Here is a 55,587-nt window from a genome sequence, read left to right on the forward strand (position 1 = left end):
TGGTCGAGGACACCGTCGGCGACGTGCAGGACGTGGCCGAGACCGCGGAACAGACCGCCGACGAGGAGGTCGAGACGGACGCGGACGCAGTCAACTTCGAGGTGTAAGGGGGTCGACCCGTGTCGGCCACGTCGACCGTGCTCCGCGTCGAATCGTTCTTCGGGACGCTCAGATGCGTCGACGAGCGCGTCGAGACGCTGCTCGCGGCCCCGACCTACGACGACCCGTCGGTGTACCGGACCGCCGACGAGGCGACCAGCGCGCTGGCGGAACTCGGCGACGCACTCGTCGCCGCCGCGCCGTTCCCCTCGCAGGTGGGTCGCGACGACGACGGTCTCGGCGAGGCACTGACCGGTGTGCTGGAGGCACAGTACGCGGACCGGACCGCGTGGACCGACGGCGTCCCGGGTGGCACGGACACCGTGGACGCGCTCGTCGCGGCGCGGCGGATGGAACGTCGGGCGGGCGAACTCGTCGTCCCGTTGGCCACGACGGGTGCGGCGGCCCGGAACTGGGGACCGACCCTCGCGGTGATGCGGGCGGTGACCGAGGACCTGCTCGCCCGGGCGGAGACGCTGGCGCGACGGAGCCGGGCGGTGGACGCCCCCGGCGCACGGGCCGCCTGCGAGGGCCTCTCGCGGATGCTCGCGTCGCTGCGTGACGTGCTCGTCCGGGCCAGCTCGGGCGTGGCGTTCGTCGGGAGACGCACCGACCGGCGGAGCGACCGGCCGCTCTCGTTCGCGGAGTGGGCGGGCGGACGACTGAACGGAGGAGACAATGCTTAATCTGACGCCGATACTGCGACAGGACCAGCCGACCTCACACGTAAAGATAGGCGAATCGAAGCTCGGGAACTCGAGCGACGTGGTGGAGATACGCCACAAGAACCGGTCGGCCCACTTCCTCGCGAAGGCGGTCGACGACGGGCCGCTCGCGGGCGAGACCATCGGGAACAAGGTGCGGATGCACCGGAACGTCGCCGAGCTGTTCGGCGGTATCGACTCCTCGCGGGACTTCCGTGTGGACCCGAACGCCTCGGTGCACGACGTGGTGGAGTGCGACGCGGTGAAGCTCCACGCCGGCGGCAACGACCCCGAGAAGCTGGAGTCGTTCCTGCGCTCGACGAGCTACCTGCTGCATCCGTTCGAGGAGGTCGTCAAGCAGGGCGACGGGCTCGCGACGTTCACCGCCGCGAAGGTCGAACCGAGCGGCTACACGACGGTGCGGGTGACCGACGACACCGACATCGAGTTCATCGGTGCGGGCGAGCTCCGCGAGCTGAAGGCGACGGAGTCCAGCCGGGCGAGAGGTGGTGGCGGGCCGACCCACGGCGGCGGCCCGGGCGGGGGCCAGCAGGTCGCCGACGAGGAGGCCGTCGAGGTGAACCTCGAGCCGAAGAAGCCGACCGTCTCCTTCGAGGAGGACGTCGCCGGGCTCCCCGAGGTCAAACAGACCGCCAGGATGCTGCTCGCGCTGTTCGACGCCGAGACCCGGAACGAGGTCGAGCGCCGATACGGCCAGGCGTTCGCCTCGCGGGGGAGCTCGATGATGCTGTACGGTCCACCGGGCTGTGGGAAGACGCTCGTCTCGGAGGCCATCGCCCACGAGGCGATGTACAACACGAGCATCGAGGACAACTACGGCGAGGTGAAGTTCCTCGAGGTGCGGGGCTCGGACATCCTGTCGAAGTACTCCGGCGAGTCGGAGAAGCGCGTCTCGGCGGTGTTCGAGAAGGCCCACGGCATCGCCCAGGAGGGGTTCTGCGTGCTCTTCTTCGACGAGGTGGAGACGCTCATCCCCGACCGCGGCGACGACTCGCTCCAGCGCCACGAGCGCTCGCTGACGAACGCGTTCCTCCAGGAGATGAACGACGTCGAGGACAACCTGCTCGTCATCGGCGCGACGAACATGCCGTTCACCATCGACCCGGCGGCGACCCGCCGGTTCCCCATCCAGCAGTTCATCCCCCAGCCCGACGAGACGGTGATGGCGGAGGTGTGGCGCAAGCAGCTCGACTCCCTCTCCACGGCGGACGAGATCGACTACGAGCGCCTCGGCGAGGCGTCGGTCGGCTACACCCCGGCGGAGGTCGCCGACCGCATCCTCGGCAGCGAGTTCCAGCGCGAACTCGTCGAGAGCGTCATCGACGGCGACCCCATCGTTCCCGACACCGACTATCTGCTGGCGAAGCTGGCGGGCTCTGAGCCGAAGACCGTGCGACAGTACGTCGCCAGCGTCCGCGAGAAGACCGACGAACTGGAGGGCTACCCCGAGATGCAGCGGTACGTCGAGGCCCAGGCGGAGCGCCTGGATATGAGCCTGGGGGGCCAGCCGAGTGCACTCGAGTCCCTGCTCGGTGCAGGCGGTGCGGACGGCGGTGACGGCACGAGCGCGACCGACGGTGCGACGGGGGACGACCCGGCCGGCGACGACGGTTCGAGCGGCGATGCTGCGACGGATGGTGGAGCCGCAGGCACGACGCCGGACGGACCGGCAGACGACGACGCGGGAGGCGATGCCGTGTGAGCGGCTACGCCGAAGTCGCGGCGTTCGAGCTGCCGGCGGTCGAAGCCAGCGACGGCGGGGTCGAAGACGTCGCGCTCGTCGCCGACGGCGACGTGACCTACGTCCGGGGGGCAGCGCGGTCGACGCTCCGGGTCGACGACGAGCCGGTCGACGTGGCCCTGGGCGAGCTCGTCTACGTGCTGACGGCCGACTCGCTGGTCGCGCTCTCACCGGAGAACGGTGGCTCGCGGGTCTGGTCGCTCGGCCTCGCCGACGAGGGCGTCGAGGGGGTGGCCGCGCTCCCGGAGGCCGACGTGGTCTGTGTCCTGACCGAACGGAGCCTCGTCGGCGTGGACGGCGAGCGCGGCTCGCGCCGCTGGACGGTGGACAGACCGTACGCGGACGTCGGTGGTGAGGCCTCGTTCGTCGCCGCCGACGGTCGGTTCCTGCTCGGCGCGTGGTCGTTCGTCACCGGTGTCGACGCCGACGGCGAGCGGGTCTTCGACGCGGACATCGGCAGCGCGCTCACCGGCGTCGGCGGCGCTGGCGGGACCGTCGTCGCGGCGCTGAAGTCCGATCAGCTGGTCGGCGTCGACCCCGACTCGGGCGAGGTCGAGTGGCGCACCGAGATACGACCCACGCAGGTCACGCCACGGGGCGACGACACCCTGCTCGTGCGGACGGCCGACGGCCTGCTCTCGGTGCGGCCGGACGGCACCTACGAGTCGGTCGACGGCCTGCCACCGGGTGCGGTGTACCCGGCGCGGAGCGGCGACCCCGTCTGTATCTACCGCGAGGACACGCTGTCGGTCCACCGACGGAGCGTCGACGTCGACGCGGTGACCGCGGCCCTCGCCGTCGACGCGATCGCCCCGGGCGAGCCGCTCGTCGTCGAGCTGACGAGCACGGCCGAGACGGCGGGGAGTGCGACGGTGACCATCGCGGTCGACGGTGCGACGACGGCCCGCCGGAGCGCGACGGTCGACCTGCCGGCGGACGACAGCACGACGGCCACCTTCGAGGTGACGAGCGTCGAGGACGTCGACGCGGCGGACGTCCGGGTCTCCGCCGACGGCGTGGCGCTGGCGACCGGGTCGGTCGACATCGAGCGACCGGACCCGCCTGAGGAGTCCGTCGACGCCGAGGTATCGGTCGATCGTGTCGAGGGGACGACCGTCCACGCGACGCTGTTCGTCCACAACGAGGGCGAGGTGCTCCAGGAGCTCCGGGTCCGCGAGGACGACCTCCACGTCGGCTCGGTCGCGCCGGGGGAGACCAGCCGCGTCGAGCTGACCGAGAGCTACACCCCCGGCGAGCCGGTCGAGCGAACGGTCGTCGACGACACCGGGACGACGGTCGCGACGGCGACGACCACGGCGACCGACGGCTCGGTCGCGGTGTCGGTCGACCCGACCGTCGGGGAGGCGTTCCTGTTCGTCGACGTGACCGTGGAGAACCCGACCGAGACGCGGGTCGCGGACACGCTCACCCTGGTGGGCGTCGGCGACGCGGGACCGGTCGAACGCACCGTCGACGCCGCACCGGGCGCGACGTGGACGCTCTCGGTCGCCTTCCCGGGGTACGTCGCCGACGGGCTCGACGGGAACGTGCTCCGCGCTCGGCTCGACGGTGCCGGCGTCGAGGACACGCACGAGCTCTCGCTCGGGACCAGCTTCGCCGGGATGGCGGGTCCGTCACCGGCCGGTGGGCGCGGCCAGTCCAGGGGTGCCGCACAGCCGGGCGGCGGTGCCCAGCACGGCGGAACCACAGGGCAGCAGTCCGTCGGTGGCGGACGGCCGGGCCACGCCGACAGCGGAGGGGGCGGTCGGGGCGACGCGGCCGGTGACTCGCCGTCCGTGTCGCTCCGGCGCGCCGTCGCGGACGACGAGCCGGCGGCGACCGAGGCGTTCCTCGAGTACCTCGCCGTCGACACGGAGGGACCGGTCGACGACCTCACGCTCGCGGTCGACGGCGAGCAGTTCCCGCTCGGCTCCTTCGACCGGGGGGAGGAGCGCCGATACCAGCGGGCCCACGCACTCGCCCGGCGTGGCCGCAGCCAGCTCACGCCCGTCGCCGCAACGGCGGGTGGCCACAGCCTCGCGGAGACCGGCGCGATGGACGTCGAGGTGCGGGACGGGCCGCTCGCGGTGCGTGCGACCGTCGACGCGAGCGCCCCGACGGTCCGGGTCCGTGGCACCGTCGAGAACCGGACGGACGAGTTCCTCTCGGTCGAGGGGGTCGACGTCACCTGGGTCGGCGGCTGGGACATCGACCCGCGCGGGGACGGGCTCGGCCCCGGTGAGACGGTCCGCTGGTCGGGCACCGTCCCCCACGAGGAGACCGAGCTGACCGACACCGACGATGTCGTGCCGATCACGGTCGAATACGACGGCAGCGGGCGGTTCCAGTCGCTCGCACCGGTCGAACGGGACGCCGGGACCGGGGCGTCCGTCGCGAGCCGGCTCGACCCCGGCATCGGCCGTGAGACCCACGTCGCCGACACCTACAGCAAGGTCGTCTGCAACCTGCGGAACGTCTCCGAGGAGCCCATCACGGAGCTCCAGCTCGCCGCGACCGGGGACCGGCTGAACGACATGATATACGTCGAGGAGACGATCCAGTCGCTCCAGCCCGGCGAGACGATCGAGCACTACGTCGACGTGAAGCCGGCCGAGAGCGACCGCGAGCTGGCCGTCGATCTGGTGGTCACCTGCGACGGCGAGACGGACCGCCTCACGCTCGGCGGGCCGGTCGCGGCCACCCCCGACGAGTGGGCGCGGTCGCACCTCGACGAGTGGACGGCGACCTGGGAGGACGACGAACCCGAGACGGAGCTGTCGGTCCCCGCACACCTCTCGACGGCGTTCGAGCAGACGGACTGAGACGGGGTCAGTCGGGCCCCGCTCCCGCGACGAGTTCCGTCTCGATGCGCTCGACGAGGTGGGGGTCGTCGGTCCAGAAGCCGTCGTACGTCTCGTCGAACTCCCGGCCGACGAGCCCGCAGGCCTGCAGCTCCTCGGTCCCGCCGTCGAACGTGACGACCCAGTACCGTTCGAGCACGTCGTCGCCGTAGCCGTGGAACGTCACCCCGGGTATCTCCGGTGGCTCCCAGTCCGGCGCGCCGTAGACGTGGATGTCGAGGTCGGTCTCGCCGAGCGTCCAGTACCACTCGACCTGGTCGGCGAACGCCGAGAGGTGCTGGAAGCTGGCGTGCAACCGCCCGTTGCCGACGCGGCGTGCCCGGTCCTCGATCTCGTGGCTGACCGCGAGGAGCTGGCGGCGGTTCATCGCGGTGAACACCGTCTCGTCGAGCACCTCGAACAGCACCCGGTAGCCCGGTGCGATGTTCGTGGGATCGGACGGACGGACGACCGGCGGGGTCAACAGCCACTCGAGCTCCTCGAGCGGGATGACGCCGACGACCTCGCCGCCCTCCGCGACGACCACGAACGGTTCCGGGCCGTCGGGCGGGAGCTGCTGCCAGTCGACCACCACCGAGTGTGCCTCGAACTGTCGTTCGATGTCGGTCTCGTCCCCGCGACCGTAGACGGTGAAGCGCTTGTCGCTCCGCGTGACGCGGTCGAGAAGCGAGTCCAGCATCGTCAGCCCCCCGGTGTCGACTCGGCGGCGATGCTCTCGCGGACGAGTTCCTCGACCGCCGGGTCGAGCGGGCCGACCTCGATGCTGCCCGAGTCGTCGTCGCGGACCACCAGGCCGGCCTCCTCGAGCAACGGCAGATGGACGTGGATGAGTTCGGTCAGGAGCGTCCGACGGGCGTCCGCGGGGACCATCCGACCCCTGTCGGTGGCGCGCCAGCCGGCGAGGAGCGTCGCCAGCTCGTCGACGGTCGACGGCCCGCGCGTCAGGAGCGAGTAGAGGACGCGCCGCCGCTCGGCCGCCGCGAGGCCCCGGTAGAGCTGGTCGTCGGCGAGGCCGGCCGCCGTGGTCTCACCTCGCGGGTCGCCTCCGCTCTGGTCCGAGTGGTTCCGGCCCATCGTACGTAGAAATCTATCACCATTAACGATAAACGTTGTTCCGGCCTGGTTTCACGATCGACCCAGTCAGAAGAGGAGTGCCGCGGGGAGTCCCGACGTCAGACCAGGAACTCGCCGCTGACGGCCTCGTTGGCGTCCGAGACGTACGCCAGCGTCCCCCGGACCAGGTGGACCAGCAACGCGACGAACGCGAGCACGTAGCCGCCGGTGACGACGAACATCGCGGTCCGGGCGGTCGAGAGCGCGGAGAGCCGCTGGTTCCGCTCCTCGCGGATGGAGTCGGCGGTCTCCCCCTCGCCGGCCGCCTCGAAGTTCGCGATGGCCTCGTCGTACCGGTCGGCGATGTGTGTGCGCTGGCTGTCGAACGGGCCGAGGTTCGCCGGGTTCAGCAGCAGCGGCGTCCCCCCGACGGCGGTGAGCATCGACCCGCTCATGTTCTCACGGGCAGTCCGGGCCTCCTGCAGGCTGGCCTGCCCCTGGCTCACGTTCGTCGAGTAGGCCTCGAACGCGGCGTCCGCGTCCGCCTGCAGCTGGTTCGCCCGCTCGTCCTCCCCCTCGAGGACGGCGATGCGCGCCAGACTGCGCTGGATCATCGCCTCCTCCAGCAGCGAGGTCTCCTCGCTCGCGAGCCGGTCCTCGTAGTACGACCGCTGGGTCGCGATCTCGTCGTTCAGCACGGCGTTCCCCTCCGTGAGCGCCTGCTGGCCGAGCTCGCGCAGCTCCGGGTCCTCGAGCTCTGAGACGTACAGCGCGACCGTGTTGTACGTCGAGGCCGCCCTGACGAGCTCCTCCTGGGCCGCCTCGTTGCCCTCGGCCTCGCGCACCTCCTGTACGCGCTCGGTCGCGTTGAGGAACTCCACGAACGTCTGTGCGGCGGTGAACCCGCGCGAGATGTCCTGCCCGGAGTCGAGGTCACCCTCCTCTATCTTCTCCTCGAGGCGGGTCAGCATCTCGTCCATCGACCCGGCCGAGGTCGCGAGCGCGTCGTCGTCCTCCGCGAAGGACTGGAGACCGTCGTGGGTCGCCTCGCTCTCGATGATGCCGGGCTCGCCGGTGATGGTGAACGTCCGGGGCTCGATATCGTCGCCGTTCACCCGGTAGGTCCACTCGTAGGGGGTCAACACCTCGGCGTCGGTGTCGAACTGGAGCTGGAACACCGCCTGGCTCTCGGAGCCCGCTGCGAGCTGCTCGGGGAGCCCCCGCTGTACGGTGAGCCAGCCCTGCTCGGGCCCGTCAACGCGCTGGAGCGTGAGATTCTCGACCGCGTTGTAGCCGAGCAGCTCCGAGACCGTCACCGTCCGGGTGTCGGTCTGGGTGATCTCCAGTTCACCGAAGTCGGCGGTCTCGGTGTCGAGCCCGAGGTCGGTCTCGTGGTCGACGGTGAGCGGCACCTCGACGGTCTGGGTGCCTGCGGAGGCGTTGCTGGACGTGAACCGAACGCTCAGCGTGTGGTCGCCCGCCGGGACCTCGCTGTCGAGGGTCACGTCCATGTCGTAGTCGCGGGTGCTCTGCCCGGGGATCCGGGGCGACGAACGGGTCAGCTCCGCGCTGACGTACTGGTCGTCGAAGTCGGGAGAGCCGACGCTGACGTCCTGCATCTCCAGTGGCAGGTCACCGGTGTTCTCGATGGTGGTGCTGACCTCCCGGGTGAACGTCGACTCGCCGCGCGGTTCGTCGAACGTGTAGGACGCACCCGTTCCCGTGGGCTCGCCGAACCGCGCCGGGTAGATGACACGCGCCTCGACGCGGAAGGTCTCCGGGTTGGCGTCGGAATCGTCCGTTTCGAGTCTGACAGTCCAGGACTTCTCCGCGTGCTGGACCGCGTCGCCGTCGATGCTGACCGTCGCCGTACCGGTCCGGCTGTCGCCCGCACCGAGGGTTCCAGCCAGTCCGGAGACCGACGCGGAGGCGTTGCGATTGACACCGCCCGGGTCGCTGACGGTCACGTCGACCGAATCGTAGCCGGTCTCCTCTTGTATCGTCACGGGAGCACTGGCACTGGTACCGACGAGGACGTCACCCAGGTCCACCACCGACTCGGAAGCGTCGACGGACGTCGCCTTCACGATCTCGACGTCGAAGCTGCCGGACAGGGTGTTGCCGAGGTTGTCCTCGATGGTCAGGGAGACCGAACGGGTCCCCTCGCGTGCGTCCTCGTCGACCGTCACGTCGACCGTGACCGAGGCGCTGTCGCCGGAGCCCACACGGTTCGGCACGTCGCTCGTACTCGCGGAGACGTAGGTCCCACCCGACGCGGAGGCGGACTCGACGTCCATCTCACCGTTGCCGACGTTCTGGAACTCCACGGTGACGCTCGTCGTCTGCTCGTCCTGCCCCTCGAACCGGACCTCGGGGGTACCGTCGACCGAGCCGGAGCCGAACTGCGGTTCGAGGTACTGGACGTTCGCCTCGAGGTAGCCGGTCATCCCGCCGCTCTCCGAGATGTAGACCGACCTCGTGCCGCTCGTCCCCGTCCTCCCTTCTGACTCGCCGGTGGCCTCGTACTCGACCTCGTAGGTCTCACCCTGGGTCAGCGAGAAGGTGTTGCTCGTCCCGCTACTTCCGCCGCCGGACCACCGGTCGAAGCTGAACGTCACCTCCTGATCTGTAACCTCTCTCGGAGCGGTGACGGTCGTGTTGCTGTCCGCCGTGAACTCGATGGAGGCGGTGTCGGTGTCCGACTCGCCCTCGAACGCCCGCTCGAGGTAGAGCTGGGCGGTCTGTGGCGCGGTCGTCTCGGTTGTGTTCGCGTCGGTGGTGGCACTCCCGTCGAGTCTGCCAGAGTCCGTTTCGGTCGCCGCGGGATGGTCAGCGGACGCCGGTGCGGCGACGGCTGCCCCGGCGAGCAGGAGCACGACCAGTCCGACCGCGAACACGGTGTTCCTACGCATCGTGACCACCCTGGAGGACGACGATCTCACCGACGTTCGCCGCGTCGACCGTCCGCCGCCAGACGACGAGCCGGTGGGTCACCAGCATCGCCACCAGCGCGACGAGGAGGCCGTAGCCGACCAGCAACACGCCGCTCGCGAGCGCCAGCGTCGTCCGTGCAGACGAGATGTCGGTCCGGAGGGTCGCGAGCCGACTCTCGCGGTCTGAGAGGGCGTTCTCGTCCGCCCGCTGTTCGGCGTCGCGGACGTCCGCCAGCGTGCCGCCGGACTCCTGGTAGAGCGCGAACGTCCCGAACAGTTCGCCGCTGGCGACCGCACTCACGCCGTCGCAGGACGAGCAGCTGTCGAGGAAGCCGCCCGCCCGCTCCTCGGCGGCGTTCATCGCCGTCACGTCACGCTCGTACTCGCTGCGGAGTTCCTCGACGCGGAGGTTCACCTGCGAGTACTTCTGGGTCGCCCCGGCCTGCCGGAACGCGGTCGCGGCCTGCCCGAGCAGCTGTATCTTCTCGGGGGTGCGCGTCACGTCGGAGGCCGACTGCAGCAGGGCGTCGCCCCGGTTCTCGTAGAACCGGCTGAGCGCGAGGTCCGCAAGCGGCGCGTAGGTGAGCCCCTGCTCCTCGAGCGCGCGGACGTGGTCCGAAGTCCCGTTCGCCGCCGAGAGGCTCTCGCCGACGGAGCCGTTCTGGGCCGCGGTGTAGCTCTCGTTGAACGACCGCAACAGCGCGAGCACCGTCCCCATCTCGCGCTCGGTCGCGTCGTCGAACTCGACGACCTGGAGCTTCGAGACCGCGAGCGACCGGATGGTCTCGAACTCGGTGTACTGCTCGAACGCCGGCGTCCCCGACAGCTGGTTGAACGCCGCGAGGTACTCGTCGGCCGTCTCCGGCGGTGCGTCGTTCTGTGCCTGTCCCACCGTCGTGTCGAGCGGGGGCTGCGTCGTCGCGGCCGTGTCCCCGGTCGTCGCCGACGCGGTGGGCGTCCCACCTGCGCTCGCGGCGACGGCCGGCGTCGCGGTCACGGACGCCAGTACCACCAGCCCGACGAGGAGTTTCAGTCCATCCATCTCTCAGAACACCGTCCGCTTCATCCGTTCCCTGAGCTCGCGGCGGTCGAAGCTGTGCTCGACCGCGTCGAGCAGTCCGGCGACGAGGAGCGCCTGTGCGGCCTTTACGAGCGGCTCGCGCTCGCGTCTGGTCTCCTGGAACAGCTCCCTGGCGTGCTCCCACATCTCCGTCGCCGGCTCCACCTCGGTCAGGTCCGCCCGTTCGTCGTCGATCCGCGACCGGGTCCGCTCGATGCGGCCGGTCAGGTCGCTGTCCACGTCGGCATCGACGTAGTCGAAGTACGCCTCGTGGGTGAGCACGTCCCCGTCCCACCGGAGGTCGACGCTCGCCATGTCGGCACACGCGGCGAACATGTCGACGTTGCGCTTGGTCGTCATCGCCGTGTTCACCCGCGAGATACCGTCCTCGGCGGCGTCCAGCAGTGCCTCGGCGACCTCGCCCGGCCGGTGCTCCCCGGTCGCGAACAGGTGGCCGTACTGCGGGAGTGCCTCGACCAGGTCGAGCAGGCGGTCGACGACGCTCCCGTAGTAGCCGGGGAACGCCGTGTCGCGGCCCGACTGCTCGGAGAGGCCGTCGACCTCGCGACGGAGCCGCCGGACCCGGTCCCGCATCGCCTGGGGCACCGTCCACTCGAACGACGCCTCGACGGTCACGTTCGTCGGCTCGCCCTCGTGGATGGCGACCTCGGTCGTCCGGGTCCGGAACAGGTCCGACTGCGAGCCGGCGACGTCGAGGCCGACGACGTAGTCGCCGACGAAGACATCCGACGCCCTGACCCGGCCGCGCTCGTCGGTCCGGCGCGATCCCTGTCGTTCGTCGACGCGGTAGCGGTCGCCCTCGCTGGGTGCGATGGAGACCGGGAGCCCCTCGGTCGCCACACCGTCGACCTCCGCGGTCACCGACAGGCGGCCGGTCTTCCGGCTCAGCCCGACGTTCAGTTCGAGCGGGCCGTCGTCGGCCAGCGAGCAGTCGTTGCTCGCGGCGTTGTACTTCGGGTGGTCGACGCGCACGGTGGCGGTCGAGGCCGCGTACGGGAGCGTCACGCTGACACGGCCGTTCCGGCCGGTCTTGGCGGTCTCGTCGTCGCCCTCGTCCGGTTCGACCGTGACGCGTGCCCCGGGGATGGGTTCCCCGTCCAGCTTGTCGGTGATGGTCACCTGGACACCCGGTCGGGGGAACGCGAGCTGGGCCTGCTCCCCGGTGTGCCTGCCGTCCGTCACCTCGAGCTGGTCGGTCCGCTGCTGGGTGCCGACCGCACCGGTCAGCTGCCAGCCACCGGGTAACAGCGACATGCTCACGACGCCGGAGTCGGTCGACCGCGTGGTCCGCGAGCCGGCACCGCGGGTCGGTTTGGCGACGACGTCCGCGTCCTCGCGGATGCGGTGGCCGTTGGCGTCGACCAGCGTCACCTTCACGTCGACCGGGTCGGGGGTGGTCGTCCCGGCACCCTCGCCGAAGTGCCAGAAGCCGAGCCAGGACAGGAGTCCGGCGAGCGCGAGCCCGGCGAGCCCGCCGACGACCGCGCCGACGAGCACGGCAAAGACAATGTCGATGGCTCCGCTGGAACCGGCGACGAAGAACGCGACGATGAGAGATCCGATCAGCCCGAACAGGCCACCTGCACCGAGCACGACCGCTGCACCCTTCGGATTGGTCGGATCGCCGTTCGGGCCGGCGGCACCTGCAATCAACCGCACGACGACGAGGATGAGCGTCCCGATGATACCGCCCAGCAGCCCGACGCCGAGGAGGAGGCCCCAGTCCACGACTCCGTAGCTCGCGGGGAGGAAGCCACCACCGGCACTGGTGTTCGTCGCGTTCGTCGCGTTCGTCGCGTTCGTCGCAGCGGTGGTGGTCCCGGCCACCGTGGTCGTGGCCGTCCCCTCACTCCCGTTGCCGTCGGCCTGGTTCGTCGACGACTCGTTCGGCGCACCGGCGACGGTCCTCTCGACCGTCTGCGCCGAGACGATCCGTTGCTCGCCATCAGTTTCCACGACGAGCAGGACCGTCTGACCCTCCGGCAGCGACGTCCCGTTCTCGACGGCGTAGTAGCCGTCCTCCCGGGTGGCTCCGAGCCGGTCGACGTCACCGTCGCGCTGGAGCAGCATGGCCGACACGCCGTCCGTCTCGGCCGCGAAGTAGCTCCGGTCCACGCTCACGTTGATGGGTTCGCTCGCGTACTGTCTCGTCCAGCCGTCGAGGACACGCGGGCCCTCGGCGTCGCCCACCGCCAGCGTCGCAGTCACGCTCGACGCGAGTGCGGTCCGCGGCAGCTCGATGCCCGTCTCGGTCGCCTCGACGGGGCCGGCGAACTGCCCGTTCGGCGACTCGGTCGTCAGGTCGAGGTGGTAGCCGCCGGCGTCGAGCACCGACAGCAGGGGGTTCGCGATGGCGACGCTGTCGCCGCTGGCGACGAGCTCGCTCGCGTTCGCGGCGGCGTGACGCACGTTCACCGAGGTCGGCGACGCCGTCACGCCCTCGTCGGGGGCGACGCGGATGCGGCGGTCCTCGAACAGCGATTGCCGGTCGAGCGACCGGAGCGTCTCGCCGTCGAGCACCAGCGCGCCGGCGTCGGCGTCGTAGCTCGCGTTCACGGTCGCGTCACCGACGCTCACAGGCACGGGAGCCGTCGTGGCGAACCCGCGCACGTCGGCGGGCGTGAGGTGGACCGTGCCGTCCTCGAACGTCGTGACCGCCCCGTTCAGCGAGGCGTACCGGAGGTCGACTGCATCGTCGCCGAGCTCGGTCTCGCCGGCGTTGACCGTCACGGTCGCACCCCCGAGCGGTGCCGTCTCGTCGGGCGGCACGAGTGCCGTGACGGCGAGTTCGCCCTCGTAGGTGCCGGCGTCGGTCTCGTTCACGGTCGTCTCGGCAGCGGCATCGACGCCGCCGATTTCGAGCGTGACCGTCGAGAGGTTCCCCGTCTCGTTGTCCGGCACGACCGTCACCGAGACGGTGTCGGGGGCGGTCCGTTCGACGGAGACGTCCGCCGCGAGCGCCGCACCGTCGTTCGCGGGCGTGACTGCCGCCCCGACGCCGGCCACCGTGGCGACGAGGACAGCGAGTGCGAGCAGCGCCGTCGCGCGAGTTCCCCACGACATGGCTACCCCTCGTTCTGGTCGCGGTAGTCGGCGAGGTTGTCGAGCACCGTCTGCACCTCGCGCTCTGTCAGCCCCTCCGCTCCGGCGGTGTTCCCGCGCGCCAGGTTGTCCCTGACCTGTTCGTACTGGTCCAGCGAGTGGTTCAACAGCGGGCTCAGGTCGAAGCCGCCGAGCAGCAATAGCACGTCCACGTCCGACCCCCGGCCACGCTTCGGCGTCAGGCTGGCCTGCCCGGCGACCGAGAGGTCGTGCTTGTTCTGCCACTGGTTGAACGCCTGGTACACCTCGGGCTCGGTTATCTCGCCGTTGTCGATCATGCTCTCCGGCGCGCGGACGACCGGGAACACGATCTGGGAGGTGGCGACGTCCATCGGGACGAACGGGTTCTCGGCCGCCTTGTCGAACATGTACTCCAGCTCGTAGATGTCGCCGTTCATGTCCGTCGCGACGGCCGGCGTGAAGTGGTAGGAGCCGTACTGGCGCGGGATGGTCACCAGGTCCTCGACGTCGATGACGCCGTGGGTCTCGCGGCCCGCCCCGATCATCAGGTCGACCGCCTCGATGATGAGTTCGTTCACGCGGTCGTAGTCGCTCCCGTTCTCGCCGTCGAGGTGGGAGTTCGCCGCGACCATCACCATGTCGGCGTTCTGCCCGCCGTCGCGGTTGCGAAGCAGGCGGGAGAGCCCGGACACCGCGTTGAAGTGGCGCTGGTCGGGCTCCCAGTAGTACGGCCAGACCGCCATCGCGACGTGGATGACGCTGTCCATCCAGGGCTCGCTCTCGCTCACGTTCAGCCCCTGTTTGAACTCGTCGACGACGAACGGGATGGAGCCGTTACCGGTGCCGCCGCCGAGCGTCGCCATGTAGAGGAACGCGTCGGCCGTTCCGAACGTCCGCTTGATGCGGTCCGTGATGCGGTCGAGGTCCTGATCCGCGGCCTGCCGGCCGTAGTAGTACGAGTTCCCGGCACCCTGCTTGTCGCCGAACTCGAGGGCGTGGTTCTCGCCGATGTCGTCGGCGTCGGTGATGCTCGCGTCGATCCGGTCGATGGTGTTCCGGATGTCGTTCCGGTTCGTGTTCATCACGAGGATGCGGTCCTCGATGCCCGGGTTCTCCGCCCGGTTGAAGAACTGCGAGGCGATGCGGCCACCACCCTCCCCGGAGGCGATGACGGCCCAGCGTGTGTACTGTCCCCTGGACATCAGGCCTCACCTCCGGCGGGTTTCTCGATGCTGTCGGCCGTCGTCTCCACCGAGAGACCGGTGTCGGCCGCGAGCTCCTCGATGACGGTGTCCGGGACCGGCACCGACAGGTAGTTCGACCTGATGCGTTCGTAGCTGAGTCGGTCCCCCTCGTCGAGGTTGTACTGGATGACGTTCATTATCTCCTGGGAGAGCTGCGAGTCGTCGTAGACGATGACGGTGCCGTCGTCGGTGCGGGTGACGGCGTACCCCTCCCGGTCCGCCCACTCCGCGAGCAGGCCGGGCACGAAGTCGTCGGTGATGGGGAACTCCATGTCGGTGCTGAGGTAGCCCTCCTCGTCGAAGCGGTCGCGGAGGCGCGGTGCGAACTCGGTGACGTGCTCGTCGATCTCCTCCTCCCGTCCGTCGACGAGCTGTTCGATCAGCGTGACGGGCTCGAGGTCGACCGAGAGCTCGGTGTCGCCCTCGACCTGGACGGTGCGCTCGACGCGGCCGTAGTCGTCCTCGCCGGGGGCGACGACGAGCTCGTACTCGCCGAAGGGGACGTCCGCGAACGCGGCGGTGCCGACGAGGTGGGTCGCGACGACCTCGCGGCCGTCGTACTCGCCGCCGTCGAGGGTGACCGTGGCGCGTCGCTTCGCCTCGCTCCCCTCGTCGTAGGAGACGGTGACCTCGACGGTGTACGTCTCGACGTCGCCGCGGTGAAGCGCCGGCGCGTCGGGGTCGAACTCCACGTCGGGGTTGCGCCGGAAGTAGAGCCCGAAGAACTGGCCGGCGTGGCGCACCGGCAGGTCGTCCGCGGTGACGGTGCCGTTCTGCCGGAGCCGCTCCTCGATGGTCTCGCTCACGTCGTCGTACGCCTCGACGACCGTCGCCTTCGTCTTCACCGTGCCGACGGCGTCGACGAGGTCGGCGACGACGGTGTCCCACTCGTGGTCGAGGTCGCGGACGGGGCCGATGGCCCGAAGGTCGTCCACGTGGTCCTCGTCGACGACGGCCGGCCGGCTGTAGTAGCCGGCGGGGAGCTCCTCGTCGTCGAGCGTCCGGACGTGGCGGTCGACCTCGGTCTCGAGGGAGGACACGATGTCCAGCGCCGCCGTCCGGACGGTCTGTCGGTGCTCGCTCAGCGAACCCACGTCGAGGGCCGAGTCGAGCGAGTCGAGCTCGCGTTGGACCGACCGCACCTGGTCGAACAGCTCGGCGTCGACGTACTGCTCCGCCCCGGAGTCGAGGATGGTGTCGACGAACGCGTCGAGGTCCTCGCGGTCCTGGTCGAACGAGCCCGAGAGCTCGCTCTCCAGGGTCGCCTGGGCCTCCAGCACCGCGTCGACGGCGTGGCCGTACTCGCCGTCGCGACGGTCGGCCTCGGCGTCCTCGAGGTGGCGGTCGACGGCGGCCTCGTCGTAGGCGTCGGTCGCGTTGCGCTGGATGTCCCGGACCCGCGCGATGGCCTCGTCGACGGTCGCGTCGGCCTCCATGCGGTACTCCTCGAGGTCCTCGCCGACGGCCTCCCAGTAGGCGAGCCCGCTGGGCGGCCCCTCGTCCGGCGTCGGCGGCTCCGGGGGCTCGGCTGGCTCGGCGGCGATGTCGGCGTCCGCGAGCGCACGCATGTCGGCGTGCAGGGCGTCGAGTTCGTCGCGGACGAAGTCGTAGAGCTGGTCGTCGCGGTCGGCCGCGAGCGTCGTCACCTCGGCGTCGATGCGCTCCAGCTCCTGCAGCTCGCCGCTCGCCGCCCCCTTGCCGACGCTGAACGAGCCCGAGTCGCGGTCGAACTCGCCGCCCTGTGCCTCGTAGTCCGAGACGAGCGAGTCCGCTCGGGAGCGGAGCGTGCTCGCGTCGAATCTGGGGTAGGACTCCTCGACGGTCGAGAGCGACCGCCAGAAGTCCCGCAGCGACTCCCCGACCTGTTTCGTGCGCTGTTCCACGTACTGTCCCGTGTTGTCCTCGCCGCTGAGGACGCCGCGGACGTACGCGACGGCCACCACCAGCAGGACGACCGGGATGCCACCGACCACGAAGTAGACGCCGAGTTGCGTGCTCGCGAACACGAACAGTCCGGCCCCCACCGCGGCCATCAGTACCGTCAGTGCGCCGATTCCGAGTGCGGCGCGCGTCTGTCCTTTCATAAGATCACCTGAAGTATCGAACGTCCGCCCGTCGCAGCCAGCAGTCCGACGGTCGCCAGCAGGACGAGCACGCCGACGCCGACCGGGAGCCACTGCGCCTTCCGGCTGTACTCCGCCGAGGAGTCGACCCGGATGCGGCCCTCGGTGCTGGAGGCCGCCACGTACGGGACGATCCCGCCGAGGACGACACCGACCAGCAGCCCGCCGACCAGCCCGACCAGGAGGTTCGTCCGGACCGTCGACCGGGCGGCGGCCGCCCGTGAATCGAGCGCCGACTCGTAGCTCGCCTTCGCCTCGTTCGCGTCCGCCGCTGCGCTCCGTTCCTCCTCGCGGGAGGCGTCGATCGCGCCGACCGCGACCCCGGGCGTCGGCGACTCGTCGGCCACACCGAACAGGTACGAGCGGTACTCGCTGCCCGCCCGGTCGGTCGCGTTGGCCGCCGACGCGAGAGTGCGAAGCGTCTCCGTGGCGTTCGTCGCCCGCGCGTCGGTCAGCCCGCTTTCGTTCACCGCAGTCGAGAGGGATTCGAGCCGGTCGGCCGCAGCAGTCGTCTCGTTCAGCGACCCCCGGAAGTCCGCCTCGCGCTCGCCGTACGTCCCGACGGCGTCCGCGGTCGGGAGGAACAGCGTCCCCTCAGTGAACGCCGGCTGGACGATGTTCGGCGACGGCTCGGTGAACGCCGGGCCGGTCTCGGTCTTCCCCGCCGGCCGGACCTGCGCGGCCACCTGGAGCTGACCGTAGCCCTCCGTCAACCGGATGGTGACGCTGCTGTCCGTCCTGTTCTGCAGCTCGTAGGCGTCGCCGTCCGCGAAGTACCAGGCCCCGTTCTCGCCGTACGGCGTGACGACGCCGTCGGCGTCACAGAGCCGTATCGTGAGCACCGTCCCGGCGTACAGCGCGCGGTCGTCGCGGATGGGCTCCTCGCTGCCCGCGAGGGTCGCCACCGCGACCGGGTCGGTGGCCTCGACCGAGTCACAGGCGGCTACGTCGGCCGGTCCCGGCGTGGTCGCAGCCTGGGCGGCCACACCGCCCCCGGCGACTGGCGCGGCGAACAGCCAGACGGCACACAGCGCGACCAGCGTCGTTCGGAGCGCCCCTGTCATTCGTAGGTCCCGTCGATCCGCGACTTCTGGATCCGGTACACGACCACGCTCCCGAACACGATGCCCAGCCCGAGTCCGATGCCGCCACCGCCGAGGTACTGCAGCAGCGACTGCTCCGCGAGGGACTCCATCTCGGCGATACGCTCGGTTCGCTCGACGGCGTCGTCGACGCTCGCACCGTCCTGCGCCGCCACGCTCCCCCCGAGCCCTGCGACGACGAGCACCCCGAGCACGACTAGCCCGACGAGGGCGACCCGAGGCGGCCTCACTGCACCATCGCCTCGGTTCGGTCCTCGTACTCGGCGGCCTTCTCCTCGATCTCGGCGAGCCGGGAGATGTCGTCGCGCTCGTAGGTCAGCAGCGTCGTCACCGTCGCGAGGTTGCGGTCGTTGAGTGCGACGCCGAGGTTCACCTCCTGCAGCGCACACTGCGCCTGGAGGTACTCGCGGATGGTCGACGTCTCGATGCGGTTGCTCCCGCCGGAGAGGTAGCTCGACGGGGCGCGCACGAGCCCGATGGCCTTCTGGGCGTCCGACGGGTCGAGGTCGGAGACGGACTGCTTGCTCGTCGCCAGCCGGACGAGCGCGGCGCTGTCGATGTTCTTCTTCCCGACGAACGGGACGAGGTAGCCCGAGAGCGAGCGCGTCATCGTCGCGGCCCGCCCGAGCGCGGCGTAGCCCGCCTTCGAGTCGCCCCCACCGACGCCGAACGAGAGCGACGTGACCACGTCCTGCACGTCGATGTCGGGCGTGTCGATGTCCGCGTAGTCGCTCGGGTCGATGCCGGAGAGGACGGGCCCGGCGACGAGGTCGTAGATGCCGGCCGCGACGTACTCGTTGTACTCCGCGAACTGGCTCTCGGCCGCCGCCTGGTACGAGATGCGCTGGTTGTCCACGAGCACGATGCCGTCGACCTTCTCCTCCAGCCGGTCGAGGCCGTACCGGGCGTTCCATGCCTGGCGACCAGCGCCGCCACTACCTTCGTCGTCGCCGCCGCTGGTCATCGGTCCCATCGTGTTCGGGAGGATGGCCAGCGCGACGATGCTCGCGCGGCCGTCGGTGTACTCGTCGATGGCGTCGACGATGTGCGGCGCGATGCCACAGCCGGTACCGCCACCGAGGCCGAGGCAGACGAACGCGAACTGGATCTCCTCGCTCTCGGTCGCGTCACCCTGCTCGCCGCGGACCTCCGACTCCAGGTCCTCGACCTGGCGGTCGACGTCGCCGTCGCCGTCGTCCCAGCCGCCACCGGTGTCGTCGACGGGCTCGTCCTCCCAGCCGCCGCCGGTGTCCTCGGCCCACTCGTCGTCCGGTTCTTCGGCCCAGCCGCCGTCGCGGTCGTCGACCGGCTCGTCGTCCCAGCCGTCGTCATACTCCTCGGTCCGTTCGTCCTCGTCCCAGCCAGGTCCGCCGCCGTCGGTCGCGAGTCCGCCAGCAGAGCCGAACCGGCGACGGAGCAGGTCGACCACCTCGTCGACGTGTGCTCCCATCACCTCGTCTGCCTCGACCGGGTCGCGCCCGAAGCCGCCGGTGACCTGCTCCTCGAACCCGGCGGTGGTCCCGTCGACGATACCGTGCTGGTCGGCGATGCCGAACTGGTCGGACTTGTCGACGTTCGAGAGGTTCTGCAGGTCCCGAACTGTCGAGTTGAAGACCATGGGTTCGGCGAGCGCCGTGATGTCGTTGCCGCCGAACAGTCCGAGCGTCGAGTCGGACGTGTACTCGAACACGGCGTCGACGATAGCACTCCCTGCCTGTCCGGCCCCCACGAACAGATACGTCATTGATTCACTCTGGTATCTGTTCCGCTATCTGGAATAAAACAGTACTGGCCACTGAAAAGTTGTTTCACGTCGTCTGGTCTGCGTACGAAACGGGGGCGGCAAGAACTGTCAGCTTCGAGAGTCACCCGGTATAAAACTCCCGGCCGGTCCGCCGACGGCTACCCGCGGAGTCGGCGGAGCATGATGGAGAACTGGTTTCGCTCGTACAGCGCCTCCGTGGCGTCGAGCAGTTCGAGCGCCGCCTCCAGCGTTCCCGTCGCGCGCGCCGGGTCGCGCGACGCCAGCCGCTCGCCCTCGTCGTGGAGCGAACGCGCCAGCGAGACGAAGTGCCGGGGGATGGTGTGGTTGTGGTCGTCGCGGAGCTCGTAGTACTCCTCGACCTCGTCGATGCGGTCGCCGACCCGGTCGACGAGCTTGGACGGGGTCTCGGCGGCTGTCGCATCCGAGCGCGTCGAGGAGAGCGTCGGAAGCAGCGTGTCCCGGTAGAACGAGAGCTCGTGGCGGACGACGTACGGTCGCAGGAGGTCCGACTGGTCCGCGCGGTCGAGCTCCCCCTGCAGGTCGGCGACCCGCTCCAGGAGCGCGGACTCGACGGGGTCGCTGGGGTCGAGGTCCCGCTTCACCGCGTTGGCGAGCTCGGTCACCGAGTCGCGGTCGACCCCGGCGACGAGCTGGCGCGTCGTGGCATGCTCGTCGAGCGCGCCCGTGGCCGTCCGTAGCGCCGCCCGGAGGCTGTCCTCGCCGGTCGTCCCCGCCGACTTCAGCTCGTCCAGCAGGCGGACCGCTGCGGCGCTGTCGGGCGACTGCCGCGACTCCACCGTGGCCGCGACCGTGGCGACGTCCGACTCGCCCGTACTGAACGAGAGGTCGCCGCCCTCGAGGCGTTCGACGAGGTCGTCCCCGCGGGCGGCGGTGTCGCTCCCGCGGAGTGACACCGCGGTGTCGCGCTCCGCTCGGTCGCAGACGTCCGCGAGGGTGCTCGCGTTCGCCGACTGGCTCGAGCGCTCCGCGTCGAGGTCCGACAGCGCGTCGACCAGTCGCGCGGAGACCGGTCGCAGGGAGGACGCCAGTGGCCCGTCGATCCCGTGCAGCCTGTCGTCGAGGGTCCGGGCCTGGTCCGGCCCCCGGACGTTCCCAGCACGCTCTGCCGCCTCCGTCACACGGTGTGCGCGCTCGAGGTCCTCGACGGCCCGGTCGAGCGCGTCGTACGCCTCGCCGCGACGGGCGGTCGGGTCCGCGAGCGTGTCGAGCAGCTCACGCGCGGTCCGCGACCCCGGCGACCACGACGAGCGCAGTTCGGTGGCGACGTCGGCGACCGGCAGGCCGTCGTCGCGTTGTTGCTCTCCCCCGCCACCGCGCGACTCGGGTCGGCGCTCGGTGAGGTGGAGGTCGCCACGGGAGAGCGCCCGTGCCAGCGATCCGAGTGCGTCCGAGCGAGAGTCCCGTCGGTCGACGGCCGGCGTGTCGCTCGCCGCCCGCAGGACGGCGTCGGTCGCCGACGTCAGGCTCGTCAGCTCGTCGTGGACCGCGTCCGCGTCGTGCTCGGCCGAGAGCGGCTCGGCGAAGCGCGAGACGGGTGCGCCAGAACCCCCCGAACCGCCGAGGAGGCGTGCGCCGAGTGCGCCCGCGCCGAGGCCGACGACCAGTGCGCCGACGGCCGCCGCGAGGAGGACCATCGTCGAGTGACCGGTCTGCTCGACGGCCTGCTGTAACACCATGTCGGCTGCGGTGACTGCTCCCATCGGCTCACCTCAGGGCATGTTCTTCCGGCCGAGGCAGTCGAACAGCGGTTCCACCTTGTCCCACACCTCGCGGACGCCTGCCGAGAGCTGGCTGTTGCCGTCCTGCTTCATCGTCAGCGCGTGCTCGTACATCTCCTCCAGGGAGGGCATCTCCGGGTTCCAGAGCGTCCCCCAGAGGAAGACGTCGTCGAGGTACGGCGTCACCAGCTGGTGCGTGTGGATGTCCACCGTCTCGACGCCGGCGACGTTGTCGCGGTCGAGGAAGTCCGGACTGCCCAGCACCTCCGTCAGCACGCCGTCGTTGACGAGCGGCGCGACCTTCGACATCTTCTCCTCCGGGCCGTAGACGAGGAACGTCCCGCCCCACGCCGTCGTCGGGTCGAAGTCCGCGAGCTTGTTCTGGAACAGCGCCTTCCGGGCGAGCATCTGGAGCTTCGACCGGTCGAACGAGTTCGCGTGGATCTTCCCGAGCACCGGCGCGAGCACGACAGCGGGGTTGTACGCCCGGTCCGGGTCGAACGGGTACTTGTCCTGCACCGGTCGGAAACTGTCCGCCGGGTCGAACACCTCGCCGCGGATGGAGAGGTCGGTCTCCTGCTCGACGACCTGCGGGATGGAGGACATCGTGAACGCCTCGAGGAACGCCACCAGCGGCTTGTTCAGGTCCGCGAACTCCGGCGGGTTGTACCGCTCGACGCCGTGGATACGCGGCTCGATGTCCTGTGTCGCCTCGCGCAGCTTCCGGTTGTCGAACGGGACGATGGCGTCCACGCTGGCCGCGGTGCGGGCCATCCCGATGACGCCGTTGACCATCGCCCGACCGGAGCGGTCGGCGTACTCGCTGGGGATGACGACCGACGAGAAGATCGGTTTTCCGACGACCTTGTCGTCGTCGAGCACCGCCTCGCGGAGTTTCTCCGCGATGACCGGCGTCGAGCCACAGCCGGTCCCCTTCGTCACGCTGTGGACGAACATGATGGCCTGCGAGTCGCGCAGCTCCACCGGGTTCGTGTCCCAGCGCTCCTGGAACGGGTTGCCGCCGTCCTCGAAGTCCGCGAGCACGAAGTCACGGCCGTGGTCCCAGCGGTAGCCCGCCCCGGCGTAGTTGTGGACACCCTGCCCGATGATGCAGTTCGCGACGATGTCGTGGCGGTTGTAGCCCTTCTCCTCCTGGGCGTAGTAGGTCTCCTCGATCTCCGCGACGTTCGTGTTCAGCACGCCCGCCCCCGCGAGCCCGCCCTCCCAGATGCGGACCCGTTCCTCGTTCTCGTCGGCGAGGGTGTTCCGACGCAGCAGGATCGCGTCGACGATGTGGTTCCCCGCGCCACCGACGCCGATGACGTACCACTTCTTCCCCACCGAGGAGAGCCCGAGGTCCGTCTGCGACGCGGCGCTCGCACCGTTGCCGTTGCCGGCTCCCGGAACTGGTTCCTCGTCGGCCTCCTCCTCCTCGTCCCAGTACCGCTCCTCCACGAATATCGGGTCGTAGAGGTCCGGGTACACCTGTTCTACCGACTTCGGTTCGTCTCGATGCTCGTGAGCGATGTGGCCCTCCAGCGTGTCGTGGTCCCACTCACCACGTGGAGAGACACAGATTTTACACGTTTCAGACATGATAACCGACGGTCACTGTGGAGAACTGGTATCGGGGGCGATATGAACGTACTGGCCCCTGAAAGATGGACGTGGGCTGGGCCGTCGTGGTTCGGGGTGGCTAACGGATCGAGAGAACACTCGACGGGAGCGACGACCGGCTACACGTACTGCTCCTTGAACCGGTCGTACAGCGCATCCAGCGCCGCCGGCGCGTCCTCCCGGTCGGTGAACCGCACGTCGACGATGCCCGGGGGTGCGCCCGCGGGCACGTCGAACGTCTCCACGAGGTCGCTCTGGCGGTTGCAGAACCGTTCGATGGCGGCCAGTGCCTCGGACTGCACCGCGTACTCGGGGAGCTCGCCCGTCTCCAGGTGGACGGTGTCCGAGCCGGCCTCGGCGACGGCGGCGAGCTCGTCGAACAGCAGCAGCACCTCGTCGACGTACTCCTCCGGGTCGACGTACTCGTCGCGGCTGCTGGTCGAGCTGGACGTGCTGGTCGTGGAGCGACTCGTCGACCGGTCCCGGTCGGGCGTCGGCTCCGCGGCGACGGGTTCGCCGCGGTGGCTGACGCTGATGTGGCCGTCCGCGACGTGGTAGTCGACGCCGTACTCGCTCTCGAAGGCGGGTGCGAGCTCGCGGGCGAGCTGGGGGTCGACCTCACCCGGGAGGCTCACGCGGTCCTGCCCGTGGTCGAGCGCGCCCGCGAGGCTGCCGAAGAACTGCACCGCCGTCAGCAGGCCGTCTGCGGTGTCGCGTGCCTCCCCGACGAGTCGCTCGGCCTCGTCGAACCGGCAGTCGTGGAGTGCCGTGCGGGCCTCCCGGAGCTCCTCCTCGACGCTGTGGATGCTGTCGACGTCGGGGTCGTGGCCCTCGACGAGCATCGCCTCGACGCGCTCGCGGACCGCACCCTCGAGGCGTTCCAGCTCCTCGCGGGCGCGCTCGACGTCGGTCTCGGCGGCCTCGTGGGCCTCGTGGAACGACTCCTCCGTGTCGGCGACGTGGCGCTCGATGCGCTCCTGGTGGACCCGAATCTCGTCCAGGGCGTCGGCGACGGACGACAGGTCGACGTCGTCGCGCTCGCACAGCCGCCGGATGGTGCGGTCGACCTCGGCGACGTGGGTCGGCTCGTTGCTCGGCGGGAGCCTGACCTCGCGGAACGTGCTCTGGAGGTTGACGACCTCGTAGGTTCGGCCGTAGCGGGAGCGCACCGTCAGGTCCACGTCGCCGCGCTCGACGGCCGTACGGACGCCGTCGGCGAGGGTCGACTGGATTCGGTCGACCGCCGATTCGGGGTCGCGGCGTCTCGCACTCTCGAGCAGCTCCGCGGCGCGACGGCGGCCCTCGCTGGCGTCGGCGACCGTGGACCGGACGCTCTCGATCTCCGTCTCGAGCTCGTCGTAGCCCTCGCGCTCGCGGTCGGCGGCGTCGCGGGCGTCGGCGACGGCGTTCGGTGCGAGCTCCGCGAGCGCATCGAGCGTGTCCGCACCGACCTTCCGACGGTACTCGGACTCGAACGTCTCCCGCTTCCGTGCGACGAGGTCCGAGGCCTCGGAGAGGTCCTCCGCGGCGGCGGATTCGAGGTCGACCGACCAGTCGCGGAGCCACGCGCCGCCGAGCGCGCCGGCACTGGCGACGAACGGGACCGCGAAGAACAGCCCGAGCTGTGCGACGCCGATACCGCTGGCGAACAGCGACGAGTAGACACCGAAGAACAGGGCGAGGAAGAGTACCGAGACGAGGCCGGCACAGGCGAACGTCACGTCGCGGTTCCTGAGCAGCCCCATCGCGAGGCCCTGCCCGACCCACGCGGCGGCGATGAGCACGAAGAGCACGAGCACGACCGCGGTGCTCGCCTTGAACTGGATCGCGGCCTCCCTGAACACCTGCAGCGAGATGAACGCGTCGACGACCCCACCGACGACCGGGAGCGTGCGAGCCTCCACGTCGGCGAGTGCGAACGCGGCCTGCAGGAACGTCCCGACGACGGGCAGTCCGGCGAGTCCCCACCCGGCGAACGGCAACAGCTGTCCGTCTTGCATACCCTCACATCAGACGGGTTGCATGAAAACGTTTGTCGCCGTCCCGCCGGTGCCCGGGAGGGTAGCACGGCCGCTGTGGCGGGCGGGCTGACCGGTCGACGTGGCCTCACTCGTCGGTACCGTCGCGGATCGCGCGTGCCAGCACGGGATGGAGCTTCGGGTTGCCGTCCTCGTCGCGCTGGAACAGGGGCTCGCCACCGAGGCGGTCCTCCAGCGTTCCCGTTCGCTTCTCGACGGTCCGCTCGGTGTATCCCGTCTCCTCGACGAGCTCGTCGACTGTCAGTGGGCCCTCGGCCTCGGCGAGGGCCGTCGCGATCTCGTACTCAGACTGGACGTACTCCGAGGCCATCTTGTCGACGAGCGCGGCGACTTCGTCCGGTATCTCCTCGGTCATGCCCCGGATTTGTACGCCGGGTGTCCTAAATGATTCGGGAACGTCCCGGGAGCCGGGGGACCCTCTCTCGACCCGTCTCAGGCCGTGCGAACACGTTCGGGAGCAGGTACTCGGTCTCTTTGGGTCGAGTACGGAACATGGCGACAGATTCAGAGACATCGACGGACGGGGAACCGTGGCCCCAGCGACTCCTCGACAGCATCTGGTTGCTCGCGCTCGCGGCCATCGTCTACTGGGTGCTCTCGTACATCGTCTGGGGACTGATAGACATCTTCACCGTTCCGATGGGGTGACGACGGATGGACTCACCGCTCGACCCCCCGGAAGGCAACTGGTGGAACGAGACCGTCAATCGACGCGAGACGCTGTGGATCGCGCTCTCGGCCGGCTGGGCGGTCACGCTGTTCGGCTGGATGTTCGGCTGGACCGAGTTCGGCGAGCAGAACAACGTCGGGCAGACCTACAGCGTCACGCCCGACCAGTTCCAGGGGAAGGTCGCCGAGTTCAAGGACGCGGCCGAGCGGACGGACCGTGGGTTCGTCCCCGCCGGCGAGGACGTCTACGTCGGCGCGCTCCAGTGGGGCTGGGACGGCCTCCCGGTCGTCCTGGAGGCCGGTGAGACGTACAAGTTCCACCTCGGCTCCTACGACGTCCAGCACGGGTTCTCGGTGCGCAACGAGGAGAACCTGAGCCAGCAGATCTCCCTGCAGATGCTGCCCGACTACGAGTGGGTCCTCGAGATGTCGTTCGACGACTCCGGGACGTACCACGTCGTCTGCAACGAGTTCTGTGGCAACGGCCACCGGAGCATGCACAGCGCCATCCACGTGGAGGAGTAAGATGTTCGGACTCAGTACCTACGACTACGACGACGACGGCTTCCGCCGCTGTTCGGTGACCGGCCTCGACATCCACCGCTCGGCGGAGGACATGGTGAAGCTCTACGGACTGACGGCCATCCTCGCGCTCGCGGTCGGCGGCGTGTTCGCGGTGTTCGTCGCGCTCACGCGCTGGGAGGTCGTCGGGCTGCTCTCGCCCGGCGACTTCTACACCTACCTGAGCATCCACGCCTGGAACCTGCTCATCTTCTGGATGGTGTTCATGGAGGTCGCCATCCTCTACGTCGGCGGCCCGTTCGTGCTCGGCAGGAAGCTCGCGCTCCCGTCCCTCGCGAAGGTCGGCTACGTCGTGATGCTCGCCGGCGCGGTGACGGTCAACGCCGCCATCTGGCTGACGAGCTACCCGAACAACGCGCCGCTGCTGACCTCCTACGTTCCCCTGGAGTCGAGCTGGCAGTTCTACCTCGGGGCGCTCGTGTTCGTCCTCGGCGCGATAATCGCCGCACTGCCCTTCTTCGCCACGATGTGGAAGGAGAAGCGGGAGAACCCCGGCAAGACGCTCCCGCTGGTCGCATTCGGCGCGTTCGCGACCAGCATCATCGCCTTCGAGGCGCTGCTCGGCGGCGTGCTCACCTACGGGCCGGCGCTGCTCTGGCGGCTGGAGATACTCGCGACGCTGGACTCGGCGTTCTACCGCCAGATGTACTGGATCATCGGCCACGGGAGCCAGCAGATCAATCTGCTCGCGATGATCACCGTCTGGTACTTCCTCACCCACGTCGTCGGCGGGGCCGAGGTCGCCAGCCAGAAGGTCTCCCGGACGGCGTTCGTGCTCTACCTCTTCTTCATCAACATGGGGGCGGCCCACCACCTCATGTCCGACCCCGTGGTCTCGACCGGCTGGCGGATGTGGAACACGTCCTACGCCGCCTACGGCGCGGTGCTGGCGAGCATGATCCACGCCTTCGCCATCCCCGCCGGGCTGGAGGCCGGTCGTCGCGCGAAGGGGAAGGGCGGTGGCCTGTTCGGCTGGCTGTGGAGCGGTCCCTGGGACGACCCCGGTTTCTCCGCGACCATCCTGAGCATCGTCCTGTTCGGCTTCCTCGGCGGCATCACCGGCGTCATGATGGGGCAGATGCAGCTCAACATGACCTGGCACAACACGCTCGCGACGCCGGGGCACTTCCACGCGACGGTCGCCACCGGGACGACGCTCGCGTTCATGGGCCTGGGCTACTACGTCCTCCGGCTGGTGTTCGGCCGTGACTGGGCGCTCGGCCCCCTCGCGAAGATCCAGCCGTTCCTCTACGGCGGCGCGATGGGCGTGACCGTCGTGATGATGATGTACGCGGGCGTCCTCTTCGGCGTCCCCCGGCGGCATCCGGCCGTCATGGACATCCCCGGCACCGAGTTCAGCTTCGAGGCCGCCGCGCCGTTCTTCGCGGTGTTCGGCATCGGCGCGCTGGTCTCCATCGTCGCCGGTGCGCTGTTCGTCGTCGTCGCCCTCGCCACGCTGTTCACCGGCGACGAGTTCGAGGGCGGCCCCGTCGGCGACCTGAGCCAGACCGTCGCCGACGGCGGCGAGGCCGACCACGACCCGGTCCACGAGCAGAGCATGCGGGGCACGTTCGTGCTGACCCTCGTGTTCTTCGCGACGTTCGTCGTGCTCACGGCGCTGAACTGGTACCTGCTCTCGAACATCTGGCAGATAGGGCCCTGACGATGGACCGGGCACTCCCGCGACAGCTCTGGTCGCTCGTCAAACCCCGCATCGTGACGCTGCTCTGTGTCACCGGCCTGTTCGCGCTGCTGGCGGCAGGGGGCGGGTCGCCGAGCGTCGTCGTCGGCTTCGTCGTCGCGGGGGCGCTGATCGCTGCGAGCTCCGCGGCGCTGAACTGCTGGTACGACCGCGAACTCGACCGCCACATGGAGCGGACTGCCGACCGACCGCTCCCCAGCGGTGCACTCGACCACCGGGTCGCACTCGCCTTCGCCGTCGGCCTGTTCGTCGTCGGGAGCCTGGTCGGGCTGGCGACGCTCCCCGCCGGCGCTGTCGGCTACATGTGGCTCGGCGTCGCGGCCTACGTCGGGCTCTACACCGTCGGCCTGAAGCGCCGGCACTGGACCGGCGTCGTCCTCGGCGGCTCCGCCGGTTCGTTCCCCGTGCTCGCCGGCTGGACGGCCGTCGCGCCGCTCTCGGTCGAGGCGGTCGTCATGGCGGCGGTGGTGTTCGCCTGGACGCCGGCCCACGCCTGGGCGCTCGCCCACGTCTACCGCGCCGACTTCGCGGCCGCCGGGGTGCCGACGCTGCCGGTCGTCGCCGACGAGACGGTCGTCCGCCGGGCGGTGTGGTACTCCGTCTGGACGACGCTGGTCGTCGCCGCGCTGCTCGTCCCGTTCGCGGGACTGCTCTACGCGGTCACCCTCGCGGTCGCCGGCGGCGCGTTCGTCCTCGGCTATCGCGGGTTCCGGCACACCGGGAGCGACCCCGACGCAGTGCGAGCCTTCTTCACGTCGAACCTGTTCCTGGCGACCCTGTTCGTCGCCTGGGGCGTCTCCGGCCTCGTCCCGGGAGCCGACACGGCACTCGCGGGGGTCGCACTCGTGGCCGTCCCCGCGCTCTTCGTCGGCCTCTGGAACGCCCGGCCCGCGCTCCGCGGGGTCCGGGCCGAGCCGGGACACGAGTGGCGGCCAGTCGTCCGCGCGCTCGTCGACGAGCTCCCGGTCGTCCTCCGGGAATACGTTCGGGACAACGACCACCCGGGTCCCGCCGAGAACTCCAACCGATGACGGACGAACCGACCGAGTCGACCGGTCCGGAGGACGCTGCCTCCCCCGTCGCCCTCCTGTTCGAACTGGTCGGCAACGCCTGGAGCACGCTCAAGACGGTCTACTACGCGGACTCCGCCAGCTGGCGCGTCATGAAAGCCGGCGGCCTGCTCTTCTTCGGACTGTTCTGCTGGGCGGGCTCGAACGTCCTCTACTCGTACAACCAGGACCTCTGGGTGCTCCGCTACCCCATGGCCTACGGGTTCCTGCTCCTCGCCTACGGGCCGATCCACCACCTCGTCACGCTCCCGCTGGCCTACCGCTTCCGTCGGGCGAGCGGCTGGCTCCGGACGGTCGGCCAGCGGCTCCCGAACGGGATGCTCGCGGTGTTCTTCGCCGCCGTCCTCGTGCTCGGGACGTTCCCGGTCGGTGCGATGACCGTCGACTTCCGGAGCACGCTCGAGTCGAGCGGGGCAGACATCAGCCCGGACCTCCACTGCATCAAGTCCGACGTCGGGGACGACGTTGAGATACACTGCCACCTCTCCGAGTCCCGGGGCGTCGACAGCGTCGTCGTCCGCAGCGGCGGCCACGACATCCACGTCGACGAGGACCCGCCCTTCGAGTTCACCATCCGTGCGAGCGAGGTGCAGTCGGTCCGCGGCCAGCAGCAGTTCACCGTCGAACTGCGGGACGAAAACGGTGAGCTCGTCAGGCGGTACGTGAGACGGCTCGCGCTCGTCGAGGAGGGCTGACGGCACCAGAGGCTTGTAGGTCCGCCACGAACCACGCCCTAGATGAGTGCAGCAACCGACCTCCGGGACCTCCTGGCCGACGGGGAGGAGCTGACCATCGTCTGCCACAACAATCCCGACCCAGACTGTCTCGCCAGCGCGCTCGTGCTCGGGCGTATCGCGGCCGATGCCGGCATCGACGAGCGCCGCATCCTCTACAGCGGTGACATCTCCCACCAGCAGAACCGCGCGCTCGTCAACCTGCTCGACATCGACCTCCACGAGTTCGACCCGGCGGCCGTGCAGGACCGCGAACCGGGTTCGCTGCTCGCGTTCGTCGACCACGCACTCCCCGGCTTCAACAACCGCGTGCCCGAGGGGACGCCGATAGACGTCGTGGTCGACCACCATCCCGCGGAGGATGTCGAGGCCCGCTTCGTCGACCACCGGGAGGACGTCGGTGCCACCGCGACCATCGTGACCGAGTACGTCCGCGAGCTCGGGACGGACATCGACGACCGACTGGCGACCGCGCTCCTCTTCGCCATCCGGCGGGAGACGCTCGGTTTCCTCCGCGGCGCGACGACGGCGGAGTACGAGGCGGCGGCCTACCTCCACGGACTCGCCGACGGTGACCTACTCCGTCAGCTCTCGAACCCGGCGGTCAGCAGCGCGACGGTCGACGCCATCGCGGACGCCATCGAGAACCGGACGGTGTTCGGCTCGGTGTTGCTCTCGAACGTCGGCCGGACCAGCGAGCGGGACGCGCTCCCGCAGGCCGCCGACTACCTCGCGACCCTCGAGGGCGTGGGGACGACGTTCGTCTTCGGCATCGTCGGCGACGCCATCCAGATGAGCGGCCGGACGACGGACAGCCGCGTCAACGTCGGCAGCGTGCTCGAGGACGCCTTCTCCGACACGGGAAGCGGCGGCGGCCACCGCGAGATGGCCGGCGCGGAGGTCCCGCTCGGGATCTTCGCGGACTACACGGACGACGATAGCCGACTCGTCGACATCGTCGAGCAGGTCGTCACGGCGCGACTGCTCGCGACGATGAACATCGACCGGGATACCGACGACCACGAGGCAGAGGACGACTGACGGTCGTCGAGCCGGCCCGTGACCCGGCTCTCCGCCCGAACGGGAGTCGGCTACAGCCCGAGTATCTCGCGTGCCTCGGCGGGCGACGCGACCGGGCGACCCAGTTCCCCGGCGACGCGGACGACGCGCTCGACCAGCTGGGCGTTGCTCGTCGCGAGTTCGCCGCGGCGGTAGTAGACGTTGTCCTCGAGTCCGACGCGGACGTGCCCACCGAGCAGGATGCCGAGCGTCGCGAAGGGGAGCTGGTGCGGTCCGAACCCGAGCGTGTTGAACTGGGCCCCCTCGGGCAGGTCGTCGATGGCGTTGAGGAGGTTCCGGGGGCGTGGCCGGGAGAGCGTGCCGCCGCCGAAGATGAGCGTCGCGTACATCGGCTCGGCGAGGTCACGCCGGTCCAGCAGCCCGTGGGCCTCGTTGATGTGGCCGTCGTTGAACAGCTCCAGCTCGGGCTTGATGCCGCGTTCGACCATCTCCTCGTGGAGCGCGTCGACCATCCCACGTGTGTTCTCGCTGGTGAGGTGGTCGTAGCGGTTCAGCGGTCCCATGTCGAGCGACGCCATCTCGGGTGCGGGGTCAGTCCGCAGCGGGAGGTGCCGGTCCTCGGCAGGGGCCGCCGTCCCGCCGGTCGAGTGCTGGATGACGACGTCGTCGGCGTACTCCCGGACGGCGTCGTCGATCTCCTGGAACCGGTCGGTGGCGAACGACCGCTCGCCGTTGGGCGTCCGGGCGTGGAGGTGGACGACTGCCGCCCCCGCAGCCTCGGCCTCTGCGGCCGCCTTCCCGATTTCCTCGGGGGTCTCCGGGAGGTCCGGGTTCGCCTCCTTCCCGTGGACGCCGCCGGTCAGTGCCGCGGTGACGATGACCGGTTCGCGGTCGAGGTAGTCGCCGTAGGCCATCACTCAGCGCCCCCGGACTCGGCGTCGCGGTATATCTCGCAGTGTTCGGCGTGGTCGAGGTCGTACCGGTCGTTGCAGATGTCGGCCCGCATCGGCTGGACGAACGCGTCGGTGACAGTGCAGTACGCCCGTGGCTCGTCGAACGTTCGTCCGTCGCCCTCCTGCCGGTACTCCAGATGGGGACAGCTCATGGCGGCCGTTCGCCGTGCTCGGGAGTAAACGTTTGGTAGGCGGTGACGTTGGTATGGGAAGACGGGCGGCCCGGTTCCACCCTCGCCGGTGGCCGAAACGACATAGGGCGGGGGAGCGTACGTCGGGGTATCATGCACCACGAGACCTCCGGCGGCGTCCGCTTCGCGTACGACGCCCCGACGCTCCGATTCGGCGGCGGTTCGGTCGCCAGCCTCGGCGCTGAGCTCGCGGCGGCGGGCTGTGAGCGCGCGCTGGTCGTCTGCGGCTCGACGGTCGGTGCGACCGACGCGGTGATGGAACCCGTCCGCGCGGGGCTGGGCGACCGACTCGCCGGGGAGTTTCCCCGGACGACGCCCGACAAGCGGCTCTCGACCGCCTACGACGGCGTCGCCGCGATGAGACGCCACGACGCGGACGCGCTCGTCGCCGTCGGCGGCGGGAGCAGCATCGACGTGGCGAAGGTGATGAGCGTCCTGCGCGCGGACGACCGTGCCCCCGACCGGGTCGGGGCCGAACTCGCCGAGACGGGCACCGTCTCCATCCCGGACGGCGAGCTCACGCCCATCTTCGCGGTCCCGACGACGCTCGCCGGGGCGGACATCTCGCAGGTGGCCGGGATCACCGCCCACCCGTCGTCGAGCCTCGTCACGGCGTTCGTCGCCGGCGGCGTCTGGGACGAGCGGCTGATGCCGACCACCGTCGTCGGTGACGCGGAACTCGTCGCGACGACGCCCGAGTCGGTGCTCGTCGGGTCGGCGATGAACGGCTTCGACAAGGGCCTCGAGACGCTGTACGCGAGTACCCGGACGCCCGTGACAGACGGCACGGCCAGTCGCGGACTCCGACTGCTCGCCGAGCACCTCCCGCGGCTGGGCCAGGAGGGTGCGACGCCGGACGTGCTCGAACCGGTCGTCGAGGGGACCACGCTGGTCCAGTACGGCATCTCGCGCCCGTCCGAGACGACGCTCTCGGTCGTCCACGCCTTCGGTCACGGGCTCACGCGCGGCTACGAGGTCCAGCAGGGCGTCGCCCACGCCGTCGTCGTCCCGCACGTCCTCCGGTACCTGTTCGAGCACGTCGACGGTCGCCGGGACCTGCTCGCCGACGCGCTCGGTGTCGGCGACGCAGCCGACCCGGCCGACGCCGTCGTCGAGAGCGTCACCGCGGTCCGGGACTCGCTCGGGCTGCCGACACGGCTCTGCGAGGTGGACGGTCCGGAGCCCGACGGGTTCCCGTCCGTCGCCGAGGCCGTCCTCGCCGACTCGTTCATGCGGAACAAGCCGCCGGGCCTCGACCCGACACAGGCGGAGATAGAGGCGGTCCTCGAGGCGGCGTACTGAACGCGGCGGCGCGGGACGAAGGTGTTCGCACCGGGACTTTTCCGACGGGGCGACGAAGCACCACCGATGAACACCGTCTCGCTGTCGCGGTCGGTCGAGGGATCGGCGGACTCCGTTCGGGACGCGATGGCCGACCTCGAAGCGTTCACCGAGGCGGCCGGCTTCGATGGGGTGGTCGTCGACGGCGACACCGTCCACATCACGAACCACGTCGGGCTGCTCGAACTCACGCTCGACCTCGTCGTCACGACGGACGAGCGCGAGACCCTGGAGCTCGAGCAGACGGACGGTATCTTCGAGTCGATGACCACCCGGTACACCGTCACCGGCGATACGGAATCGTGCGAGGTGACCGCCGAGACCGAGTTCGCACTCGACGTGGCCATCGTCGGGCAGGTGCTCGATGCGACGGTCATCAAGCGCCAGCGGACACGGGAGCTGGTGGGCCAGCTCGACTGGCTCGAACGGCAGGTGTCGGGAGCGAGTACGAAGCAATTTTAGTTCCATCGGCACGTGCTTGTCGGTATGGACTACGAGGACCAACTGGAACGCGCGATGGAGGAGACGCCCGAGATCAGCTCCGCGGGCGAGCGCTTCAGCGTCCCCGACGCCGAGGTCCGCCAGGAGGGGAAGATGACCGTCTATGAGAACTTCAGGGAGACGACGGACGTGCTCAATCGGGAGCCGTCACACGTCATGAAGTTCTTCCAGGACGAACTCGGCACCAGCGGTCACATCGACGAACGTGGCCGCGCGCGGCTGAAGGGCGAGTTCCGGCGGGAACGGATCGCCGACGCGCTCGCCGAGTACGTCGACTCGTTCGTCCGGTGTACCGAGTGTTCGTCGCCGGACACGCGGCTGGTCACCGAACAGGGGACGACCGTGCTGAAGTGCGACGCCTGCGGAGCGCTCTCGGCGGTCCCCGACCTCTAGTCACTGGAGCTGTTTCAGGGTCTCGAGGTCGCGTTCCGTCCGCATGAACTCCGCCAGGCGACGCGTCGCGTGGCAGTTCGAACAGCTGTAGTTGCGCTTCGGGCCGGGGAGCTCGTCCGGTCCCAGCTCCCACTCCTTGTTGCATTCGGGACAGAGAAGCCGGACGTAGGTTTCCACCATGGCACGGGATAACACCACGCGGGGAGAAAAAGGTTGAGGCTACACCCACCGGTCACGGGCGACCCCGGGCGTTCGAGCCGGGGCGTCCGGACCGCCTTACGCGGCCGCGAACCCGGTGTCGGAGGCCTCGAGCAGCTCCTTGTACCGGTTCCGGATGGTGACCTCGGAGATGTTGGCCACGTCGCTGACCTCGCTCTGCGTGACCTTCTCGTTGGTCAGCAGTGCGGCCGCGTAGATGGCCGCCGCCGCGAGGCCGACGGGTGACTTGCCCGAGAGGATGCCCTCGTCGCGGGCGTTGTCGAGCAGCTGGCGCGCCCGGCGCTCGGCCTCGTCGCTGAGACCGAGGTCGCTCGCGAACCGCGGCACGAACTTCTCGGGGTCTGCGGGCTGGATCTCCAGCTTCAGCTCGCGGACGACGTACCGGTACGTGCGGGTCAGCTCCATCTTGTCGACGCGGCTGACGACCGCCATCTCGTCGAGGCTGCGCGGCGTGCCGGCCTGTCGGGCGGCGGCGTACAGCGCGGCGGTGGCGACGCCCTCGATGGAGCGGCCCGGGAGCAGGTCCTCCGCGAGTGCGCGGCGGTAGATGACCGACGCGGTCTCGCGGACGTTCTTCGGGAGGCCGAGCGAGCTGGCCATGCGGTCGATCTCGCCGAGCGCCTGTTTCAGGTTGCGCTCCTTGCTGTCGCGGGTGCGGAAGCGCTCGTTCCAGGTGCGCAGCCGCTGCATCTTCTTGCGCTGGCGGCTGGACAGCGAGCGCCCGTAGGCGTCCTTGTTCTGCCAGCCGATGTTCGTCGACAGGCCGTCGTCGTGCATCATCTTCGTCGTCGGTGCGCCGACGCGGGACTTCGAGTCGCGTTCGCTCGCGTCGAACGCACGCCACTCGGGCCCGCGGTCGATGTTCTGGTCGTCGACGACGAGCCCGCACTCCGTGCAGACGGTCTCGCCGTGCTCGGCGTCGAAGCGGACGTCACCGCCGCACTCGGGGCAGGTCGTCTCGGCTTCGCTCGTCTCCGCCTTCGTTCGCTCGTCTGTCTCGGTCTCCGTCGTCTGTGTTTCGTCCGTGAAACGGGTGGTTACTGTATCGCTCATGATGATCTCCTGAAGCTCGCCTCCGGTCGGGCCAGATAGAAAGGACGCCCTCGCCGGAGTACTCTTCACCCATAGTTAGGGCGGCAAGTATATAAACCTTGTCCTTACTTTATAAGTAAACCGCCGATGAGTACATGATTTCCGCGCTCAGCAGTGAAACCCTTAAATACTCCCGTGCCACTCGGTGACGTGGAAATATAAAAGAGTTCGCTTCCTCAGCGTCCGGTGCGCCGGCGCGCGAGGCCGGCCGCCGCGACGAGCGCGACGAGCGCCACGGCGATACCGAAGCCGGGCGAGCCGCCGTCGTCGGCGTCGCCGTCAGCGTCGGTGCCGTCCATCGCGGTCGTCTCCGCCATCATCGTCGTGCCGTCGGCCATCGCGGTCGTCTCGGTGGGCTGGTCGGTCTCGGTGGCGTCGTCCATCCCGGCGGTCACGGTCGCACTGGCCGTGTCGACCACCGCGCCACCGAAGTAGTTGTACGGGCCGTCGGCAGCACCCTCGCCCTCGGCGAAGGTGTACGTCTCGTCACCGTCGGAGTCCACGTGTGCCATCGGGACCAGCGTCGTGTCCTCCTCGAGCGGGGCGTCGAGCGCGATCTCGACGTCCTCGTGCGTGCCCGGAGCAAGGTAGGTGGAGGTGCCGCGGATGCTCTCGAAGACGGCACCCTCCGTCACCGTGGCGTCGTGGACCGTCACGAAGCCGCCGTCCTGCAGGGTGACCGAGTCGACGACGACCGTCGTGCCGTCGGTCTCCTGGTCGCTCATGTTGACGTACGCGCCGACCTGCACGCGGGCGGTGTCGACCACCGCGCCGCCGTCGTCCGTGTACGGGCCGTCCGCCTCGCCCTCGCTCTCGGCGAAGGAGTACGTCCCATCACCGTCGGAGTCCACGTGGGCCATCGGGACCAGCGTCCCCGTCGAGCGGATCGGCTGGTCGAGCGTGACCGTCACCGCCTCGTGGTGACCGGCTTCGAGGTACTCCGAGGTGCCGAGGACGCTCTCGAACACCGCACCCGCGAACAGCGAGCTGTCGTGAATGGTCACGAAGCCGCCCTCCGCGAGGTCGACGTCCTCGACGACGACCGTGCGGCCGTCGGAGGTCTGGTCGGCCATGGCGACGCTCGCGCCGAGCGTCACCGTCCCGGTGTCCACGACCGCACTCCCGTCTGCGGTGTACGGGCCGTCGGCACCGCCCTCGCTCTCCTCGAACGTGTACTCCATGTCACCGTCGGAGTCCATGTGCGCCATCGGGACCAGCGTCGTGTCCTCGGTGACCGGGTCCTCGAGGATGACCTCGACGTCCTCGTGCGTGCCAGGTGCCAGGTACGCGGAGGTGCCGCGGATGCTCTCGAAGACGGCACCCTCCGTCACGGTCGCGTCGTGGACCGTCACGAAACCGCCCTCGGGTAGGAACACCTCGTCCACGACGACGCGCTCGCCGCCGGTGGACTGGTTCGCGAAGCGCACGATCGCCTCGGTGCCGATGGTGACCGCGGCCGTGTCGACGACTGCGCTCCCGTTCGCCGTGAACGGGCCGTCTGCACCGCCCTCGCTATCCTCGAAGGTGTACGTCTCGTCACCGTCGCTGTCCACGTGGGCCATCGGGACCAGCGTCGTGTCCTCGGTCAGCGGTTCCTCGAGCGTCACGCGGACGTTCTCGTGGACGCCAGCCTCGAGGTACTGGGAGGTGCCGCGGATGCTCTCGAAGACAGCGCCGTCGGTCACGGTCGCGTCGTGGACCGTCACGAAGCCGCCCTCGCTCAGCTCGACGCGGTCGACGACGACGGTGTCGTTCGCGACCACGCCGTTGTCCATCGAGACCGTCGCGGAGACGGTGATCTCGGCCGTGTCGACCACGGCGCTGCCGTCAGCCGTGTACGGGCCGTCGGTCTCGCCGTTCGAGGCGACGAAGGAGTACGTGCGGTCGCCGTCGGTGTCACGGTGGGGCATCGCGACGAGCGTCGCGTCCTCGCTCACCGGGTCGTCCAGCGTGATGGTCACGTCCTCGTGAGTCCCCGCCTCGAGGTACTGGGACGTACCGAGGACGCTCCCGAACACGTTGCCCTCCGTGACGCTCGCGTCGTGGATGGTCACGAAGCCACCGTCCGCCAGCGTCACCTCGTCGACGGTCACCGTGTGGCCGCCGGAGGTCTGTGCTTCGAACGTCACCGAGGCGTGGTTCGACTCGGCCGTCGTGTCGGTGCCTGCCGCCGCCACACCCGCGACCGCGCTGGTGCAGAGTGCGACGACGACTATCAGTACTGTCAATCTGTCCCGCATACCACGACCGACGGCAACGTATTAAAAAGGGATTTTCCGAACTGCGGCCCGGCTCTCACCCAATTCCGTTCCATATGTCGCCGCTGTATCGTGGTTCTCTCCCCAGCCGACCCGGTCAGAACTGCCCGGGTCGACACGACACGCCAATAAAAAGGCTTCTGGTAACTATCCGGTCGTCTCGGCTCGCCGGGTATCCCGGGGGATCAGTCCCAGCTGACCCAGACGAGGAAGGCGAGGCCGAACGACTGGAGCCCGTGGATGATCATCTGCGCCCGCCAGACCACCGATACCTGGTCGTGCCACCAGCCCGACAGCGTCGGGTCCACGAGGTAGTAGTACAGCACGAGGGCGTTCTCCGCCAGCAGGAACACGGAGAATATGAGCAGGCCGAGCGTGTGCTTCGAGCGGAACTTCAGCCAGTTGCGACCCCAGATGTACCCGAGCACCAGCAGCAACAGCACGTTGACGCCGGTCGAAACCTTCGCCAGGTCCACCCAGATACTCATCTGTACCCACCTTCGGACAGTCCGATGAAATACTCTTTCCCAATTTCGGCCATAGTAGTGCTCACTCCACCTGTTCGATGATCTGCTCGACCGTGTCCCAGTGGTCACGCGCCTGTTCCGTCGGGAGGTACACCGCGCCGTACTCGTCGCCGCTGTTCTCCACGATGTCGTTCTCCAGCAGCACGTCGAGGTGGTGCCGGACCGTCTTGTAGTCCAGGTCCAGCTCCTCGGCGAGCCTGTTCGCGTTGCGCGGCCGCTCGTCGATGGCACGGAGGATACGGACCCGGTTCTCACCACCACGGGTCCCGGTCATCACGTACCAGAGAACGGCCTCCATCAGTACGACCCGTCACGGGCACCCCATGTAATTCCATCGCCAACGGCCGATGTGAACCACGCTCCGATGACCAGGCATCGGCAGACCCTGCAGCGGGGGACACGTATAAATCGGAAACCGTTGTGGGTGGCGTATGGACGACCGTCACTTCGAGACACGGGAAGTGCACTCACACGTCAGGAACGACCAGTACGGGGCGATGATGCCCCCGATCTACGCGAACGCGACGTACGAGTACGCGTCGCCGACCGAACAGCAGAGCGAGCACCGCTACTCGCGGATGTCCGCGCCGACCCGTGGCGCGCTCGAGGAGTCGTTCGCGATGCTGGAGGGTGGTGAGCACGCCTTCGCGTTCGCCAGCGGGATGGCCGCCATCGACGCGGTGTTCGCCTCGACGCTCTCGCCGGGCGACCACGTCGTCGCCGCCAAGAACCTCTACGCCGAGACGCACGACCTGCTCGCGGACGTCTACTCGGAGTACGGCATCGAGACGACGCACGTCCCGGTGAACGACGCCGACGCCATCGCCGAGGCCATCGGGCCGGACACCGAGCTGGTCTACTTCGAGACACCGACGAACCCGGTGCTCCGGGTCGGCGACATCGAGGCGGCCGCCGAGGCGGCCCACGAGCACGACGCGCTGCTCGCGAACGACAACACGTTCGCGTCGCCGTACCTCCAGCGTCCGCTCGAACTCGGGGCGGACATCGTCGTCGAGTCGCTGACGAAGTACCAGGGCGGGCACTCCGACGTGCTCGCCGGCGCGGTCGCCACGAACGACCAGAGCGTCGCCGAGGAGATCGAGTACACCCAGTACACCCGGGGTGCCATCCTGGGGCCGTTCGACTCCTTCCTCGTGCTGCGGGGGATGAAGACGCTCTCGACCCGGATGGACCGCCACTGCCGGAACGCCCGGGCCGTCGCGGAGTTCCTCGACGACCACCCCGGCGTCGACCCGGTGTACTACCCCGGGCTCGAGTCGCACCCGAACCACGAGGTCGCCGCCCGGCAGATGGCCGACTTCGGCGGGATGGTGGCGTTCGAGCTCGACGGCGACCGCGACACCGTCGCCGAGTTCGCGGCTGGGCTGGAGGTGTTCGCGCTCGCCGAGAGCCTCGGCGGCGTCGAGAGCCTCGTCGAGGTACCCGCGCTGATGACCCATCAGGACCTCTCGCCCGAGGAGCTCGCCGAGGCCGGCATCGACGAGGGCCTCGTCCGGTTGAGCGTCGGCATCGAGCACCACGAGGACCTCCTCGCCGACCTGGAACAGGCCCTCGACGCCGCGTTCGACTGAGCCATGGGCGAGCAGCCCGACACCGACGAGTTCCCGACCGACGTGGTCGCGCTCGCAGCCCGTCTCGTCCGCATCGCCTCGGAGAACCCGCCGGGGAACGAACGGCCCTGCGCCGAGTACGTCGTCGACTGGTTCACCGAACACGGCGTCGAGGCCGAGCTGGTCCCGACGCCCGGCACCGACCGTCCGAACGCGGTCGCGACCGTCGGCTCCGGCGGCCCGACGCTCGTGCTGAACGGCCACACCGACGTGGTGCCGGCTGACGACCCCGGCGACTGGGAACACGACCCGTTCGGCGGCGAGGTCGACGAGGGTCGGCTGTGGGGTCGCGGCAGCGCGGACATGAAGACCGGCCTCGCGCTGGCGATGGTCGTCGCCCGGAACCGCGCTGCCGAGCTGGCCGGGGGCGAGGACCTCCCCGGGACGCTCGTCGTCCACGCCGCCGCCGGCGAGGAGACCGGGCTGCCCGGGACCCGGACCCTCGTCGACGAGGGGTACGGCGGCGACTACGCCGTCGTCCTCGAACCGACCGAGTTCCGCGTCGCGACGAGCGCGAAGGGCGTCGTCACCTACCGGGTCGGCGTCCACGGCGAGTCGACCCACGCGAGCAACCCCGACGAGGGGACGAACGCCATCGCGCAGGCCCGTGCCCTGATGGACCGCATCGACGAGTACGACGCGCGACTCCGCGAACGCAGCGACCCACTCGTCGGGAAGGCGTACGCGAACGTCACCGCCTTCGAGGCCGGCACCGGCTCGAACATGGCCGTCGTCCCCGCCCGTGCCGAGTTCCTGCTCGACCGCCGCATCCTCCCCGAGGAGTCCATCGAGGACGTGGACCGCGAGGTCGACGACCTGCTGGCCGCCGCCGAACGTGCGGACGGCGTCGTCACCGACCGGGAGACGGTCCAGCACTACGGCTCGGCGGGCATCGAACCGGACCACCCGCTCGCCGAACTCGTCCGCGCTCGAACCGGCGACCTCGCACCGGCCGAGCCGTGGGGGATGGCCGCGGCGACCGACGCCCGGGAGTTCGTCGCCGACGGCGTCCCGGCGGTCGTCTGGGGGCCGGGCTCGCTCTCGGAGGCCCACACCGTCGACGAGTCGATTCCGGTCGCCGACGCGGAGCGGGCGCTGCCGCTGCTCGAGGGAATCGTCCACGACGTGCTCTCGGGCGAACTCGAGAAGTAGGGACGGGAACGGGGTCCTCAGACCGTGAACAGGTGGCCCTCGCGGGGGACGTCGAACAGCCCGACCCGCGCCCCCGCGTCGAGCCACGCATGACCGTATGAGAACGCAGCCAGCGCGTTCACGAGGTCGTCGTTCTCGCGGAAGTGCTCGCCGTCGTCGAGGTACGACGCCGCCATCTCCAGACAGTCGAGTGCGGCCACGCCCATCGGCGTGTCCTCGGGTGCCGAGACGGTCACCTCCTCGATGGCATCGGCGAGCAGGTCGTGGTAGCGGTCGGTCTTCTCCTCGAGGTCCGCCGCCATCTCAGAGCCAGTCGGTGGCCCAGTCCTCGATCTCGTCGAAGACGGGACAGAGCGACTCGCCCTTGTCGGTGAGGCTGTAGTAGGAGGCGATGGGCGCGTCGGCCTCGACGCGACGCTCCACGAAGCCGAGGTCGGCGAGGTCGTCGAGCACGCGCGAGAGGGTCCGCGAGCTCGCGCCGGTGGAGCGCTTCAGCTCGTTGAACCGCTTCTCCTCGCCGCGCAGGTCGTGGAGGACGACGAGCCGCCACTGGGAACCGATCTGTTCGAGCGACCGGACGACGGGACACGCGCCCTCGTTCTTCTCCGCGGCGACGTTCTTCTCGGCGGATTCGAGTGCTTCCGATGACATCGGTGTTATCTGGTTGTTCAATTGTCCGCTGAAGTATATATAGGTTCGGAATCGAACCAGGTAACGTAATGAAACCAGATTGCAGTTCGCTACTCGCATCGACCCGGACGACCCAGAACCGCACGGAGGAGCGCCAATGACGCTCGAGATCACCGGTACCGCGGCCGTCGTCTTCCTCGTCGGGCGGGTGCTCGTCGGGGGCGTCGTCGCGTTCATGGGCCTGAACCACTTCATGAACGCCGAGGACATGGCGGGCTACGCCGGGATGAAGGGCGTCCCCGCGCCGGGGCTCATGGTCCCGTTCACCGGCGGGATGCTCCTGTTCGGCGGGCTCTCCATCGCGCTGGGGTTCTACCCGGCCATCGGCGCGGGGGCCATCGCCGTCTTCCTCGTCGTGACCACGCCGCTGATGCACGACTTCTGGGCGATGGACGACCCCGAACAGCAGCAGAACGAGATGACGGCGTTCCTGAAGAACGTCGTCATGCTGGGTGCGGCGCTCGCCTTCCTCGTGCTCGCAGGCACGGGCTGGGAGTACAGCATCGCGACCGGTGAGCTCGCGGCTGCCGCCGTCGCGCCGCTGTTCTGAGGAGCACTGGCAGCCGGTTATCGCGGGAGAGTCAGCGCTCGTCCGCGAGCAGGATCGCCTCGATCTTCTTCAGCGCGCGTCGGCAGACCGGCACGTAGCCCGCCGCGAGCGGTGGGACCTCGAAGACGACACGACAGCGGTTCTCACCGATCGGCTCGACGCGGTGGCCCGTCGCCGGAACACGCGCCACGTCCCACGTCCAGCGGCCGTCCCCGCAGGTCGTTATCTCGTAGGGGACCCACACTGCGCCGAGGACGTTCACGCTGCCGTGACTCCCCGCCGAGATGAACCGCGTCGGTGCGTCCACGTCCCGGACGGTCGGCCCCCACTCGGGCCAGCGCCACGTATCCGTCAGCAGTTCCCACGCGCGGCGGTGGTCGACGGGAACCTCGCGGGCGACCTCGATGCGGCCGCCGTCGGGGGTCGAGCCGAGCCGGACCGTCGTTCCCTCGGACACGCCCGACACTGGGGTTCCGGCCCCGATAAGCGTACCGTCGGGGGTGCTGTCGACGGCTCCGTCCCCGGATCGTGTCAACGGAAACGATAGACGGGGCCGGTATCTTCAAATCTCACGGGTTCTTGGCAGGTGACAACGGATGATCACGGTCGAGGACCTCCGCAAAGAGTACGACGGGTTCGTCGCGGTCGACGGCAGCACGTTCTCGGTGGGCCGTGGCGAGGTCTTCGGTGTGGTCGGGCCGAACGGGGCCGGCAAGACGACGACGCTCAAGACGCTCGCGGGGCTCGTCGAACCGACGAGCGGGACCGTCTCGGTCGCGGGACTCGCGGCCGACGACCCCGAGATGCGACGGAACCTCGGCTTCCTCCCCGAGGAGTCGCCGCTGTACGAGGAGATGACGGCGACCGCCTACCTCGAGTTCTTCGCGGACCTCTACGACGTTCCGGGCGACGTGGCCGGCGAGCGCATCACGGAGGCACTCGACCGGCTCGACCTCGAACATCGCGAGCGCCGCATCGGCGACATGTCGAAGGGGATGAAGCGGAAGGTCGCCATCGCCCGGTCGCTCGTCAACGACCCCGACGTGCTCATCTACGACGAGCCCGCGTCGGGCCTGGACCCGCTGACGACGAACTACATCATCGAGTTCACCGAACAGCTCGCCGAACAGGGCAAGACCATCGTCTTCTCGGCGCACAACCTCTACCACGTCGAGAGCATCTGCGACCGCGTCATCGTGATGAACCACGGCGAGATCATCGCACGGGGCACGCTGGACGAGATCCGCCGCGAGCACGGCTCGACGTCGTACCACGTCTACACCGACGTGGCACTCGACGGCTCGGAGCCGGCCGGCGACGAGCGCTACGAGTCGGTGGTCGGCGACATGGACGCCGTCGAGGCGCTGCGGTCGCAGGCCGGTGCACGCGGGGGCTCGGTCGTCGACATCCAGACCCGCGACCCGAGCCTGGAGGACATCTTCCTCGACATCGCCGACGAGACCCCGGAGCAGGCGAGCGAGGGCGAGCGCGAGCGGACCGTGGAGGCGGAGACGTGACGCGGGGCTCGCGCCTCACCGCAGTCACCTCACGTCTCCGCTCGCTCCCGTCCCGACTCCGCGACGGCTGGCCGCCGCTCTCGCCGCGCAAGACCCTCCGAATCGCCCGCTGGGAGGTCGAGAAGAGCGCCGGCACCGTCGACCGGCGGACCGCGGCCGTCGCCATCCTCCTGCTCGTCGTGGGTGGACTCGCCGCGCCGGTCGTCATCGCCCAGGGACCCGGCCTCGACGACGGCATCTACCGTGTCGGGGTCGAACCCGGAAACCCGTACTACGACGTCGTCCAGGAGAGCTCGCAGTTCGCGGCCAGACCGGACCACGCCTCCGCCGCCGCGTTGAACAACGGCGAGATCGACGTTCTCGTGACCGAACGCGGCCCGCCCATCCCCCGCTCGACGCGGAAGGGCCGGGCCGCCTACGCCGAGTTCCGGTCGGCGGTGGTCGAGTACAACGACGGCCAGATGCGGCTGGACGACAACCAGAGCGCCGCCTTCCCCGTGGTCGTCGACGTGAGCTACGAGTCCCGCGGTGGAACGACGTTCGGGTCCGGCGGCGAGGCGGGCACCGACGCCGGCACGGACGAAACCAGCGACGGCGGGACCGGCACCAGCACGGGCAGCGGCGACGACGACGACGATGCCGGAAGCGGTGGGGGTGGCACGGATGGAGGCTCCGACTCCGGCGGCGACGACGGCATCGCGGCCCCGAACCTCGGCGGCAGTGGCGGCTTCGGCAGCGGCACCAGCTCGGGCGACCCGAGCAGCATCAGCCCGCCGTTCCCGTTCAGCTCGCTCGTGCTCGCGTTCCTGTTCATCGTCCCGATGAACTTCGTCATCCAGGCGTACGGCAGCACCATCATCAACGAGCGCATCAACCGCCGTGGCGAGCTGCTGCTCGTCGCTCCCGTCTCCCGTCGGGACATCATCGCCGGGAAGACGCTGCCGTACTTCCTCGGACTGCTCGCCGTGACGGTCGGTATCGCCTGGGCCATCGGCGGTGGCCCGGCATCCGTCGGCGCGGTCGTCCCCATCGCGCTGCTGTTCCTCTCGTCGACGTTCGTCGGCGGGATGTTCGCCCGGTCGTTCAAGGAGCTCACGTTCGTCACCATCGCGGTGTCGGTGTTCCTCACCTCCTACGTGTTCGTCCCGGCCATCTTCACCGACGTGACGCCCATCGCGCTCATCTCGCCGCTGACCGTCGTCGTGATGGACCTGCAGGGCCAGTCCATCGGTCTCGGCGAGTTCGCGTTCGCGACGCTGCCGTTCCTGCTCACGTCGCTCGTGCTGTTCACCATCGGCGCGGGCACCTACCGCGAGGAGGACATGTTCAGCCAGCGCGCGGTCCACCGGAAGGCGCTCGACGCCATCGCGACGCGGGTCCGGAGCGTCTCGTCGGTGCTCCTCGTGACGATGCTGTTGCTCCCGTTCGTCTTCCTCGCGGAGTTGCTCGCCATCGCGCTGGTGTTCATCCTCCCGCGCTCGGTCTCGATCCCCGCGCTGTTCCTCACCGTCGCGCTCATCGAGGAGTTCGCGAAGAGTATCCACGTCTACGCGGGCTTCGAGTACGCCCGGTTCGAACGCTCGAAGAGGACAGCGGTCGTCCTCGGTATCGCGAGCGGCGTCGGGTTCTTCCTCGCCGAGAAGCTGACGCTGCTCGTCCAGCTCGTCCAGCTCCAGACGCTCCCCGAGGGACAGAGCGCGTTCCCGGACGCGGCGGTCGGCGGCGTCGACCCGCTGCTCGCGCTCGGGTTACTGGCGCTCCCGCTGCTGCTGCACACCGTGACGGCGACCATCTCGGCGCTCGGTGCACAGCGGTCGCGACGGGCGTACGTCGGGGCGTTCTGCGTCGCCGTCGTCGTCCACCTGCTGTACAACCTGGGGGTGTCCGGCCTTGTCGCGTGACGGCCCGCCGACCCACCACGTGGGCGACGACGGCGATGAGACCGGTGGTGGCGGGGGCCGTCGCGCCTCCATCCGCGCCCGGCTCGCCATCGCGAAGCGGGAGGTCGCGTCGCTCCGCTCCGAGAAGACCATCGTGCTCGCGCTGTGCATCCAGCTGTTCGTGGCGTCGTTCTCCTCGTTCCTCGTCGTCGGGCTCGTCTCGCTCTACGACCCGGGGAGCGTCGAGGGCTACACGCTCCAGATGGCCGTCGGCGGCAACGCCTCCGACGAGGTCATCGAGGTCGTCGGGAACGACGACAGCATCGAGGTCGTCCAGTACGAGTCCGCGGAGGGTGCCCGCGAGGGGTTCCGGAACTGGCGCGTCGACGCCGTGATGGTCGCGACACACACCGGCAACGGGACGGTGGCGGTCCAGGCCACGGTGCCCGACGAGAACCTGCGTACGACGGTCATCATCGTCCAGGTGCGCGAGACGCTGCAGGCGATGGAGGAGAACCTCCGACAGGAGTACCGGACCAGCCTCGACCGCGAGGTGCTCGACGTGCCGCCCAAGCAGGGCTCCAGTCCGTACTTCGGGTTCACCTACACCGTGCTGGTGCCGCTGCTGCTGTTCCTGCCCGTCTTCATCTCCGGGTCCATCGCGGTCGACTCGCTGACCGAGGAGAGCCAGCGCGGGACGCTGGAGCTGCTCCGCGTGGCTCCCGTCACGCTGGGCGACATCGTCGACGCGAAGCTGCTCGCGACGGCGACACTCGCACCCGTGCAGGCGGCGCTCTGGCTCGGGCTGCTCTGGTTCAACGGCACCGGTATCTCGAACCCCCTCGTCCTCGTCGGGCTCGTCGGTGCGCTGGCCGTACTCGTCGTCTCCGTCGGTATCGGCATCGCCCTCGCAGCGGCGGACCGTCGGCAGGCGCAGTTCCTCTACTCGACGGGCGTGCTCGGGGCCATCACGGTCGCCGGTCTGCTGCCCGAGCATCCCGCGAACACGGTCGCCCGGCTGGCCATCGGCAGCCCCGGCGAGTGGACGTGGGCGTTCGCCGTGGTCTACGCCTGTCTGGGCATCCTGGCCTACCTCGCGGTCCGGCTCGGCGTCCAGTTCATCGACCCAGAAGGCCTCTAGATGTTCCGGTAGAACCAGGGGAGGACCTTGAAGTAGAGCGCGACGACGAGGCCCATGAAGCCGACTGAGATCCCGAGCATCCCGAGTGCCGGCAGTGCCTGCGAGTCACCCTTCCCCGAGGTGTACCGGAACACCTCGTAGTCGAGCGTCCGCGTCGTCGTCCCGGTTCCGTCGGTGACCGCGACGGTCACCGTCACGTTGCCCTCCTGCTGGAACCGGTAGCTCGCCTGTCGCGTCTCCGCGGTCGAACCGTCGGGGAACGTCCACTCCACCGAGACCTCGCCGCTCGCGTTCCGCACGGCCACCTCGAACGTCGACGTGGCGTTGTAGACGGCCCGGTCCGGCCCCGAGACGGTGACGTTCGGGCCCTCGTCGGTTGTCTGTGCGGGCGTGTCAGCGACGGCGAGGCCGGCCGAACAGAGCAGGAGAACGGACAGTGCGAGGAGGGTATTCCGATATGCCGACATGTGTCGTGGTGCTCCCACCCCGAAAATAAGCGTTCCGCTCACGTTTTTGGCCCCCCGGCCCGTGGGGCCGCCATGGAGTACACTACTCTCGGCGACACCGGACTGGAGGTCAGTCGCATCTGCCTCGGCTGCATGAGCTTCGGCGACCCCGACTGGCGCGGCTGGGTCCTCGACGAGGACGACGGAAAGGAGCTGGTCGACCGCGCGCTCGACCTCGGCATCAACTTCTTCGACACCGCGAACATGTACTCGAAGGGCGAGTCCGAGCGCATCCTCGGCGAGGCACTCGACGGGCAGCGCGACGAGGCCGTCGTCGCCACGAAGGGCTACTTCCAGATGGACGAGGACGACCCGAACTCCGGTGGACTCTCCCGGAAGGCCATCGAGCAGGAGCTACAGAACAGCCTCGACCGGCTGGGGATGGACACCGTGGACCTCTACCAGATCCACCGATGGGACGACGACACACCGATCGAGACGACGCTGCGCGCGCTCGACGACGCGGTACGGCGCGGGCAGGTCCGCTACATCGGCGGGTCGTCGATGTGGGCCCACCAGTTCGCCGAGTCCCTGTACACGGCAGACCGCCTCGGCACGGAGCGGTTCGTCACCATGCAGAACCACTACAACCTGCTCTACCGCGAGGAGGAACGGGAGATGCTCCCGCTCTGTGCGAAGGAGAACGTCGGCGTCATACCCTGGTCGCCGCTGGCACGGGGCTACCTCGCACGGCCGCACGAGGAGTACGACGCGACGGCCCGCGGCGAGCGCGACGAGCACGCCCGCGGCCACCCCTACTTCGAGGGCGGCGGCCGGGAGATCAACGAGCGCGTGCAGGAACTCGCCGCCGAGCACGGCGTGACGATGGCCCAGATCGGCCTCGCGTGGCTGTTCTCGAAGGACGTCGTCGACGCACCCATCGTCGGCACGACCAGCATCGAGCACCTGGAGCAGGCCGTCGAGGCGCTCGACGTGGACCTCAGCCACAGCGACGTCGCGTGGCTGGAGGAGCCCTACGAGCCGGTCCGCGTCTCGGGCCACGAGTGACGGCACCGTCGGAACGCCAGGGGCCGAACCGGGAGCTACTTGCACCGGCCGACCGAACCGACCGACGACATGGCTGACCGAACCCCCATCGACCGACTCGTGGAGAACCGGTTCCTCGTCCTGGGAGTCGGCCTCTGGGCGGTGTCCGTCGTCGTCGCGGTGCTGCTGGGGGACCCGCCGGCGGTCGCCGCCGGCTACCTGTTCCTCCCGGCGGTCCTCGTCGCCTGGGGCGCGTACGTCCTCGCGGACGGCGTCGGTGTCTCCACCCGAGCGGTGGGTGGGCTCCTGCTCCTCGTCGGCGGACTCGGCGAGTACGGGCTCTACTTCTGGCGTGGTCCGAACGCCGACCTGCTCGGGCTCACGGGGGTCTGGCTCCTCGGGCTCCTCCTCGTCGTGGTCGCCGAGCGACGCGGGTAGGTCCGGGTCGGGGGCGCGGGCCGGCGGTCAGTCGAACTCGCTCGCGACCGCCCGCACCGTCGCGTACTCGTCGTCGCTGTAGGCGATGAACCGGACGTCCTGCAGATGTTCGGGCTCGAAGGCGTCGAGCTCCCCGCAGATGAGCCGTGCCCCCTCGCGCAGGTCGAAGCCGGCGACGCCACAGCCGAGCGCCGGAATCACGAGCGACTCGCAGCCGCGCCCGTCGGCGGCCGCCAGCGCGTTCCGCGTCGCGTCGCGGATGCTCCGCTCGGTCGCCTTGCCGTCGCCGTAGTGGGGCATCGCGGCGGCGTGGACGACGCAGTCGGCGTCGAGGTCGAACGCGTCAGTGACCGCGACCTCGCCGAGGTCGACCGGTCCCTTCGCCATCGCGGCCTCGTTGATGTCGCCGCCCGCACCCCGGCGGAGCGCGCCGGCGACGCCCGACCCCATCCGGAGGCTCGTACCGGCGGCGTTCACGAGTGCGTCGGCGGACTGTGCGGCGATGTCGCCCTGGACGACGGTGAACTGCATGGCTCTGTCCGGGGGTACGGCTGCCGAGCACCTCAACGTGGGGGACCGTCGTTTAGGCGAACCAAAACCATTATTGCTTTAGGCCCGCCTAATCACGAGTGATGAGTCAAACGTCGCGTGGGGAATCCACCGAAGAAACCGTCGTCAGGGCGAACGAGACCGCGCCAGGGAGGGTCGTCTTCTCCCAGGACGACAACACCGACGCCTGGATCGCAACGGATCTGACGGTCGACGTTCGGCGATAACGGACGGGACCGGCCACCTCGACGGCCGATACGTCCGGTGCTACTGCTTCGGCGAGTCGCCCGGTCCTACTGCTTCAGCGAGTCGTCTTCGAGATAGTGCTCCAGGTGGTGGACGTTCTCCTCGAGTCCGGTGAGCTCCTCGCGGAGGATGTGCGCCGTCGCGTGGTCGCCGAGGTTCTGGGCGACCTCGACGTGCTCCCGCATCGTCTCGATGATGTCGCCGCCCATCTCCAGGTCGTTCTCCAGCGAGGTACGGATGTCGTAGACGTCCTCGTCCTCGGGCTCGACGGGCGAGCGCTCCGCGAGGGCCGCCATCCCGGCGACGGGGACGCCCCCGAGCGCCTGGAGTCGCTCGGCCTGCTCGTCGGCCGCCGCCTCCAGCTCCTCGGCGAAATCGCCGAGGAAGATGTGGAGGTCGCGGAACTCCGCCCCCTCGACGTTCCAGTGGTGCTTGCGGATCTGGTGGTAGAACGTGTACGTCGCGGCCAGGTCCGTGTTCAGCGCGTCGATTATCTGCTCCGCCTTCTCGACGTCGAGCCGTAGTGAACTCTCCTCGACTGTACCCGCCTCCTGAAGGACCGTCTTCTGGGTGCTCATTGCAGCCGTATCTTCGTCCGCCACCCACTTAAAAGCTCACACCAATCAAATAATTCTTTGGCTATCCTAAACTCTGTTTGTCTCTCGCGGACCAATTAGTGTTCATCACCCAACTCCGTATTCTTTACTCCCACTCCGTCGCTCTTTATTCACCCATGAGTAAATTTTTGTGCTCCGGCTCCGTTGCAGTGAGTATGGCTACCAGAACCGCACAGCGAAAGGAACGGTTGCTCGTCGACGGCGAGTGGGTCGACGGCGCGGAGGTCATCCCGGTGACGGACCTCGCCGACGGCGGCCACTTCGCGGAGGTCGTCGCGGCCACGCCCGAGCAGGCCGAGGAGGCACTCGCCGCCGCCCAGCGCGCGGAGGCGACGATGCGCGAGACGACCATCGTCCAGCGCGGCGAGTGGTGCGAGGAGATCGCGGACCGGCTGGAGGCCCGGACCGAGGAGGTCGCGGAGGTCATCGTCCGCGAGGCAGGCAAGCCCATCGGGAGCGCCCGCGGCGAGGTCGGCAGCGCCGCCGAGCGCTTCCGCCGCGCCGCCGAGGAGATCCGCCACATCAAGGGCCAGTTCCGCGAGGGCACCACCAGCGGCCACGAGGGCTGGGAGGCCGTCGTGAAGCACGAGCCCATCGGCACCGTCCTCTGCATCACGCCGTACAACTACCCGCTCGCGACGACCGCACTCCAGGTCGCACCCGCGCTCGCCGCCGGCAACAGCATCGTGCTCAAGCCCGCGACGAAGACGCCCGTCAGCGCGGCCATCCTCGCCGACGTGATGCGCGACGTGGTCCCCGACGGAGCCATCAACCTCGTCACCGGCCGCGGCTCCGACATCGGCGACGTGCTCGCCGGCGACGACCGCGTCAACGCCATCGCGATGACCGGCTCCTCGGGCGCGGGCAAGCACGTCGCCTACGAGTCCGGGATGGTCAACCTGCACATGGAGCTCGGCGGGAACGCTCCGGAACTCGTGTTCCCCGACGCCGACCTCGACGAGGCCGCCGCGGCCGCCGCGAAGGGCTCGCTCAAGTACGCCGGCCAGCGCTGCTCGGCCGTCTCCCGCGTGCTCGCCCACGGTGAGATCCACGACGACCTCGTCGCCCGCATCGACGACGCGATGGACGACTGGACGCAGGGCGACCTGTTCGACGAGGACACCGACCTCGGCCCGCTCATCTCCGAGGACCAGGCTGACTGGGTCGAGGAGCTCGTCGACGACGCCCTCGAGAAGGGTGCGACGCTCGTCCGCGGCGGCGGCCGCGACGGCCTCACCTACGAGCCGACGCTGCTCGCCGACGTGCCCCACGACGCCCGCATCCTGCAGGAAGAGCAGTTCGGCCCGGTCTGTGCGGTCACCTCGGTCGCCGACGAGGACGAAGCCGTCGACATCGCCAACGGCGGCGACCTCGCGCTCGACGCCTGCGTGTTCACCGCCGACTACGACCGCGCGATGCGGCTGGCCGACGTGGTCGACGCCGGTGCGGTCCGCATCAACGGTGCCCCGAGCCACGGCCTCGGCGACATCCCGTTCGGCGGCAACCGCGACTCCGGCATCGGCCGCGAGGGCATCGACGCCTCCATCCACGCGTTCATGCGGAAGAAGAGCATCGTGCTCTGAGCCGGCTCCCGCCGCTGTTCTTCGAGCCGCCGACCGTCCCGTGTCCGTCATCCGCGCCAGAGCCCGCTACAGCGGCCGCCACCCTCCGCCCTACGGCAGCCCGAACTCCACGATCACCTGGGCGGCGTCGCCGTCGGGGCTGGTCCAGACGATGTGCAGCACGGAGCCCTGTTCCACCCCGCTCACGTCGACCGTGATGCCGTCGCCGGCAGTGAGTTCGTCGTACTCGTCGGTGAACTGTGTCGGCGTCGGTCGACCCTCGACGTCGACAGTGAGCAGGTCCGCCCGGGCAGCCTCGCCGCCGGCGTGGGCGATGGTGACCGTTCCGGCATCGGCGTCGTACTCGAAGTCGAAACTGACCTGCGGGGCCGTCGGCTGCGAGCCCGAGTCCGTGCTCCCGCCGAAGGGGTCGAACGAGTCGGTGGGGACCGTCCCGGTCGTGACGGTGACCTCGCCCTCGGTGGTCCCCTCGAACCCGCCGTAGCGGTCCGGCGTGACGGACGCGATGGCGTCGGCCAGTTCGCCGGCCGTCCGGTCCACGCCGTCCCCGTACGCCGCGGCGACCGAGAACGTCGTCTCCGACGGCGACAGCTCCCAGGCGTAGAGGAACCGGGACGCCTCACGGAGTGCCGGCGGAGCGTCGCTCGCCAGCGGTGGATCGAGGACGCGCATGTCGCTCCCGCTCGTCCGGTCGTAGAGTGCGGGGACCGTGTCGCTGCTGGCGATCAACCCCTCGCCGTCGCCGGCGCGCCGGTCCAGCACCGTCTCGACGCGGTCCCGTCCGCCCGGACCGAAGCCCCGGACGAGGACGCCATCGACGGCGGCGACGGTCTCGCGACGGCGGTCGGCGGTCCCGGGACCAGCGCCTCCCTCAGTCGTCGTTGCCGTGGCGTCGGACCGTTCGTACAGCGTGACGCCGTCGTACTCCCCCGTCGCGGAGAACCGGGTCGGCCCCAGTGCGGCGGCCAACTCCGACTCCGACAGGCTCGTCCGGACGAGGAGGAGCTGGTCGCCGTACAGCCGGACGGACTCCTCCCAGCGGGTCGCACCGACGAGGGTCGGGCCCTCCGCCGTGGCGAGCGTGCCGGCGAAGTTCTCGAAGGCGTTCCGCGGGAGCGAGTCACGGTGTGCCCAGAGGGCGGCGAGGTCGGCGTCGTACAGCGTCGCCGTCTCGCTGTCGAGCGCCGCCGGCTCCGGAATCCACGACCGGAAGCCCCGGTCCACGGTCTCGGTCGCGGTCCCGGTGGACGGGTCCGCCGTCGTCGTGTCCGTGGTGGAGTCGCTCCCGGTCGTCGACCCGCCCGTGGGGGTCTCTGTGTCGTCCAGACAGCCGGCGACCGAGAGCGCGGCGGTCGTCGAGCCGATGCTCGCGAGTAGCTGTCGTCTGGAGGGCGTTCGCATGACGGACATGTTCGAAATCGGACCGAAAATAGCTGTCGACGTCGCGTCGCGGTTCGACCGTCAGGGGACCTGTGTCTGGGCGAGGATGGCCCCGTTCTGTCCGTCGGTCCAGACGACGAGGACCTGGGTTCCGCTCTCGACCCCCGAGACGTCGACCGTGAGGCTGTCGCCGGCGCTGACCTCCTCGTACTCGTCCGCGAACTGGCTCTCGGCCTGGCTGTCGCCGACGCGCACGCCGAGGGCCGACGCCTGGACGGTGTCGCCGCCCTCGTGGGTGACCGTCATCGTCCCGTCGCCGAACTCGAAGGCGAACTGGACCCGCGGTGCCTCGGAACCCGACGACTCCCCGGGCGTCCCGGGCGAGAGCAGGTCGAACTCGTCCGTCGCGATGGTACCGGTGACGAGGACGAGGTCACCCTCGGCCGAGCCCTCGATTCCGTCGTAGTCACCGAAGCCCGACTGTTCGCCGAAGTACGAGGCGACGGCCGCGGGGTCCCCGGACTCACCGTCGGCGTAGGCGACGGCGAGCGTGAGGTCGCTGTCGTCTGCACCGAACTCCCAGCCGTAGCCGAGCGCGGTCGCGCCGTCGAGCGAGGGGTCTCCCGCGGGTGTGTCGTCGCCGCGCCCGGAGGCGACGAGGAGGTCGCTGTCGCCGATCCCGTCGACGATAGCTGCGACCGCCTCGTCCTCGTCGAGTGCACGTGCCACCTCGCCGGACCGGGCGTCGAGCACGGCTGAGACCGTCCCCGACGCGTTCTCGCCGAAGGCCTGGACGACGACTGAACCGACGACCGCCGTCGTCGTCTGGCTCCCGTTGAGCGTGCCCTCGTACAGCGTGGCGTCGCCCTCGGGTCCGCTCTCGGAGAGACCGGCCTCGGTGAGCGCACTCCCCAGTTCGTCGGCACCCATCGACGTCTGGAGGAGAACCGTCGCCGCAGAGGCGACCTGGACGGTCCGGACGCGGTCCTCGGCGGGGACGATGCTGGCCAGGTTCGGTCCCATGAGGGTCTGGGCGATCTGGTCGTACGTCCCCTGGTAGAAGTCGTCGGTTCGCTCGCCGATGGCCTCGAAGTCCGCGTCGTACAGGACCGTCGCGGGGATCTCGAACTCGAAGGCGTCCGACGCGGGCACCCAGCGACGGAGCTGGTCGACGTCGACAGCCTCGCCGGTTCCGGTGGTGTCACCGTTCCCGGTCGTCGGCTCGTCCGTTGCGTTCCCATCGGTCGTCGGGGCCGTCGTCCCGGTCGGTGTGCTGTCGCCGTCGCCGGAGTTGGACGAACAGCCGGCGATGGAGAACGATGCCGCGGCCGCACCAGTCGCGGCGAGGAGACGCCGTCTGGAGGGTCGGTTCATACTCTACGGTTCGCTACCGGACGTAAAGGCCTTCTGACCTCTCAGAGTGGACGGGTCACCACTCGGCGACGCTGCCGTCGGCCCGCCGCCAGATCGGGTTGTGCCAGTCGGGCTCCCGGCTCGCGTCCGCGAGCGCGTCCTCGTCGATGCCGACGCCGAGTCCGGGACCGTCGGGCACCGCGACGAAGCCGTCCTCGTAGTCGAACACCGACGGGTCGGCCACGTAGTCGAGCACGTCCGCGTCCTCGTTGTAGTGGATGTCGAGGCTCTGCTCCTGGATGAGCGCGTTCGATGCCACGGCGTCGACCTGCAGACAGGACGCGAGCGCGACCGGGCCGAGCGGGCAGTGCGGCGCGAGCGATGCGTCGTACGTCGCGGCGAGGTCGGCGATGCGCTTGCACTCCGTGATGCCGCCGGCGTGCGAGAGGTCCGGCTGGACGACGTCGACCGCGCCCGCCTCGAGCAGGGGCCGGAAGTCGGTCCGGTGGTAGCACCGCTCACCCACCGCGATGGGCACCGAGGTCCGCTCGGCGATGCGCGGGAGAGCGTCGGCGGCGTGCTCGGGGAGGACCGGCTCCTCGACGAAGAACGGGTCGTGCGGTTCGAGCGTCTCGACGAGTCGTTTCGCCATCGCGACCGTCGCCCGGCCGTGGAGGTCCACGCCGACGTCGACGTTCGGTCCGACGGCCTCGCGGACGGCCGCGAGTCGGTCCGCCGCGGCCGTGACCGTCGCTGGGCTGTCGATGCGCTCCAGCTCCGGCGTGGCGTTCATCTTCAGCGCGGTGAACCCGGCGTCGACCTGCTCGCGCGCGGCCTCGGCCACGCCCTCGGGTCGGTCGCCGCCGACCCACTGGTACACCCGGACGCGGTCCCTGACCGGGCCACCCAGCAGTTCGTGGACCGCCGCG

At 69.6% G+C, this 55,587-nt stretch carries 53 protein-coding genes (2 of these 53 cut by a window edge); 23 read left to right on the top strand and 30 right to left on the bottom strand.

Annotation, left to right across the window (positions count from 1 at the left end; translation table 11 throughout):
- The 4 genes in view from NO345_RS17440 to NO345_RS17455 are tightly spaced (at most 12 nt apart) and all read left to right on the top strand, a layout consistent with a single transcriptional unit that may run on beyond the window.
- Nucleotides 1-107: the 3' portion of a hypothetical protein gene (locus NO345_RS17440; protein WP_256301378.1), read on the top strand. Its footprint begins 934 nt before the window's first position; the window shows 107 of its 1,041 coding nt (coding positions 935-1,041); the start codon falls outside the window, past its left edge; it ends in the stop codon at nucleotides 105-107.
- A 12-nt stretch (nucleotides 108-119) separates the two neighbouring features.
- Nucleotides 120-785 (top strand): hypothetical protein, encoded by a 666-nt coding sequence (locus NO345_RS17445; RefSeq protein WP_256301380.1) that lies wholly within the window; start codon nucleotides 120-122, stop codon nucleotides 783-785.
- Nucleotides 778-2,526, top strand: coding sequence for an ATP-binding protein (locus NO345_RS17450; RefSeq protein ID WP_256301382.1), 1,749 nt, complete (start codon nucleotides 778-780; stop codon nucleotides 2,524-2,526). Before NO345_RS17445 ends, NO345_RS17450 begins: the two co-directional genes overlap by 8 nt.
- Nucleotides 2,523-5,387, top strand: coding sequence for an outer membrane protein assembly factor BamB family protein (locus tag NO345_RS17455; RefSeq protein ID WP_256301384.1), 2,865 nt, complete (start codon nucleotides 2,523-2,525; stop codon nucleotides 5,385-5,387). The genes NO345_RS17450 and NO345_RS17455 overlap by 4 nt, the downstream gene beginning before the upstream one ends.
- 7 nt (nucleotides 5,388-5,394) lie before the next feature.
- Here the strand turns inward: NO345_RS17455 and NO345_RS17460 are convergent, their stop codons facing one another.
- From NO345_RS17460 to NO345_RS17525, 14 genes are all read right to left on the bottom strand, one after another.
- Nucleotides 5,395-6,105, bottom strand: coding sequence for a DICT sensory domain-containing protein (locus NO345_RS17460; protein ID WP_256301386.1), 711 nt, complete (start codon nucleotides 6,103-6,105; stop codon nucleotides 5,395-5,397).
- A gap of 2 nt (nucleotides 6,106-6,107) precedes the next feature.
- Nucleotides 6,108-6,500: a DUF7344 domain-containing protein gene (locus NO345_RS17465; RefSeq protein ID WP_256301388.1), complete on the bottom strand. Its 393-nt coding sequence runs from the start codon at nucleotides 6,498-6,500 to the stop codon at nucleotides 6,108-6,110.
- A 98-nt stretch (nucleotides 6,501-6,598) separates the two neighbouring features.
- Nucleotides 6,599-9,391 (bottom strand): COG1361 family protein, encoded by a 2,793-nt coding sequence (locus tag NO345_RS17470; RefSeq protein WP_256301390.1) that lies wholly within the window; start codon nucleotides 9,389-9,391, stop codon nucleotides 6,599-6,601.
- Entirely contained in the window at nucleotides 9,384-10,454 is a 1,071-nt protein-coding gene (locus tag NO345_RS17475; protein ID WP_256301392.1) for a hypothetical protein, read from the bottom strand. The genes NO345_RS17470 and NO345_RS17475 overlap by 8 nt, the downstream gene beginning before the upstream one ends.
- A gap of 3 nt (nucleotides 10,455-10,457) precedes the next feature.
- Entirely contained in the window at nucleotides 10,458-13,556 is a 3,099-nt protein-coding gene (locus NO345_RS17480; protein ID WP_256301393.1) for a carboxypeptidase-like regulatory domain-containing protein, read from the bottom strand.
- Between the two features lie 2 nt (nucleotides 13,557-13,558).
- Nucleotides 13,559-14,758 carry an FtsZ/tubulin family protein gene (locus NO345_RS17485; protein ID WP_256301395.1) on the bottom strand — a complete coding sequence of 400 codons (1,200 nt, stop codon included), beginning with the start codon at nucleotides 14,756-14,758 and terminating at the stop codon, nucleotides 13,559-13,561.
- Nucleotides 14,758-16,884, bottom strand: a complete 2,127-nt coding sequence (locus tag NO345_RS17490) for a hypothetical protein (RefSeq protein ID WP_256301397.1) — start codon at nucleotides 16,882-16,884, stop codon at nucleotides 14,758-14,760. Before NO345_RS17490 ends, NO345_RS17485 begins: the two co-directional genes overlap by 1 nt.
- A complete protein-coding gene (locus tag NO345_RS17495; RefSeq protein ID WP_256301399.1) occupies nucleotides 16,881-17,987 on the bottom strand; it encodes a hypothetical protein in 1,107 nt (368 codons plus the stop codon). Before NO345_RS17495 ends, NO345_RS17490 begins: the two co-directional genes overlap by 4 nt.
- Nucleotides 17,984-18,256: a hypothetical protein gene (locus NO345_RS17500; RefSeq protein WP_256301400.1), complete on the bottom strand. Its 273-nt coding sequence runs from the start codon at nucleotides 18,254-18,256 to the stop codon at nucleotides 17,984-17,986. Before NO345_RS17500 ends, NO345_RS17495 begins: the two co-directional genes overlap by 4 nt.
- Nucleotides 18,253-19,770 (bottom strand): FtsZ/tubulin family protein, encoded by a 1,518-nt coding sequence (locus NO345_RS17505; RefSeq protein WP_256301402.1) that lies wholly within the window; start codon nucleotides 19,768-19,770, stop codon nucleotides 18,253-18,255. The genes NO345_RS17500 and NO345_RS17505 overlap by 4 nt, the downstream gene beginning before the upstream one ends.
- Before the next feature lie 158 nt (nucleotides 19,771-19,928).
- Nucleotides 19,929-21,512 carry a hypothetical protein gene (locus NO345_RS17510; protein ID WP_256301404.1) on the bottom strand — a complete coding sequence of 528 codons (1,584 nt, stop codon included), beginning with the start codon at nucleotides 21,510-21,512 and terminating at the stop codon, nucleotides 19,929-19,931.
- Nucleotides 21,513-21,521: 9 nt separating this feature from the next.
- Nucleotides 21,522-23,126: an FtsZ/tubulin family protein gene (locus NO345_RS17515; protein ID WP_256301406.1), complete on the bottom strand. Its 1,605-nt coding sequence runs from the start codon at nucleotides 23,124-23,126 to the stop codon at nucleotides 21,522-21,524.
- Between the two features lie 140 nt (nucleotides 23,127-23,266).
- Nucleotides 23,267-25,147, bottom strand: coding sequence for a coiled-coil domain-containing protein (locus tag NO345_RS17520; RefSeq protein ID WP_256301408.1), 1,881 nt, complete (start codon nucleotides 25,145-25,147; stop codon nucleotides 23,267-23,269).
- A 106-nt stretch (nucleotides 25,148-25,253) separates the two neighbouring features.
- Nucleotides 25,254-25,541, bottom strand: a complete 288-nt coding sequence (locus NO345_RS17525; protein ID WP_256301410.1) for a hypothetical protein — start codon at nucleotides 25,539-25,541, stop codon at nucleotides 25,254-25,256.
- 137 nt (nucleotides 25,542-25,678) lie between these two features.
- Here NO345_RS17525 and NO345_RS17530 point away from each other — a divergent pair, with 137 nt between their 5' ends.
- From NO345_RS17530 to NO345_RS17555, 6 genes are read left to right on the top strand one after another with little or no spacing between them, the layout of a single operon-like run.
- Entirely contained in the window at nucleotides 25,679-25,834 is a 156-nt protein-coding gene (locus NO345_RS17530) for a hypothetical protein (protein ID WP_256301412.1), read from the top strand.
- Nucleotides 25,835-25,840: 6 nt separating this feature from the next.
- On the top strand, nucleotides 25,841-26,380 hold the full coding sequence (locus NO345_RS17535) for a cupredoxin domain-containing protein (protein WP_256301414.1): 540 nt from the start codon (nucleotides 25,841-25,843) through the stop codon (nucleotides 26,378-26,380).
- Between the two features lies 1 nt (nucleotide 26,381).
- Nucleotides 26,382-28,100 carry a cytochrome c oxidase subunit I gene (locus NO345_RS17540; protein ID WP_256301416.1) on the top strand — a complete coding sequence of 573 codons (1,719 nt, stop codon included), beginning with the start codon at nucleotides 26,382-26,384 and terminating at the stop codon, nucleotides 28,098-28,100.
- A gap of 2 nt (nucleotides 28,101-28,102) precedes the next feature.
- The gene (gene cyoE / locus NO345_RS17545) at nucleotides 28,103-29,170 is read left to right on the top strand and encodes a heme o synthase (RefSeq protein WP_256301418.1); all 1,068 of its coding nucleotides are present in this window, start codon (nucleotides 28,103-28,105) and stop codon (nucleotides 29,168-29,170) included.
- The gene (locus tag NO345_RS17550; protein WP_256301420.1) at nucleotides 29,167-29,904 is read left to right on the top strand and encodes a hypothetical protein; all 738 of its coding nucleotides are present in this window, start codon (nucleotides 29,167-29,169) and stop codon (nucleotides 29,902-29,904) included. The genes cyoE and NO345_RS17550 overlap by 4 nt, the downstream gene beginning before the upstream one ends.
- Nucleotides 29,905-29,946: 42 nt before the next feature.
- Nucleotides 29,947-30,984: a DHH family phosphoesterase gene (locus tag NO345_RS17555; protein ID WP_256301422.1), complete on the top strand. Its 1,038-nt coding sequence runs from the start codon at nucleotides 29,947-29,949 to the stop codon at nucleotides 30,982-30,984.
- Between the two features lie 50 nt (nucleotides 30,985-31,034).
- Here the strand turns inward: NO345_RS17555 and NO345_RS17560 are convergent, their stop codons facing one another.
- Both NO345_RS17560 and NO345_RS17565 read right to left on the bottom strand, forming a co-directional pair.
- Complete coding sequence (locus NO345_RS17560; protein ID WP_256301424.1) at nucleotides 31,035-31,877, bottom strand: beta-keto acid cleavage family enzyme; 843 nt, start codon at nucleotides 31,875-31,877, stop codon at nucleotides 31,035-31,037.
- Complete coding sequence (locus NO345_RS17565) at nucleotides 31,877-32,068, bottom strand: hypothetical protein (RefSeq protein WP_256301425.1); 192 nt, start codon at nucleotides 32,066-32,068, stop codon at nucleotides 31,877-31,879. The genes NO345_RS17560 and NO345_RS17565 overlap by 1 nt, the downstream gene beginning before the upstream one ends.
- A gap of 132 nt (nucleotides 32,069-32,200) precedes the next feature.
- On the opposite strand from NO345_RS17565, the gene NO345_RS17570 reads away from it, so the two are divergent.
- From NO345_RS17570 to NO345_RS17580, 3 genes are all read left to right on the top strand, one after another.
- Nucleotides 32,201-33,409, top strand: a complete 1,209-nt coding sequence (locus tag NO345_RS17570; protein WP_256301426.1) for an iron-containing alcohol dehydrogenase family protein — start codon at nucleotides 32,201-32,203, stop codon at nucleotides 33,407-33,409.
- A gap of 66 nt (nucleotides 33,410-33,475) precedes the next feature.
- On the top strand, nucleotides 33,476-33,910 hold the full coding sequence (locus NO345_RS17575; protein WP_256301428.1) for an SRPBCC family protein: 435 nt from the start codon (nucleotides 33,476-33,478) through the stop codon (nucleotides 33,908-33,910).
- Nucleotides 33,911-33,934: 24 nt separating this feature from the next.
- Entirely contained in the window at nucleotides 33,935-34,342 is a 408-nt protein-coding gene (locus NO345_RS17580; protein ID WP_256301430.1) for a translation initiation factor IF-2 subunit beta, read from the top strand.
- Here NO345_RS17580 and NO345_RS17585 read toward each other — a convergent pair whose 3' ends face one another.
- The 5 genes from NO345_RS17585 to NO345_RS17605 all read right to left on the bottom strand — a co-directional run bounded on the left by NO345_RS17585 (nucleotide 34,343) and on the right by NO345_RS17605 (nucleotide 38,736).
- On the bottom strand, nucleotides 34,343-34,522 hold the full coding sequence (locus NO345_RS17585) for a DUF7836 family putative zinc-binding protein (protein WP_256301432.1): 180 nt from the start codon (nucleotides 34,520-34,522) through the stop codon (nucleotides 34,343-34,345).
- A gap of 96 nt (nucleotides 34,523-34,618) precedes the next feature.
- Nucleotides 34,619-35,614: a transcription initiation factor IIB gene (locus NO345_RS17590; protein WP_256301434.1), complete on the bottom strand. Its 996-nt coding sequence runs from the start codon at nucleotides 35,612-35,614 to the stop codon at nucleotides 34,619-34,621.
- Between the two features lie 215 nt (nucleotides 35,615-35,829).
- Nucleotides 35,830-37,893 (bottom strand): DUF7282 domain-containing protein, encoded by a 2,064-nt coding sequence (locus NO345_RS17595; RefSeq protein ID WP_256301436.1) that lies wholly within the window; start codon nucleotides 37,891-37,893, stop codon nucleotides 35,830-35,832.
- A gap of 203 nt (nucleotides 37,894-38,096) precedes the next feature.
- Complete coding sequence (locus NO345_RS17600; RefSeq protein ID WP_256301439.1) at nucleotides 38,097-38,399, bottom strand: DUF8036 family membrane protein; 303 nt, start codon at nucleotides 38,397-38,399, stop codon at nucleotides 38,097-38,099.
- A gap of 61 nt (nucleotides 38,400-38,460) precedes the next feature.
- Nucleotides 38,461-38,736, bottom strand: coding sequence for an ArsR/SmtB family transcription factor (locus NO345_RS17605; RefSeq protein ID WP_256301441.1), 276 nt, complete (start codon nucleotides 38,734-38,736; stop codon nucleotides 38,461-38,463).
- A 133-nt stretch (nucleotides 38,737-38,869) separates the two neighbouring features.
- Between NO345_RS17605 and NO345_RS17610 the strand changes: the two genes are divergently transcribed.
- Nucleotides 38,870-40,030 (top strand): trans-sulfuration enzyme family protein, encoded by a 1,161-nt coding sequence (locus tag NO345_RS17610; RefSeq protein ID WP_256301443.1) that lies wholly within the window; start codon nucleotides 38,870-38,872, stop codon nucleotides 40,028-40,030.
- Nucleotides 40,031-40,033: 3 nt separating this feature from the next.
- Nucleotides 40,034-41,221 (top strand): M20 family metallopeptidase, encoded by a 1,188-nt coding sequence (locus tag NO345_RS17615; RefSeq protein WP_256301445.1) that lies wholly within the window; start codon nucleotides 40,034-40,036, stop codon nucleotides 41,219-41,221.
- A gap of 17 nt (nucleotides 41,222-41,238) precedes the next feature.
- On the opposite strand, the gene NO345_RS17620 is transcribed toward NO345_RS17615, so the two are convergent.
- On the bottom strand, nucleotides 41,239-41,523 hold the full coding sequence (locus NO345_RS17620) for a DUF357 domain-containing protein (RefSeq protein WP_256301447.1): 285 nt from the start codon (nucleotides 41,521-41,523) through the stop codon (nucleotides 41,239-41,241).
- Between the two features lies 1 nt (nucleotide 41,524).
- Nucleotides 41,525-41,872 (bottom strand): winged helix-turn-helix transcriptional regulator, encoded by a 348-nt coding sequence (locus NO345_RS17625; protein WP_256301449.1) that lies wholly within the window; start codon nucleotides 41,870-41,872, stop codon nucleotides 41,525-41,527.
- A 136-nt stretch (nucleotides 41,873-42,008) separates the two neighbouring features.
- On the opposite strand from NO345_RS17625, the gene NO345_RS17630 reads away from it, so the two are divergent.
- Entirely contained in the window at nucleotides 42,009-42,461 is a 453-nt protein-coding gene (locus tag NO345_RS17630) for a DoxX family protein (protein ID WP_256301450.1), read from the top strand.
- A 31-nt stretch (nucleotides 42,462-42,492) separates the two neighbouring features.
- Here NO345_RS17630 and NO345_RS17635 read toward each other — a convergent pair whose 3' ends face one another.
- On the bottom strand, nucleotides 42,493-42,918 hold the full coding sequence (locus tag NO345_RS17635) for an SRPBCC family protein (protein WP_256301452.1): 426 nt from the start codon (nucleotides 42,916-42,918) through the stop codon (nucleotides 42,493-42,495).
- Nucleotides 42,919-43,057: 139 nt separating this feature from the next.
- Between NO345_RS17635 and NO345_RS17640 the strand changes: the two genes are divergently transcribed.
- Genes NO345_RS17640 through NO345_RS17650 form a run of 3 tightly spaced genes read left to right on the top strand, consistent with a single transcriptional unit; the run spans nucleotide 43,058 to nucleotide 46,999 of the window.
- Entirely contained in the window at nucleotides 43,058-43,978 is a 921-nt protein-coding gene (locus tag NO345_RS17640; protein WP_256301454.1) for an ABC transporter ATP-binding protein, read from the top strand.
- A complete protein-coding gene (locus NO345_RS17645; protein WP_256301456.1) occupies nucleotides 43,975-45,879 on the top strand; it encodes an ABC transporter permease family protein in 1,905 nt (634 codons plus the stop codon). Before NO345_RS17640 ends, NO345_RS17645 begins: the two co-directional genes overlap by 4 nt.
- Nucleotides 45,869-46,999, top strand: a complete 1,131-nt coding sequence (locus NO345_RS17650) for an ABC transporter permease (RefSeq protein ID WP_256301458.1) — start codon at nucleotides 45,869-45,871, stop codon at nucleotides 46,997-46,999. Before NO345_RS17645 ends, NO345_RS17650 begins: the two co-directional genes overlap by 11 nt.
- On the opposite strand, the gene NO345_RS17655 is transcribed toward NO345_RS17650, so the two are convergent.
- Nucleotides 46,996-47,466, bottom strand: a complete 471-nt coding sequence (locus NO345_RS17655) for a PKD domain-containing protein (protein WP_256301460.1) — start codon at nucleotides 47,464-47,466, stop codon at nucleotides 46,996-46,998. The two genes, NO345_RS17650 and NO345_RS17655, sit on opposite strands and share 4 nt — an antisense overlap.
- Before the next feature lie 72 nt (nucleotides 47,467-47,538).
- On the opposite strand from NO345_RS17655, the gene NO345_RS17660 reads away from it, so the two are divergent.
- On the top strand, nucleotides 47,539-48,513 hold the full coding sequence (locus NO345_RS17660; protein ID WP_256301462.1) for an aldo/keto reductase: 975 nt from the start codon (nucleotides 47,539-47,541) through the stop codon (nucleotides 48,511-48,513).
- A gap of 69 nt (nucleotides 48,514-48,582) precedes the next feature.
- Nucleotides 48,583-48,930, top strand: a complete 348-nt coding sequence (locus NO345_RS17665; protein WP_256301464.1) for a hypothetical protein — start codon at nucleotides 48,583-48,585, stop codon at nucleotides 48,928-48,930.
- A gap of 27 nt (nucleotides 48,931-48,957) precedes the next feature.
- Here the strand turns inward: NO345_RS17665 and NO345_RS17670 are convergent, their stop codons facing one another.
- Entirely contained in the window at nucleotides 48,958-49,461 is a 504-nt protein-coding gene (locus NO345_RS17670; protein WP_256301466.1) for a macro domain-containing protein, read from the bottom strand.
- Nucleotides 49,462-49,562: 101 nt separating this feature from the next.
- On the opposite strand from NO345_RS17670, the gene NO345_RS17675 reads away from it, so the two are divergent.
- Nucleotides 49,563-49,706 carry a hypothetical protein gene (locus NO345_RS17675; RefSeq protein WP_256301468.1) on the top strand — a complete coding sequence of 48 codons (144 nt, stop codon included), beginning with the start codon at nucleotides 49,563-49,565 and terminating at the stop codon, nucleotides 49,704-49,706.
- 66 nt (nucleotides 49,707-49,772) lie between these two features.
- Here the strand turns inward: NO345_RS17675 and dpsA are convergent, their stop codons facing one another.
- Nucleotides 49,773-50,303: a DNA starvation/stationary phase protection protein DpsA gene (gene dpsA / locus NO345_RS17680; protein WP_256301470.1), complete on the bottom strand. Its 531-nt coding sequence runs from the start codon at nucleotides 50,301-50,303 to the stop codon at nucleotides 49,773-49,775.
- 194 nt (nucleotides 50,304-50,497) lie between these two features.
- Between dpsA and NO345_RS17685 the strand changes: the two genes are divergently transcribed.
- Nucleotides 50,498-51,925, top strand: a complete 1,428-nt coding sequence (locus tag NO345_RS17685; RefSeq protein WP_256301472.1) for an aldehyde dehydrogenase family protein — start codon at nucleotides 50,498-50,500, stop codon at nucleotides 51,923-51,925.
- Nucleotides 51,926-52,015: 90 nt separating this feature from the next.
- Here NO345_RS17685 and NO345_RS17690 read toward each other — a convergent pair whose 3' ends face one another.
- The 3 genes in view from NO345_RS17690 to dgoD are tightly spaced (at most 60 nt apart) and all read right to left on the bottom strand, a layout consistent with a single transcriptional unit that may run on beyond the window.
- The gene (locus NO345_RS17690) at nucleotides 52,016-53,326 is read right to left on the bottom strand and encodes a hypothetical protein (protein WP_256301473.1); all 1,311 of its coding nucleotides are present in this window, start codon (nucleotides 53,324-53,326) and stop codon (nucleotides 52,016-52,018) included.
- Nucleotides 53,327-53,386: 60 nt separating this feature from the next.
- Nucleotides 53,387-54,679, bottom strand: a complete 1,293-nt coding sequence (locus NO345_RS17695) for a hypothetical protein (protein ID WP_256301475.1) — start codon at nucleotides 54,677-54,679, stop codon at nucleotides 53,387-53,389.
- A gap of 55 nt (nucleotides 54,680-54,734) precedes the next feature.
- On the bottom strand, nucleotides 54,735-55,587 hold the 3' portion of the coding sequence (gene dgoD, locus NO345_RS17700) for a galactonate dehydratase (RefSeq protein ID WP_256301477.1). Its footprint extends 299 nt past the window's final position; the window shows 853 of its 1,152 coding nt (coding positions 300-1,152); the start codon falls outside the window, past its right edge; the stop codon is at nucleotides 54,735-54,737.

The sequence above is a fragment of the Haloarchaeobius salinus genome (assembly GCF_024464185.1).
Taxonomy (GTDB): Archaea; Halobacteriota; Halobacteria; order Halobacteriales; family Natrialbaceae; genus Haloarchaeobius; species Haloarchaeobius salinus.

Excerpts from the sequence above, each read along its gene's own strand:
- NO345_RS17450 (WP_256301382.1), top strand. The coding sequence starts at position 778 with ATGCTTAATCTGACGCCGATACTGCGACAGGACCAGCCGACCTCACAC.
- NO345_RS17460 (WP_256301386.1), bottom strand. The coding sequence starts at position 6,105 with ATGCTGGACTCGCTTCTCGACCGCGTCACGCGGAGCGACAAGCGCTTC.
- NO345_RS17465 (WP_256301388.1), bottom strand. The coding sequence starts at position 6,500 with ATGGGCCGGAACCACTCGGACCAGAGCGGAGGCGACCCGCGAGGTGAG.
- NO345_RS17470 (WP_256301390.1), bottom strand. The coding sequence starts at position 9,391 with ATGCGTAGGAACACCGTGTTCGCGGTCGGACTGGTCGTGCTCCTGCTC.
- NO345_RS17475 (WP_256301392.1), bottom strand. The coding sequence starts at position 10,454 with ATGGATGGACTGAAACTCCTCGTCGGGCTGGTGGTACTGGCGTCCGTG.
- NO345_RS17480 (WP_256301393.1), bottom strand. The coding sequence starts at position 13,556 with ATGTCGTGGGGAACTCGCGCGACGGCGCTGCTCGCACTCGCTGTCCTC.
- NO345_RS17485 (WP_256301395.1), bottom strand. The coding sequence starts at position 14,758 with ATGTCCAGGGGACAGTACACACGCTGGGCCGTCATCGCCTCCGGGGAG.
- NO345_RS17490 (WP_256301397.1), bottom strand. The coding sequence starts at position 16,884 with ATGAAAGGACAGACGCGCGCCGCACTCGGAATCGGCGCACTGACGGTA.
- NO345_RS17495 (WP_256301399.1), bottom strand. The coding sequence starts at position 17,987 with ATGACAGGGGCGCTCCGAACGACGCTGGTCGCGCTGTGTGCCGTCTGG.
- NO345_RS17505 (WP_256301402.1), bottom strand. The coding sequence starts at position 19,770 with ATGACGTATCTGTTCGTGGGGGCCGGACAGGCAGGGAGTGCTATCGTC.
- NO345_RS17510 (WP_256301404.1), bottom strand. The coding sequence starts at position 21,512 with ATGGGAGCAGTCACCGCAGCCGACATGGTGTTACAGCAGGCCGTCGAG.
- NO345_RS17515 (WP_256301406.1), bottom strand. The coding sequence starts at position 23,126 with ATGTCTGAAACGTGTAAAATCTGTGTCTCTCCACGTGGTGAGTGGGAC.
- NO345_RS17520 (WP_256301408.1), bottom strand. The coding sequence starts at position 25,147 with ATGCAAGACGGACAGCTGTTGCCGTTCGCCGGGTGGGGACTCGCCGGA.
- NO345_RS17525 (WP_256301410.1), bottom strand. The coding sequence starts at position 25,541 with ATGACCGAGGAGATACCGGACGAAGTCGCCGCGCTCGTCGACAAGATG.
- NO345_RS17530 (WP_256301412.1), top strand. The coding sequence starts at position 25,679 with ATGGCGACAGATTCAGAGACATCGACGGACGGGGAACCGTGGCCCCAG.
- NO345_RS17535 (WP_256301414.1), top strand. The coding sequence starts at position 25,841 with ATGGACTCACCGCTCGACCCCCCGGAAGGCAACTGGTGGAACGAGACC.
- NO345_RS17540 (WP_256301416.1), top strand. The coding sequence starts at position 26,382 with ATGTTCGGACTCAGTACCTACGACTACGACGACGACGGCTTCCGCCGC.
- cyoE (WP_256301418.1), top strand. The coding sequence starts at position 28,103 with ATGGACCGGGCACTCCCGCGACAGCTCTGGTCGCTCGTCAAACCCCGC.
- NO345_RS17550 (WP_256301420.1), top strand. The coding sequence starts at position 29,167 with ATGACGGACGAACCGACCGAGTCGACCGGTCCGGAGGACGCTGCCTCC.
- NO345_RS17555 (WP_256301422.1), top strand. The coding sequence starts at position 29,947 with ATGAGTGCAGCAACCGACCTCCGGGACCTCCTGGCCGACGGGGAGGAG.
- NO345_RS17560 (WP_256301424.1), bottom strand. The coding sequence starts at position 31,877 with ATGGCCTACGGCGACTACCTCGACCGCGAACCGGTCATCGTCACCGCG.
- NO345_RS17565 (WP_256301425.1), bottom strand. The coding sequence starts at position 32,068 with ATGAGCTGTCCCCATCTGGAGTACCGGCAGGAGGGCGACGGACGAACG.
- NO345_RS17570 (WP_256301426.1), top strand. The coding sequence starts at position 32,201 with ATGCACCACGAGACCTCCGGCGGCGTCCGCTTCGCGTACGACGCCCCG.
- NO345_RS17575 (WP_256301428.1), top strand. The coding sequence starts at position 33,476 with ATGAACACCGTCTCGCTGTCGCGGTCGGTCGAGGGATCGGCGGACTCC.
- NO345_RS17580 (WP_256301430.1), top strand. The coding sequence starts at position 33,935 with ATGGACTACGAGGACCAACTGGAACGCGCGATGGAGGAGACGCCCGAG.
- NO345_RS17585 (WP_256301432.1), bottom strand. The coding sequence starts at position 34,522 with ATGGTGGAAACCTACGTCCGGCTTCTCTGTCCCGAATGCAACAAGGAG.
- NO345_RS17590 (WP_256301434.1), bottom strand. The coding sequence starts at position 35,614 with ATGAGCGATACAGTAACCACCCGTTTCACGGACGAAACACAGACGACG.
- NO345_RS17595 (WP_256301436.1), bottom strand. The coding sequence starts at position 37,893 with ATGCGGGACAGATTGACAGTACTGATAGTCGTCGTCGCACTCTGCACC.
- NO345_RS17600 (WP_256301439.1), bottom strand. The coding sequence starts at position 38,399 with ATGAGTATCTGGGTGGACCTGGCGAAGGTTTCGACCGGCGTCAACGTG.
- NO345_RS17605 (WP_256301441.1), bottom strand. The coding sequence starts at position 38,736 with ATGGAGGCCGTTCTCTGGTACGTGATGACCGGGACCCGTGGTGGTGAG.
- NO345_RS17610 (WP_256301443.1), top strand. The coding sequence starts at position 38,870 with ATGGACGACCGTCACTTCGAGACACGGGAAGTGCACTCACACGTCAGG.
- NO345_RS17615 (WP_256301445.1), top strand. The coding sequence starts at position 40,034 with ATGGGCGAGCAGCCCGACACCGACGAGTTCCCGACCGACGTGGTCGCG.
- NO345_RS17620 (WP_256301447.1), bottom strand. The coding sequence starts at position 41,523 with ATGGCGGCGGACCTCGAGGAGAAGACCGACCGCTACCACGACCTGCTC.
- NO345_RS17625 (WP_256301449.1), bottom strand. The coding sequence starts at position 41,872 with ATGTCATCGGAAGCACTCGAATCCGCCGAGAAGAACGTCGCCGCGGAG.
- NO345_RS17630 (WP_256301450.1), top strand. The coding sequence starts at position 42,009 with ATGACGCTCGAGATCACCGGTACCGCGGCCGTCGTCTTCCTCGTCGGG.
- NO345_RS17640 (WP_256301454.1), top strand. The coding sequence starts at position 43,058 with ATGATCACGGTCGAGGACCTCCGCAAAGAGTACGACGGGTTCGTCGCG.
- NO345_RS17655 (WP_256301460.1), bottom strand. The coding sequence starts at position 47,466 with ATGTCGGCATATCGGAATACCCTCCTCGCACTGTCCGTTCTCCTGCTC.
- NO345_RS17660 (WP_256301462.1), top strand. The coding sequence starts at position 47,539 with ATGGAGTACACTACTCTCGGCGACACCGGACTGGAGGTCAGTCGCATC.
- NO345_RS17665 (WP_256301464.1), top strand. The coding sequence starts at position 48,583 with ATGGCTGACCGAACCCCCATCGACCGACTCGTGGAGAACCGGTTCCTC.
- NO345_RS17670 (WP_256301466.1), bottom strand. The coding sequence starts at position 49,461 with ATGCAGTTCACCGTCGTCCAGGGCGACATCGCCGCACAGTCCGCCGAC.
- NO345_RS17675 (WP_256301468.1), top strand. The coding sequence starts at position 49,563 with ATGAGTCAAACGTCGCGTGGGGAATCCACCGAAGAAACCGTCGTCAGG.
- dpsA (WP_256301470.1), bottom strand. The coding sequence starts at position 50,303 with ATGAGCACCCAGAAGACGGTCCTTCAGGAGGCGGGTACAGTCGAGGAG.
- NO345_RS17685 (WP_256301472.1), top strand. The coding sequence starts at position 50,498 with ATGGCTACCAGAACCGCACAGCGAAAGGAACGGTTGCTCGTCGACGGC.
- NO345_RS17690 (WP_256301473.1), bottom strand. The coding sequence starts at position 53,326 with ATGCGAACGCCCTCCAGACGACAGCTACTCGCGAGCATCGGCTCGACG.
- NO345_RS17695 (WP_256301475.1), bottom strand. The coding sequence starts at position 54,679 with ATGAACCGACCCTCCAGACGGCGTCTCCTCGCCGCGACTGGTGCGGCC.